We start from the raw sequence: 57,671 nt of genomic DNA on the forward strand, positions 1-57,671 counted from the left end.
GCGCTTACTGGCCTGTTCCAATAACGGTCTGACGGCTTCAAATTGTGCTCGCGTAATGTCGCTGGGGTATGTTTTTCGTTTCATCCGTCCAGTATCGGCTATTGGCGAAAGATTTCAAACAGGTTCTCAGCTCCCGGCGAGGAAGGCGATCCGGCGTTGCCGCCAGGCCGGGTCGGGTGAAGTCCGCCGATGTCCAGCTGTGCTGAATGCCAAATTGCCAGCCCGCCAACTGACGAGTCATGTCCAGCTCCAACCGCTGGCCCTCACCCAGCCCGGATCGGCTGAATGCACTGCCGACCCGTATTTCTCCCTGCCAGGGAGTCAGCCAGAGCGCATCTCCCCCCAGCACCTGTACGTCTTCCATCCACTGGCCATAACCTCCCAGCGTGAGACTATCACTGACTCCCTGACGGTATTGAGCGGCGGTCAGAAAGGGGCCATAGGCATGGCTCTCGCGCCCGTATTGCTGCCGCAGCCAGCCCGCTTCCAGCTGGTAATCCACCAGTCCGGCACGCAACAAGCGGGCACTGCTGTAATAAGGCTGGCTCAGTATCTGCTCCCGGCCCAGTAAATCCCTTACCACCAGCCTGAGCTCTCCCTGACCGGTCACCACGGGAACATCCGTAATGCTGAAAGGCCCGGCAGGTACCTGCCGTTGCATTCGCAGAGCATCGTTGACGTAGAGATCCACGGTGGACGGTAACGCCGCCTCACCACCTATGGTCATCAGCGGTGTGGTGACCAGATCGGGGCGGGTGGAGAAATTGGTACCCCAACGCACTCCTCCCAGACGTATGCCCTGAGCGCCGATATCACTGATCTGATCTCCCAGCCACAGGCTACGGGTCTGCTCCGGAAAATCACGACGCCAGCTGCTGTCCAGCCGCAGCCAGCGCGTCGCTCCACGCTCGTCCGGTGAACGAACCACAAAATGATGGCTGCCACTGCCCCAGGCAGAAAAAGCACCCAGTTCCAGCAAGCCACCATAGGAGGCATCCTGCTCGTAACTGGCGAGCAGGTTATAGTTGATAAAGGCGCCGGCATTGTCGCCGACGGCGGGCTCCCCGCCGGCAACCCGGTCACCACCGAGCAAATAAGTGTCAAACAACCGGGCCGGCACCTCAAGCTCAAGCGTCATGCGTTGCCGGTTCAGTTGATGTGGAATCACCGCCTGGTCCAGCACCACATAGGTACTGCCCTCATAATGCCGGCGACGGCTCTCTGGCAGCCGTAGCCGCCATTGGCGAAGATCTTCTTCCGCCAGCCACCAGCTGCCATTGGCATCCTGCAATGCCAGTACAACACCACTGTTGGCCTGGTAGTTCAGCCTTACTTCCAGCCAGTAAGGCTGAACCCTGCCCGTTATACTGTCAACTCCGGCAGCAGCAGTGGACAGGGTAAGAGAGAGGGCCATCGCCAGGTACAACAATAACCAAGCTGCCGATCTGGACCACCGCCCATACCATTTGATGATGCCGGGAATACGCGGCAATACTGCAGAATCGGGCGGGTGAGGAACGAAGCACACCCTATGAAAGCGGAATGGTCAGGGTATGTGGCCGGCCATTCACCTTGATTGACAGCCGGGCTGAAGCCGCTGCCTGAGGTGCCCCTATTGGCAGCGGCCATTGATGACGGGCGCCGGGCAGCACATACCGAAATCCGGGTTGAGGAAGCCGCTGGTTACCCAGGTTCAACAACCCTTCACTCAACCGGGCATGGCCATTGCCGGTATTGTGCACCTGTAATTGCAAGGTGCCGTTATCAAGGGACTTGAGATGCCAGGTCAGTTCAGGCTCGACCGCCTGCCCGGCGGGAGCCACAAACACCGGTAGGCTGAGACGCAGGGCCATATGCAAACCATTTCCTTCCCAAGCCGAAGTCGGCAGCTGCTGAATAAACAGACGGTAGCTCAGTTCGCGGCCCGGATCAGCCGGTCGACGCAGTCCAATCCGAATTAGCTGCTGCTCACCCGCCGGCAGGGTAAAAATGGGCGGGGTCGCCAGCAAGGCCCGGCTGGATTGGTACAGGTCTCCTTGCTCGTTCTGGTTCCATTCGGCCAGCTCCAGCTGCAGGGCTGTATCTTCGTTGCCACGGTTATGAACCGTCAGCGCAGCCACCGACCGGCTGTCCGAGAGTTCAACCCGAACCGGACTGACCGACAGGCTGCTGGCCTCGACCAGGCTGCACCAACCCAAGACCAGCAGGCACCACCAAACTCGCCTGCCATCGATCGCCAGACGAACTTTTCCTTTGGCCATCATCAGTAGGTCACCGTCACCACGACTGTATCGGAATAGCTGCCGGGAGGCACATTTTGCCCCGCCGCTATCTGGCCATAAACGGTCAGGCTCGCAGAGGTGCCGTCCCCAGTATGTGCGATCCCCGTGTCGTTGGTATTAGCCCAAACAGTGGTACGTGTATTATCACTGTACAGCTGGTAGGGAAGGTAATCAGCGCTATCGCTTTTTTTCATCCTGCGCACCGGAGCGTCATCGGTAGAGCCGGTATCGGCATTTGCCCCCTGCCCTAGGGTAATGGTCGCAGCCGTCCCCCGGGTACAGGTGACACTCACCCCTCCTGTCCCGGCAACACTACCCGAAAGAGGGTCATAGTCACCAAAACTCAAAGAGGAAGTACTGAGGCTGCAATTGGCCACCACTGTAGCCGTCACACTAAGGTTATCTGTAGCGGTACTACTGGCATAAGCAGACGATACCAGGCTACCCATTAACAACAGACCGAACCAGCCGTGCCCCTGGCAAGAAGCGATGCTTTTCATAAACAATCCTCGAGTAATCAGAAAACAGTCTATTTCCTGTCACAGCGACATAAAGATTGAGTCGACAGGCACATTACCATTAATACCCCAAAGGAAGATTCTTTTGAAACCTTTCATGTGTTAGATCAAAACTTGATTCAATAAAGCCTCATGAAGTCACAAATAATTTCTGCCACAGGCGAGTTGCCAATATCCGGGGCATTTACATTTACGTTCCTCTTGTCATCTTTACAGTATCGCCGGCACCAAACTGATTTTTTTACCACCCGGTGTATTACTCGGCCGTGATTTTTCGGTTCAAAGGGTACAGCGACGGGATAGTAAAAAGGCGATGATAAAAAACACCATCATCAGCAGCACTATGGTGGGGGCCGGCGCACTGTCGAGATAAAAGGAGGCATACACACCAAAAAAGCCCCCCGCCGTGGCGAGCAATACCGCCAGCCACAGCATATGGGCAAAGCGCCGGGTCAGCAGAAAGGCGGTGGCGCCGGGGGCGATCAGCAGGGCAATGGCCAGCAGCAGGCCCACCGAGGTGAGCGCCGCCACTATGGTAAGGGTGATCAGGCACAATAAACCGTAATGCAGCCAGCCCACCTTCAGCCCTACCGCCCGGGCCTGTACCGGATCAAAGGCGTGCAGCAAAAAGTCCTTCCACTTTGCGGCCAGCACCAGCACGGTCAGCAGGGCCACGGCGCCGGTTTCCGCCATATCGCCCAGACTGATGCCCAGCAGATCACCAAACAAAATATGATCCAGATGCACCTCGGCACTGATCTGCACATAGATCAGCAGACCAAAACCAAACATGCCGGAAAACACAATGCCCATGATGGTGTCCTGCTTGATGCGGCTGTTGGCGGCGAGAAAGCCAATGCTCAGGGCACAGGCCATGCCGGCACCAAAGGCTCCCAGCGCCAGCGGTATGCCCGCCATATAGGCCAGCACCACCCCGGGAAACACCGCATGGCTCATGGCGTCCCCCATCAGCGCCCAGCCCTTCAGCACCAGAAAGCAGGACAGCAGCGCCGCCGGCACCGCAATCATCATGGCCATCATCATGGCGCGCACCATAAAGTCGAAGCGAAATGGCAGCAGCAACAGCTCCGCCAGGCTCATCTCTGCGCCTCCCGGACCTCGGCGGCGCGCCGGCGGGCGGCCAGGTAGCCATGCCTGGGGGCAAACACAAAGGCCAGCACAAAGATCAGGGTCTGCAGTACCACAATCAGGGCGCCGGTGGCGCCGTTGAGGAAATAGCTGATATAGGCACCCACCCCACTGGTCACGGCGCCCAGACTGACGGCCATCACCAGCAGCCGCGGAAAGCGATCACTGAGCAGATAGGCGGTGGCACCGGGGGTGACCACCATGCAGATCACCAGAAAGGCCCCCACCGTCTGCATGGCGGCTACTGTGCTGGCCGCCAGCAGGGTAAAAAACATCAGTTTCAGCAGCCCGGGCCTGAGTCCAAGGGTGCGGGCATGGTTTTCATCAAAAAACACCACCAGCAGATCCTTCCACCTGCACAGCAGTACCATCAGCGACACCAGGCCGATGATCACCAGCTGTAAAATATCAAAGGGATCGATGGCCAGAATATTGCCCAGCACTATGGTGCGAATGTTCACCGCCATGGGCTGCAGCGACACCATAAACAGCCCCAGGGCAAAAAAGGCGGAAAAAATCAGCCCGATAATCACGTCTTCCTTCAGTTTGCTGCGCTGGTGAAGCAGCATCATGGTGCCGGCAGCCAGCCCGCCCGCCAGAAAGGCGCCGAGGGAAAACGGCAGCCCCAGCAAATAGGCGCCGGCCACCCCGGGCACAATGGAGTGGGACAGGGCATCGCCGATCAGTGACCAGCCCTTGAGCATCAGGTAACAGGACAAAAAGGCGCATACCCCGCCCACCAGCGCCGACACCCAGATGGCGTTGATCATGTAGCCATAGGCAAAGGGCTCAAGCAGGGTCGTCATCCCCTCCCTCCTCGCGCCGGGCCTGGCTGTCGCGGCTCTGAACCCGGCCGTCTTCGATAATCAGCGGACGCTCGTCGTCACTGATCACGCCAATGGGCGCCATGCTGCCGGTCAGCATAAAGTGTCGCAGCACACCGCCAAAGGCCAGTTCCAGGTTGGTCTGGTTAAAGGTCTCTTCGGTAGAGCCATGGGCCAGCACAGTCCCCTTGATGAGAATGGTGCGATCGCAAAACTCGGGCACCGAGCCCAGGTTGTGGGTAGACACCAGCATCACCCGGCCTTCGTCGCGCAGCTCCCGCAGCAGGGCGATAATCTGCTCTTCGGTGGTCACATCCACCCCGGTAAAGGGCTCGTCGAGCAAAATGACCCTGCTGTCCTGAGCCAGGGCCCGGGCCAGAAACACCCGTTTTTTCTGGCCGCCGGAGAGCTCGCCAATCTGGCGCCGGCGCAAGCCGGTCATGTTCACCCGCGCCAGCGCCTGCGCCACCGCGCGATGATCCACCGCCTTGGGCCGGCGCAACAACCCCATATGGCCGTAGCGCCCCATCATCACCACGTCTTCCACCAGCACCGGAAAGTTCCAGTCCACCTCTTCGGCCTGGGGCACATAGGCCACCAGGTTTTGCCGCAGCGCTTTGCTCACCGGCATGCCCAGCAGACGGATCTCGCCGGCGGCCGGACGCACAAATCCCATCAGCGCCTTGAACAGGGTCGATTTGCCGGAGCCGTTCACTCCCACCAGGGCGGTAATGGTACCCAGGGGAATATGAAAACTGGCGTCGCGCAGGGCGGTGTGACCATTGCGGTAGGTCACCGTGACTCCTGCCACTGCCATGCCCGCACCTTCGGGCGAGGCGGCCAGAGAGTCTATAGCGGTGCCTGCGGTCATTCCTCCATGCCCTCCAGAATGCCGGCGGCAATGGTTTCGGAAGTGACCCTGAGCAGATCCAGGTAGGTGGGTACCGGGCCGCCGGCCTCGCTCAGGGAGTCCACATAGAGCACGCCGCCATAGTGAGCACCCGTTTCCCGGGCCACCTGACGGGCGGGCTTGTCGGACACGGTGCTTTCGCTGAACACCGCCGGAATATCATGTTGGCGAACGGTATCGATCACATGACGCACCTGCTGGGGCGTGCCCTGCTGATCGGCGTTGATGGGCCACAGATACAGCTCTTTCAGGCCATAGTCCCGGGCCAGGTAGGAAAAGGCGCCTTCGCTGGTCACCAGCCAGCGTCTGTCTTCGGGCAGCTGCGCAAACAGGGCGCGCATGGGGGCGGCCTGGGCCACAATACTGGTCTTGTAGGCCTCGGCGTTGGCCCGGTACACCCCGGCATTGGCCGGATCGTGCTTCACCAGGGCGGCGAGAATGTTGTCGACGTAAATCAGGGCGTTGTCCGCCGACATCCAGGCGTGGGGGTTGGGCTTGCCGGTATAGGGGCCCTCGCTGATGCCCATGGGCTCGATGCCCTCGCTCACCACCACTTCGGGTACGTTTTTCAGGTTCTGGTAGAACTTTTCAAACCACAGCTCCAGGTTAAGGCCGTTATAGAGGATTAACCGGGCATCATGGGCACGCAGCAGATCCCCCGGCGTGGGCTGGTATTCGTGGATTTCGGCGCCGGGCTTGGTGATGGACTCCACCAGGGCGGCATCGCCGGCCACGTTTTGCGCCATGTCGGCGATCACGGTAAAGGTGGTGACCACCTTGAATTTTTCCCGGGCGCTCGCCGGCAGGGTCGCCAGCACAAACGCCAGCCCCCACAGTCCCGCCCGCAGGCATTTGGTGATGCAATCAGCCATGGTTCCTCCCTCGTTTCTTTATGATGGTGCCTGTATGGCGTTCAGGCCAGCCGGAGCGGCGAGTGGCTGGCGCCAGCAGAATCAACGAGAGGAGGGCATGGGCAACCGGGGGTCAGCTGCCGGCCTGCTCACAACAGGTTTCCACAAAGCGACGCAGCAGGGCGGAATGATACTTTTGCCGGTGCCACACCAGTTTCAGCGTGCGCGGCAGACTGAGCCCCACGTCGATCACCACCAGCCGCCCCCGGGCCAGCCGATCGGATGCCGCCAGCCGGGAAATCAGCGCCAGCCCCAGCCCCTGCTCCACTCCCTGCATCACCGCTTCCGGGGTATTCAGCTCCAGCATTCGGCCCATGCGGTCGAGGTGAGGCGCCAGCTGACGATCAAACTGCTCCCGGCTGCCGGAACGGGGTTCCCGCAATACCCAGTCACACCCGGCCAGACAGGCGGGTGTCAGACCCGGCTGGCCCGCCAGTGAATGGTCCGGACCGGCCACAATCAGCATCTCATCCTGCAACCAGTCTTGCGTATCCAGCTCGTCATGACGGTTTTCCCCCTCGATCAGTGCCATATCCAGTTCAAAACGGGCCACCATGTCGCACAGGGTCTGGGTATTGGTAATGGTGACGGCGGCCTGCAGCCAGGGCTGGCGCGCCAGCAAGGCCGGCAGCAGGTAATTGCCGATGGTCTGGCTGGCACCGATACACAGGCTGCCGGCCAGCTCGCCGCCCTGCTCAAACTGGTGTTCTATCTCCGCCACCCGGCTCAGAACGTCTTCCGCCAGAGGCTGCAATCGCCGGCCCTGATCATTGAGCTGCAGCCTGGGGTGAACCCGGTCAAACAGCGGGCTGCCCAAACGGCGCTCCAGCTCGCTTAACGACTGGGACACGGCGCCCCGGCTCAGGCAGACCTCCTCTGCCGCTTCCCCCAGATTGCCGTGACGGGCAATGCTGGCAAACACCTGCAGTTGCTTCAGGGTTATCATTTAGATTTTCCAAACGCTTGCTTTAAATCATTTGGATATTATAAACACAATAGGCTTTCTATGATGGCGACAGTCACTGAGGAGCGCCATTATGCTGAACACCACTCGCCATCGTCTTGCCACCGCCCCCACCCCCATGGCCGGGCTGGCCCTGGGCATTGCCAGCCTGGGCTGGTGCTGGGAAAACACCGGCCTGTTTGCCGGCCAGGCCCAGATCCTGAGCGCCGCCATCGCCGCCCTGCTGCTGCTGATCCTCACCGCCAAATTTGTGCTGCATCCGCGCTCGCTGGCGGAGGATCTGGCTCACCCGGTGGTGGGCAGTGTGGTGCCCACCTTTGCCATGGCCACCATGGTGGTATCGGCATCTCTGGAAGGAGGGCCGCGTGAATTGCTCTGGCTGCTGGCCACCGGCCTGCATTCGGTATTTCTGCTGGCCTTTGTACGCCACCGGCTGCGGGAGTTTCGCCTGCACCACATGGTGCCCAGCTGGTTTGTGCCGCCGGTGGGCATTATTGTGGCCGCCGTGGCCAGCCCGGGAGGCGAGCTGGAACTGCTGGCCCGCGGCCTGATGTGGTTTGGTCTGGGATGCTACGGCCTGCTGCTGCCGCTGATGCTGTACCGGCTGATCTTCTGCACCCCGGTGCCGGACGCCGCCAAGCCCACCATCGCCATTCTCGCGGCGCCGGCCAGCCTGTCTCTGGCCGGTTACCTCACCGTCATCACTCAGCCGGATCCGCTGCTGGTGGCGATACTGCTGGGGGTGGCGGTGCTGATGACAGCCTTGATCTATGTGGCGCTGCTGCACCTGCTGCGGCTGCCGTTCAGCCCCGGCTACGCCGCCTTTACCTTTCCGCTGGTGATCGGCGCCACCGCCCTGTTCAAGGTCACGGCGCTGGCCACAAGCCTGGGACTGGACGCCAGCATTCTGGCCCGACTGGAAGGACTGGCCCGGCTGGAGCTGATGGTGGCCACCCTGATGGTGGCCTATGTGGCCTTGCGTTATGCGTTGAACTTCACCGCGCTTGGTCGCTGGCTGGCACCGGCCCGACAACCGGCTCAGTAGTTGACGTCGGGCACCGGCAGGGTTTTGCCTTCCCGGCTGCTCTTTTCCGCCAGGTGAATGATATTGAGCCCGTTGAGCGCCTCACGCATGGTGACCGGCAGCGGGCCTTCACCGCGAATGGCCTTGGCAGTGGCCTCGTAGAAGTGACGATAACCGCCCACCTCGGACACGATCACCTCCGGCTCGCCATCGGAATAGAAGACGCCGTAATCGCTTTCCGCTTCCTTGGCCAAATAGGGTGAGCCGGGCACGATACCGTCCCGCAGCCGCTCTTCCTGGGGATCAAAGCCCCGCTTTATATAGCAGCCCCGCTCTCCCTGCAGCTTGAAACGCAGGGTCGGGCCGGGATGATAGGAACTGGAGTGCAGCAGCACTTCCTTGCCGCTGTAGTGCAGCTGCACATGAAAGTAATCGGTCACATCCGATCCCGGACGCTGGGACAGGCAGCGACCGGTAACCGCCAGCGGCTTGCCAAACAGCTCCAGGGTCTGATCCACCAGATGCCCGCCCAGATCAAACCAGGATCCGGCGCCCACGCCGGGCTGATCTTCCTGACCCTCGGGGGTGGGGCGAAAGCGATCGAAGTGGGATTCAAAATTGTGCACCGGGCCGACTTTTTCTTCCGCCAGCAGGCGCTTGATGGTGAGAAAATCGCTGTCCCAGCGGCGGTTATGAAAGGGGATCAGACACAGCCGGCTGGTGTCGGCCAGGCGCATCAGCTCACTGCCCTGGTGCAATTGAGTGACCGCCGGGTTTTCCATCACCACATGCAGCCCCAGGCTCAGGGCCTTGCGCCCCAGCTCGTAGTGCACCTCGTTGGGGGCGGTGATCACCACCAGGCGGGCACCGGACTCCTTCAGCATCTCGTCCACATCGGTATATACCCGCACATCGGGCCAGTCCCGCTCCACCCGCTCCGGCCGGGAGGTACTGATAGCCACCAGCTCAAACTCCGGCAGGCTGTCGATAAAGGGCAGATGGTAAATACTGGCCGACTGGCCATAGCCGATCACGGCGGTTTTAATCATGAAACAACCTCATCGAAAACCGGCACGATGACCACGCGCCGGCACGGCATTAACTCAAATTAGTCCAACAACAAACCACAGCCACTCCCACCCGGTCAAGCATGCTTGCTGCGGAAGCCCGCACAGCAGCCACATAATAATGCCTTCAGAAATAGTGGCTGATTGCCATATAGCGGGCACGGATATGCTCGATCAGCAGCTTTATCTTGCGGGGGGGTTGCCGGTTATAAGGATACACCGCATAGATGCCGAGCACCTTGCCCACCCGGTTGGGCAGCACTTCAACCAGTTTGCCCGACTGCAGATCCGGATAAACCAGGCAGCGGGGCACATAGGCCAGGCCGTAACCAGCCAGGGCGGCCTTGCGCAGGGCCGCGGCGTTATCGGTAGAGAAGTTGCCGCTCACCCGCAGTGAATATATCTCGCCATGGCGGCTGAACAGCCAGTCCCGGGCACCACTCTCCTGATAGCTGTAAATCAGGCAGTTATGCTGCAGCAGATCATTGGGCTGCTGTGGCTTGCCGCGCCGGCTGAGATAACCTGGGGCCGCACAGATAATCCAGCGCGAGTCCAGAATATGACGGGCAATCAGGCTGGAGTCATCCAGGTGGCCGGTGCGGATCACCAGGTCGTAACCTTCCCCAATCAAGTCCACAAAGCGGTTTTCCAGCGACATGTCGACGGAGATACCCGAATGCAGATCACAAAATTCGGCCACCGTCTCGGCCAGCAACAGCTCGCCGGAAATGGTCGGCACCGACATGCGAATATGCCCCTGCAGCGCCTGACTGTAACCGGTAACGGCGTCAAACGCTTCCTGTGCCGACTGGGCCACCAGCCGGGCCCGCTGATACAACACCTGACCCGCCTCACTCAGGGTCAGACGCCGTGTGGTGCGGTGGATCAGGGTACTGCCCAGCTCTTCTTCCAGCCGGGCGATACGCTTGCTTACCACCGAATTGGTCAGGCCATGGGCTTCGGCGGCCTTGCTGAAGGAGCCCAGCTCAATGACCTGGGCGAACAGAATCAGATCGTCGGTTCTCGGCATTATTTATCCAGTTTTGGAAACAATGAGTTTCATTAAATCTATATATCCACAATTATTGAATGGGTAAGGTTACATTCGGTTAACATCCGGCCTGCAATCGTAACCTACTTTTATTGTATGCCTGTGATGACTGTCCGTAATCGACAAGGAAGACAATCTCATGCTGAATGAAACCCTGCTGGCGCTGCTGGCCTTTTCGCCCATCGTGCTGGCCGCCGTGCTGCTGGTGGGCCTGCAATGGCCGGCCAAACACGCCATGCCCCTGGCCTTTCTGCTTACCGTGATTATCGCGCTCTGGGCCTGGGACATGACCGGCACCCGGGTGCTGGCCTCTAGCCTGCAGGGACTGGTGATCTCCGTCTCCCTGCTGTGGATCATCTTTGGCGCCATCCTGCTGCTCAACACCCTGAAGCACACCGGCGCCATTACCACCATTCGCAACGGCTTTACCGCCATCAGCCCGGATCGTCGCATACAGGCCATTATTGTGGCCTGGTGCTTTGGCTGCTTTATCGAAGGTGCTTCCGGCTTCGGCACCCCGGCCGCCGTGGCCGCGCCGCTGATGGTGGCGCTGGGCTTTCCGGCTCTGGGGGCGGTGCTGATGGGCATGCTGATCCAGAGCACACCGGTTTCCTTCGGCGCCGTGGGCACCCCCATTATCGTTGGCGTGACCACCGGCCTCGACAACGGCGCCATCAACCGCACCCTGACCGCCACCGGCTCCGGCTGGGAAGACTATCTGCAGACGGTGACCAGCAACGTGGCCGTCACCCACGCCATCATCGGCATTATGATGCCGCTGTTTATGTGCATGATGCTGACCCGCTTTTTCGGCAAGAACAAAAGCTGGAAGCAGGGCCTGGAAATTCTGCCCTTTGCCGTCTTTGCCGGCCTGGCCTTTACTCTGCCCTACGCCCTGACCGGCGTCTTTCTCGGCCCCGAGTTTCCGTCTCTGGTGGGTGGTCTGGTGGGCCTGGCCATCGTAGTCACCGCCGCTCGCAAGGGCTTTCTGGTGCCCAAACACACCTTTGATTTTCCCGACGAGGCCGAGTGGCCGGGCGAATGGCTGGGCTCGCTGGCCATTCACACCGAAGACCTGAAGAAAAAACCCATCAGCCTGGGCCTGGCCTGGTTCCCCTATCTGCTGCTGCCGGTGCTGCTGGTGCTGAGCCGTACCCATGACGGCTTCAAGGCACTGCTCACCGGCTGGAATATCGCCTTCAGCAACCTGCTGGGCGAAGCCGGCATCAGCGCCGGCATTCAGCCTCTGTACCTGCCCGGCGGCATTCTGGTGTTCGTCTCGCTGGTGGCGGTGCTGAGCCAGACCCGCTCGCTCAAAAGCTTTGGCCCGGCCATTCACGAGTCGAGCAGAACGCTGATCGGGGCCGGTTTTGTGCTGATGTTCACCGTGCCCATGGTGCGCATCTTTATCAACTCCGGGGTGAACGAGGCGGATATTGCCAGCATGCCGGTGATGACCGCCAAGGTGGCCGCCGATCTGGTGGGTGACTTTTTCCCCGCCATCAGCGGCGTGATCGGTGCTCTTGGGGCCTTTATCGCCGGCTCCAATACGGTGTCGAACATGATGTTTTCCCAGTTCCAGTTTGAGGTGGCCCAGACCCTGGGAGTATCCACCGCCATGGTGGTAGCGCTGCAGGCGGTGGGCGCCGCCGCCGGCAACATGATCGCCATTCACAACGTGGTGGCGGCCTCGGCCACCGTGGGCCTGCTCGGCCGGGAAGGCACCACCCTGCGCAAGACCGCCCTGCCTACCCTCTATTATCTGGTGGCCCTCGGCCTTATCGGCATGATCGCCATCTATGGTCTGGGCGTGTCCGACCCGCTGCTGTCACTGTCCTGATGCCATGCTGCCGCCGGTGCGCGCCGGCGGCGCTGCTGTAACCCTGAAAGGAACTGCCTTATGTCATCCACAATTCGCATCTACCCGGCCAGACCTGAAAAGGTCTATGTCTACGCCACCTGCCTGGTGGATACCTTTTCGCCCGACAGCGGGCTGGATGCCATGCGCCTGCTGGAGCTGGCCGGCGTGGACGTCATCTATGTGCCCAAGCAAAGCTGCTGCGGTCAGCCCGCCTACTCGTCCGGCTATGATGACGACGCCAGAACCACGGCGCTCAGCCAGATGGCGCTGTTTCCCGAGCCCTGGCCGGTGGTGGTGTTTTCCGGCTCCTGCGGTGGCATGATGCACCATCACTACCGCCGCCTGTTCGCCGGCAGTGAACACGAGCAGAGCGTTAATGAATTCTGTGATCGGGTATTTGAGCTCACCGAATTTCTGGTGCAGGTGTGCCGCCTGCGGCTGGAAGACAAGGGCCCGGCCACGTCCGTGGTGCTGCACACCTCCTGCGCCGCCCGCCGGGAAATGAAGGTGCACGTCACCGCCCGTCAGCTGCTCGGCCAGCTCGAACAGGTGGAGCTGCGCGAACAGGATTACGAGAGCGAATGCTGCGGCTTTGGCGGCACCTTTGCGGTGCGCCACCCGGCCATCAGCGAAGCCATGGTGCAGGACAAGACCCGCCACCTGTGCGAAACCCGGGCCGAGCAGCTAATCAGTGCCGACTGGGGCTGCCTGCTCAACATCAACGGCGCCCTGGAATATCAGGGCCAGCCCCTCAGGGGCATTCACCTGGCCAGCTTTCTGCTGAGCCGGCTGGAGGACCGTCATGCATAACCAGCCCCAACGCTTTCACGCCCAGGCCGAAACCGCCCTGGCCAACCCGGAGCTGCGTGCCAACTTTCGCGGCGCCATGGACTACCTGCGCGACAAACGCCAAGCCGCCTTTGCCGACGCCGACGAAGAGCGCACCATTCGCGATCGGGCCGAGGCCATTCGCCAGCGTTGCCTGAGCAAGCTGCCCGAACTGCTGGAGCAGCTCGAAGCCAATTGCATCGCCAACGGCATTCGCGTGCACTGGGCGGAAAACGCCGAGCAGGCCAACGCCATTTTCACCGACATCATTCAGTCCCACGGCGGCACCCTGGCGGTGAAGGGCAAGTCGATGGTGAGCGAGGAGATCGAGCTGAACGACGCCATGGCGAAGGAAGGCATCACCTGCCTGGAAAGCGACATGGGTGAATATATCGTCCAGCTCGGCCGGGAAACGCCGTCCCATATCATCATGCCCGCCATTCACAAGAACAAGCGGCAGGTAGCCGATCTGTTCACCGAGCACGTGCCCGGTTTTGAGCACACCCTGGACGTGGATGCCCTGATCCAGACCGGCAGAAACGTGCTGCGGGAAAAGTACCGCACCGCCGACGTGGGGGTGTCCGGGGTCAACTTCGCGGTGGCCGAAACCGGCACCCTGTGCCTGGTGGAAAACGAAGGCAACGGCCGCATGTGCACCACAGTACCCGAGGTGCATATCGCCATTACCGGCATTGAAAAGGTGGTGGAATTTCTGGCCGATGTGCCGCCGCTGTTCAGCGCCCTCACCCGCTCCGCCACCGGCCAGCTGGTGACCACCTACTTCAACATGATCAGCGGTCCCCGCAAGGAGAACGAACTCGACGGCCCGAAAGAGGTGCACCTGGTGCTGCTCGACAACGGCCGCAGCCAGGCCTTTGCCGACGAGGAAATGCGCAAGACCCTGCAGTGCATTCGCTGTGGCGCCTGCATGAACCACTGCCCCGTGTATACCCGTATTGGCGGTCACGCCTACGGCACCGTCTATCCGGGCCCCATCGGCAAGATTATCTCACCCCACCTGATGGGCCTGGAGGCCACTCAGGATCTGCCCACCGCCTCCAGCCTGTGCGGTGCCTGCGGCGAGGTGTGCCCGGTGCGCATTCCCATTCCGGAGCTGCTGCAGCGGCTGCGCCACGAGGCCAAGCAGGATCCCAAACCCGGTGCCGCTCCCCTGCGCGGCCAGAAGGCGGCGGCCAGCAACACCGAGGCCTTTGTCTGGCGCAGCTTCGCCCTGATCACCAGCCGGCCGGCGCTGTACCGCATGCTGACCTGGTGCGCTACTCGCTTTCGCCGGCTGATCCCAAATAAACTGGGCCCCTGGACCCGGTGCCGCACCGCCCCCAGGCCCGCCGCCAGAACCCTGCGTGAACTCATGGCCGAGAGGAACAAATAAATGTCGACCGCCCGTACCGCCATTCTCGACCGGCTGCGTCGAGTCAACGCCCGGCCATTGCCGGTCAAAAACCCGGATTATCCGATCTGGACCAGCACCGATCACGAAGACATGCTGGCCCGGCTTGTCGAACTGCTGCAACAGAATCACGCCGAGGTGATGCGCCTGCCCAAAGCCGGGCTGAGCACCGCCCTGAAGGACTGGCTGATCAAGGCCAGGGTGCAGCGGGTGGCCACCGGCACCGGTGGCGAGTTTTTTGAAGAGATCACACAGGCGCTGCAGGGCACTGCCGAACGGGTGCGCTTTGAACGCCCGCTGGAAGAATGGAAAGACGAACTGTTCAATCAGGTGGACGCCGGCATCACCGGCTGCCACGGTGCCATTGCCGCCACCGGCAGCCTGGTGCTGTGGCCGGGGCCGGCGGAGCCACGCACCCTGTCGCTGGTGCCGCCTTGCCATATTGCCATTCTCAAGGCTTCAACCCTGCACGCCAACCTGCCGGCCATGATGGCCAGCGAAAGCTGGAGCCGGGGCATGCCCACCAACCTGCTGCTGGTGTCGGGACCATCCAAAACCGCCGATATTCAGCAGACCCTGGCCTACGGCGCCCACGGCCCCAAGGAGTTGCTGGTGCTGATCCTGGAGGATGCGTGATGGAGGTTCGCTACCAGCGCCTGGCCGACGAGCTGGGTGAATTCCTGCCCGCCGAACGCATGATTACCGACCCGTCTCTATGCCTGGCCTTTGGTACCGACGCCAGCTTTTACCGGCTGCTGCCCAAACTGGTGCTGCGCCTGGCCAACCTCGATGAAGTGGTAAGGGTACTGGCGGCTTGCCGCCGGCACCGGATTCACTGCACCTTTCGCGCCGCCGGCACCAGTTTGTCGGGGCAGGCGGTGTCCGACTCTGTGCTGATCACCCTCACCGACGACTGGCGCGGCCACCGCATTGAGGATGACGGCAAGCGCATTGCCCTGCAGCCCGGGGTAATCGGCGCCGACGCCAACAAATACCTGACGCCTTATGGCCGCAAGATAGGCCCGGATCCGGCCTCCATCAACAGCTGCAAGATCGGCGGCATTGCCGCCAACAACGCCTCGGGCATGTGCTGTGGCACCGCCCAGAATTCCTATCGCACCCTGCACGGCCTCAAGCTGGTACTGGCCGACGGCACTCGGGTCGACACCCGGGACGCCGACAGCAGATCCCGCCTTGCCGAGCAAAAACCCGAGCTGCTGGCCGGGCTCAGGCAACTGAGCGACGAGGTCAGGGCCAACCCCGAGCTGAGCGAGCGTATTCGGCACAAGTACCGGCTGAAGAACACCACCGGCTACAGCCTCAACGCCCTGATCGACTTTGACGATCCCATCGACATGCTGGCCCACCTGATGATCGGCTCGGAAGGCACCCTGGGGTTTATCGCCGAAGTCAGTTACCACACGGTACCGGATCACCCGTTCAAGGCCTCCTGCCTGCTGGTCTATGCGAATATCGAAACCACCTGCCGGGCGGTGACCGCCCTGGCCGGCACCGAAGTGGCCGCGGTGGAGCTGATGGACGGTCGGGCGCTGGCTTCTATTGCCGACAAGCCCGGTATGCCCGGTTTTGTGGCCGAGCTGGACGCCGAAGCCGCCGCCCTGCTGGTGGAGGTGCATGGCGCCAGCGAGGCCGAGCTGCTGCAAAAGTGTGAGCAGGCCATGGCGGCGGTGACACCCTTTGCCCGCCGCAACGAGGTGGCCTTTACCCAGGACAAAACTACCTGTGCCACCCTCTGGGCCATGCGCAAGGGCATGTTCCCGGCGGTGGGGGCGGTGCGGGAAACCGGCACCACCGTCATTATCGAGGACGTGGCCTTTCCGGTAGAAGAGCTGGCGACGGCGGTTAGAAAGCTAACGGCGCTGTTTGAACGCTTTGGCTATCACGAAGCCATCATCTTTGGCCATGCCCTGGCCGGCAACCTGCACTTTGTGTTCACTCAAGGGTTTGATTCCCAGGCCGAGCTGGATCGCTACGGCGGCTTTATGGATGCCGTCGCCAAGCTAGTGGCGGTCGACTATGGCGGCTCGCTCAAGGCCGAGCACGGCACCGGCCGCAATATGGCCCCCTATGTGGAGCTGGAATGGGGCAAAGACGGCTATGCCCTGATGCAACGCATCAAGGCGCTGTTCGACCCCGACGGCCTGCTCAACCCCGGGGTCATTCTCAATGACGACCATCTGGCCCACCTCAAGGATCTCAAGCCCCTGCCCGCCGCCGATGACATCGTCGACAAATGCATTGAGTGTGGCTTTTGCGAGGCGGTATGCCCGTCCCGGGATCTGAGCCTGACTCCGCGCCAGCGTATTGTGCTGTTTCGCGAGCTAAGCCGCCGGGCCGCCGCCGGTGAGCAGACTGCCGACACCCTGCAAGCCGTGTTTGATAAACAGGGCGTGGACACCTGCGCCGCCACCGGCTTGTGTGCCCAGCGCTGCCCGGTGGGCATCAACACCGGCGATCTGGTGCGCCAGCTGCGCACCGCCCGCTACAAGAAGTTCGAACCCATCGCCCGCTGGACCGCCAGCCACTTCGCCACCACCACCAAAGCGGTGGGCCTGGGGCTGAACGCCGCCAATCTTGGCCGCAAACTGCTGGGTGAAAAAAACATGACCCGGCTGAACAATGGATTGCGCAAGGCGAGCCACAACCGGGTGCCGCTGTGGCTGCCGGAAACCCCGGCCGCCAACCCGCACCAGCCTCAGGCCGGTGGCACCGGGGTGAACAGGGTAGTGTATTTTCCGTCCTGCGCCAGCCGCACTCTTGGTGCTTCACCGGGGGCAAAAGACACCCGTCCCCTCACCGAGGTCACCCTGGCGGTGCTGCACAAGGCCGGCTTTGAGGTGATCCTGCCCGATGCCCTCAACAGCCTGTGCTGCGGCATGCCGTACCAGAGCAAGGGCATGCAGAAGCTGGCCGACAACAAGGCCGCCGAGCTGGAAGCCCACCTGTGGCAGGCCAGCGAGCAGGGTCGCTGGCCGGTGCTGATGGACACCAGCCCTTGCGCCAAACGCAGCCTGGAAACCAAACGCCAGCCCCTGGCCATCTACGAGCCGGTGCAGTTTGTGCTGGAGCACGCCATGGACCGGCTGACCCTGGAGCCGGTAGACGACACCGTGATGCTGCACATTACCTGCAGCAGCCGGCGCATGGGCCTGGCCGAGCCCATGCTGGCCCTGGCCAGACGCTGTGCCAAAGAAGTGGTAGTGCCGGAGCATATCGAATGCTGCGGCTTTGCCGGCGACAAGGGCTTTACCACCCCCGAGCTGAATGCCGCCGCGCTCAAGCCATTGCGGGAGCAGGTGCCGGCGGGTTGCACCCGGGGGGTGAGCAACAGCCGCACCTGCGAGCTGGGGCTCAGCCACCACAGCGGCATCAACTACGAGTCCATTCTCTATCTGGTGGACGAAGCCAGCCAATAAACTAAAAGGGGTCGGAGTCATTTTTAAAAATGACTCCGACCCCTTTTTTCCTTGAATTGCCTTTGCACCACTATCCCTTCTAACATGTACTCTCTCCCTGTCCGACATCGGTAGCCACATGACCAGACTCGCTACTACCAAGCTAAAGTCAAAAAAGCCCGCCAAACACAGCCCAGCCGGTCAGTTCCAGCTGCTGTGGGAAAAAATAGACAAGCAAAAAACCCGCCTGGCAGGCCAGGAAAAGCGGGTTCGCAAGATAGTGGATCGCTTCAATGCCGAGATACTGCCCCTGGAGCAGGAGCTGGCCCGCAGCCAGTACCGGCTTATTGAACGGCTACTCACCTTTTTATCCCGCAAATCCCTGACACAGTGGCAACGGGATGATCTACTCGACTGGATACAACAGGAACTGGGCGTACTGAGCAGCAATCCCTTTACCGATCCCGAACTGGATACCGTCGACTTGCTGCATCGCTTCGAAATTCTGCTCAAGCAGTATTATCCCAAGCCCGAGCCCACAAAAATAACGGAATCCGAGCGCGATCAGCTCAGAGATGATGTCTACCGGGAACTGGGGCTGGAGCTGAACGACGACGATATCGATCTGTTCATGCACAGCCCGACCGACTTTTTGCAACAGATGATGAAGAACATACAGGAAGAGGGCGAGGACGGGCCGGAAGAGGATAACGAAGAGGACAATATTTGTGGTGCTGCTGAACGCACCGATGGCCAGGCCGTGGGCAAGGCCCTGATCAACCGCCTGTACAAGCAACTGGCCAAAAAACTGCACCCGGACCGGGAGCAGGACCCGGAACTGAAAACGGTCAAACAGGAGCAAATGCAACAGCTGCAGGCAGCCAGACAGGAGAACGATATTCACACCCTGCTTGAACTGCATCACCGGCATTTGGACGCCAGTGCCCTGGACCCGAAGGATCTGCACGACATCAATGAACTGCTACGCCGGCAGTTACACGAGCTGGAATGGCAGTATGAGGCCGTGTTTATGAATAACAGCCTGGAATCGGTCATCTGGAACCGTTTTCGGCATTCCAGTGGTATTTCCAGTAACAGCCTGTTTGCCGAGCATAGCCAGGCACTGAAAGCCGGTATCCAGCATAACAACAGGCTGCTCAAGGAGCTGAAAGCCCTCAAGGAGCTTAAACAACGGCTGCAGGAAGACAGATACTTCGACTACTGACTGAACACACCTGCCCGGGCGGACAGTCCGATCTCCGTGATCGCTGCCATATTGTTTTACCTTTTTCAAAAGAGGCAGTTTACAAAACAGAAGCAGCCGGTAAGGTCTGGCTTTTAGCTCTCAGTAAACGCCATAAAGGAAGTACCAATGACTATTGAACGCCAGCAGATCGGCCAGCGCATGAGCCGTATCGTCAAGCACAACGGTACCATCTACCTGTGCGGTCAGGTGTGCAAGGACGCCACTCAGGACATCACCGGGCAAACCACCACCATGCTGGAGAAGGTGGATGAACTGCTGAAGGAAGCGGGATCCGACCGCGAACACATTCTGTCCGCCACCATCTACGTCAAGACCATGGCCGACTTCGCCGCCATGAACGCGGTATGGGACGCCTGGGTGCCGGAAGGCCATGCCCCGGCCCGGGCCTGTGTGGAAGCCGCCATGGCCCGCCCCGAGCTGCTGGTGGAAATTTCCGTGGTGGCCGCCGAGGCCTGAGCCAGCCCCCTGTAGAGCAATCAAAAGGCCAGCCCGTCACCGGGCTGGCCTTTTATTCGCCATAACAAAGCTCAGCCTTTCCATTTGCCTCCCTTGCCGGGCTTGTCCTTGTCGTGCCAGTAATGGCTCCACTTATGCTGGTGATCTTCGCCTTCATCCGGCTCATGCCACTCCTGGTACCACTTGCCCCGCCATATTTTCTTCATATGATGAAATGGCTTGCCCAGTTGGGGAAACGCCATGCCAATGCGTCCCGTCAGGGGCGTATCGGCCGAAGAGCCGCCCACAAAGACCTGATAACGGCCACTGGCCTCTTTCCAGTCGCCATAGGCCCATTTGGTCAGATCATCGGGATAATCGGGCACAAAGTAGGAGAAGGGATGGTTTGACGCCCCGGCGTCGATCTCCACGCTCACCCGCTGGCTTTCTCCCGGCTCAAGGAACACTTTCTCGAACCCTACCAGCCGCTTGGACGGCTGCTCAGCCTGCTTCGGCAATTTCAGGTAGACCTGGGAGGCCTCGGCACCGAACCGGTCACCTCTGTTGGTGACCGTATATTCCACCGTCAGCACCGGCACCAGTTTTGCCAGCATCAGCAGGGGGGAGTGAGGCTTGTGATGACCATGGTGCTTGCCATGGCCGGGCCAGCCACGCGGCGTATATTCTCGCCGGAAGCGCTTGCTCAGGGTCAGATCGCTGTAGGCAAAACGGGTATAGGACAGACCGTGACCAAAGGGGAACACCGGGGTCACGCCATTGGCCTCGTACCAGCGGTAGCCCATTTCCAGGCCCTCGGTATAGTTGCTTACCAGCTGATCGCTGCCATCGCCAAACACGCCGTCCTGGGGAAAGCCCTTGCCGCCGGGCAGGCCGTTGTCTTCCCGCAACCCCGGATATTGCGCCTCGGTGGCGAAGGCGGCCTCACGGGCACTGGCGGGAAAAGTGACCGGCAACTTGCCCGAAGGATTGAGCGCACCAAACAGCAGGTCGGCCATAATGTCGCCCTCTTCCTGGCCGGGGAACCAGGCGGCAAACAGCGCCGGCACCTGCTCCAGCCAGTCCATTACAATGCCCGAGGCACTGTACAGCACCACCACATTGTTGGGGTTGGCTGCCGATACCTGGCGCACCAGCTCGTCCTGCTGCACCTGATCGCCGGTACAGTCGGGCTCTTCCACCGGCGGGGGTGGCAGCACGGCTCTCGCAGCCACACCGGAATCGGAAGGCGCTTCCGGATCTCCTCCGCTGTCACTGCCACCACCGCCATTGCCATCAACACACAGGGTGGGCAGGATCAGGCTTTTCAGATCCCGGGTCTCCCGCGGGTTGGTACCCACCATCAGCACCACAATGTCGGATTGCTGCGCCAGTGCCACGGCGGACTCAATATCCACTCCGTTGTGGTAGGTCACGCCGGAAACGTATTTTTCCAGTCCCGTTTGCGGCGAAATAGTAAAGAAGGGCACGACCGTGGTCAGCCCCTGACGACTCAGGTTACGGGGTGGCATGGTGGCCCGGCCGGCAAACCAGGGGTGACCGATAAGGGCAATGCTGGGATTGCTGGCTTTGTCCAGCGGCAGAAAGTCCCCTTCGTTTTTCAGCAGGGTAATGCCGCCCTCCGCCAGCGCCCTGGCCTTGGCGGCGTTAGTGCTCAGATCAGGCTCCAGAAACTTATCAAAGGGGTTATCAAACTGGCCGAACTCCGACATTTTCACGTAGCGGGGCCGCAGCGCCGCGTCGATGTCGGCCTCGGTGATTTCGCCGGCATCCAGAGCCGCCTGTATGTTGGCTTCGGAATAGAACAGGGGATCCGAGTCCAGCTCATAGCCCACCCCGGCCTTCAGCGCCTTGACCGTGCTGTGCATGGCACGGCGATCGCTTTCCACCCAGCCGTCAAAGCCCCAGCGCTCGCGCAGGGTTTTGACCAGCACATCGTGGCTGTCGCAGATATAGTCGCTGTCGTTCAGATAGGGAAAGGCGCACATAATGGACGCCGGTCTGGCATCGCGCACCGCCATTTCAAAGGGCAGCAAATACAGCTCGTGCAGCGCCCGCCCGGGAATGCGCACCCCGGCGGTCCAGCGCTCAAAGTCATATTCATGCTCATTACCCAAAAAGTGCTTGGGCTGGGCCTGCACGCCCCGAGACTGAATCCCCATGATCTGGGCCGAGCCAATCACCCCCGCCAGAAAGGGATCTTCCCCCGGGTATTCCTGGCCGCGGCCGGCATAGGGCGAGCGGATCAGGTTCAGCCCCGGCCCCAGCAGCACCTGGCTGGCAAAGGTATAGGCCTCGTCGCCCACTACTTCCCCCCAGCCGTAGACCAGCTCGGGATCGAAACTGGCCGCCGCCAGGGTCATGGACGGGCCGGCGGTTCTAACCGGCTCGGGCACACAGGAACCACCGCGAATGCCGTTACCCCCGTTAATCTCCCGGAAGTTGGGAATCCCCAGTTCAGAAATGCCGGTAATATGCCGGCCCAGAGGGGTAAAGCCGCAGGTGGCAAACTGGTTGCCCTGGCCCAGATAATCGCCTTGCGGCCCGGCGTTTTCATCGGGGCGGTTGGAGATTTGCTGAATTTTCTGCTCGAGAGTCATCGCATCCAGCAGGGCATCGGCAAGCGTTTCGTGAGGATTGGAACCGGGATCGGCAGCCAGACCGAAAGAAAGCAGGACGGTTGCCAGCACAGACACCCCCGACCTTGCTCCCCCCGTTATATTTGAAGGAATAATCATCGCCATGTCTCCCATATACAGCTTGGGATAACGCGGACAATTCCCTGTCAGGGTTCAAACTCGTGGGTACTCCGGCAGCGAGTGCGCAAAGGCAGAATAATCGAAATAATATCGCTTCATGGAAAGGCGCCAAACGCCCCATGGCGCGGAGTAACGCCGGCAAAGGGTAATGTGCAACCCGCTAACTAGCGCAGCAAAGTTACCCAGAAAGCATAGCCGAAAAAGGAAGGAGTGTTTAAAAAAACAACACCCTCCTGGGGACGTTCCAGGACTACGGTAAAAAATAAAAGCCCGGAACGACCGGGCCTTTAGACGTTATCCGAAGAAGACTGGCGGTTACACCACGCCCTGCTCGATCATGGCGTCGGCCACCTTGCGGAAACCGGCAATGTTGGCACCCAGCACCAGGTTGTGGGGCTCGCCAAACTCGGCAGCGGTTTCGCTGGCGTTCAGGAAGATGTTCTTCATGATCACTTTCAGCTTCTCGTCCACTTCCTCAAAGCTCCAGCGCTGCATGCTGGCGTTCTGGGCCATTTCCAGCTGGCTGGTGGCCACGCCGCCGGCGTTGGCGGCCTTGCCCGGGCCATAGCTGATCTTGGCATCCAGGAATACCTCAACCGCATCCTGGGTGGAAGGCATGTTGGCACCTTCGGACACACCGATAACCCCGTTGGCAACCAGGGCCTTGGCATCGGCTTCGGACAGCTCGTTCTGAGTGGCACAGGGGAAGGCCAGCTGGGCCGGAATGCGCCATACCGCGTTGCCGTCGGCCGGATAATCGGCGGCGGGAATGAACTTGGCTTCCGGATGGGCGGCCACGTACTCGTTCAGACGCACCTTGCGCACTTCCTTCAGCTCTTTCAGGGTTTCCAGGTTGATACCGGTCTCGTGATACACGGTGCCGCTGGAGTCGGAGCAGGTTACCGGAATGGCACCCAGCTGATACAGCTTCTCAATGGTGTAGATAGCCACGTTACCGGCACCGGACACCAGGCAGCGCTTGCCGGCCAGGGTGTCGCCCTTGGCTTCCAGCATATACTGGGCGAAGTAAACACAACCGTAGCCGGTGGCTTCCTTGCGTACCAGAGAGCCGCCCCACAGCAGGCTCTTGCCGGTGAGCACGCCATCATAGTTGCCGGTCAGACGCTTGTACTGGCCGAACATATAGCCAATTTCACGGGCACCCACACCGATGTCGCCGGCAGGCACGTCCTTGGTCGGACCAATGTGACGGTACAGCTCGTTGATAAAGGACTGGCAGAAGCGCATGATTTCGCCGTCGGACTTGCCCTTGGGATCGAAGTTGGCGCCGCCTTTGCCGCCGCCGATGGGCAGGCCGGTGAGGGCGTTTTTGAAGATCTGCTCAAAACCGAGGAACTTGATGATGCCGGCGTTCACGCTGGGGTGAAAACGCAGACCGCCCTTGTACGGACCCAGGGCCGAGTTGAACTCGATGCGGTAACCCTTGTTCACCTGCACGTTACCCTGATCGTCCACCCAGGGTACCCGGAACATGATCTGGCGCTCGGGCTCTACCATGCGCTCGATGATGGCGTGCTTCTTGTACTTCTCGTCGGTTTCGAGAATGGGCTGCAGGGAGTCGAGTACTTCCTCTACCGCCTGATAAAACTCTGCTTGTGCCGGGCTGGTCTTCTGCAGTTTGACAATGGTGTCATGGATATACGTCACGATCTCTTCCTTGTTATTGTTTCTAAACCTTTATTAGGGATGCACCTTTACGAGACCCCGCACTATTGAAATATGTCGCTCCTCTCGGGTCAATGACTAATTTTCAGATATATATACCAAAAAGAAGAATATTTATGCTTTCTTAGAACTTTGAGATCGATCACAGCCTTCTCTCGACCATTAAACAAGCAGTCTATGCTTGATCAGAGCGAAGGGAGGCAAACGATATGGATATCAGCGAATCCTGGTCAGCACGGGATCAGGCCCTCGGTCAGCAACTGATCGAGCAGGGTCACCTTACCGACAAAGAGCTGAGCCGGCTGGCACGTATGCAGCAGGGCCAGCAGGAAGCCGTGCCCCTCACCCGCTTGCTGCTCAACCTGGGCATGATGTCGGAGCGGGAGCTGGCCCGCACCCTGGCCGAACAACACCGGCTGCCGCTGACCGAAAACGACCGCTATCCCATGGCCCCGCCGCTCGAGCAGCCCCTGCCCTACCGCTTTCTCAAGGAACATCACTTGGTACCCCTGCACCGGGAAGAAAACACTCTGGTGCTGGCCATGGTGGATCCGGGTGATGACTTCGCCCTGCAGGCCATGGCCATGCTCTGCGGCCAGCCGGTAAAGGCCCAGGTGGGGGTCAGCTCCGAGATAGACGCCGCCATTGAGCGGCTTTACGGCGAAGGCCAGAGCAAAATGGGCGACATACTGTCGGCGGTACAGGAAGAGGAAGAAACCGAAGAGCGCATCGCCCAGCTGAAAGACATGGCCAGCGAGGCCCCGGTGATCCGGCTGGTCAACCTGCTGATCCAGAAGGCGGTGGAGCTGAGAGCGTCGGATATTCATGTTGAGCCCTTTGAAAACCGGCTCACCATTCGCTACCGCATCGATGGCGTCCTGCAACAGGGCGAGGCACCGCCGGTAAACATGACCCCCGCCATTATCTCGCGTATCAAGATACTGGCCCGGCTCAACATAGCCGAGCGCCGCCTGCCCCAGGACGGCCGTATCGAGCTGAAGGTGCAGGGCCAGGATCTGGACATTCGCGTGTCCACCGTGCCCACCATGCACGGCGAAAGCCTGGTGATGCGCCTGCTCAACCGGGAAAGCGTGGTGCTCGACTTCGATGCCCTGGGCTTTGCCGGCGACACCCGTCAGCGGCTGCAGCAGGTGCTGAATATTCCTCACGGCGTGCTGCTGGTCACCGGCCCCACCGGCAGCGGCAAGACCACCACCCTCTATACCGCCCTCAACCGGCTCAACACCACGGAGCGCAAGCTGATCACGGTGGAAGACCCGGTGGAATACCAGATGGAGGGCATTAACCAGATCCACGTCAAGCCCGCCATCGGCCTGACCTTTGCCAGCGCCCTGCGCGCCATCGTGCGCCAGGACCCGGATGTGATCATGGTGGGGGAAATGCGCGATCTGGAAACCGCCCGCATCTGCGTGCAGTCGGCGCTCACCGGGCACCTGGTGCTCTCCACCCTCCATACCAACGACGCCGCCAGCAGCGTGACCCGGCTGCTGGAAATGGGGGTGGAGGACTACCTGCTCACCTCCACCCTCAACGGCGTGGTCGGCCAGCGCCTGATCCGGGTGCTTTGCCCGCACTGCAAGGAAGGCTATACGCCGTTGCCGGAGCTGGTGCGTGAGCTTAAACTGGAGCCACTGGTGCCCGGCGAGCCGCTGCGGCTCTGCCGCCCCGTGGGATGCCCCCACTGCGCCCACACCGGCTATTACGGCCGGCTGGCCATTCAGGAGCTGCTGGTGATGAACGACGACATTCGCAAACTGGTGCTGAGCCATGCCGATGCCGGCCAGATCCAGCGCGCCGCCGTGGCCGGCGGCATGCGCACCATGTATGGCGACGGTCTGCTCAAGGCCCGGCAGGGGATCACCAATGTGGAAGAGGTGATCCGCGTCACCCAGGAGGCCTGAGATGGCGCTGTTTCACTTTCGGGCGGTCAGCCACAGCGGCGAAGAGCAGGAAGGCCGGCTGGAAGGGGCCGATCAGCAGGCCATTGTGCTGCAGCTGCAGCAGCGGGGGCTGATCCCCCTCAGTGTGGAACCCGCCGGCGAACGCAGCACCGGCGTGCTCAACATGAACATCAGCCTGGGCCGCACAGGCACGGGTGAACGGCATATTCAGACCCTGACCCAGGATCTGGCGGCCCTGCTCAAGGCCGGCATCCCCCTGGAACGGGCCCTGGGCATCATGATCCAGGTGCGCGACCGCGAAGCCGATACTCACCTGCTGAGCCGCATTCGTGAGGGCATACAGCGCGGTCAGCCGCTGTCGGCGGTACTGGCGGAGCAAAATGCGGGCTTTTCGCCCTTTTATCTCAACATGATCCGCGCCGCCGAGATCTCGGGCAACCTGGATCAGGGGCTGACGGATCTGGCCCAATATCTGGAGCGCAGCCGGTTGCTAAGGGAAAAAGCCCTGTCTGCCCTGATCTACCCGCTTATTCTGCTGCTGGTATCGGCGGCCTCACTGCTAATCATTCTCACCTACGTTATTCCCCAGTTTCAGCAACTGTTTGCCGACATGGGCCAGACCATGCCCCTGCCCACCCGCATCGTGATCGGCACCGCCGAGTTCATCAAGAGCACCGGGCTCTGGCTGCTGCTGGGGCTGTTACTGGTGCTGATCTATGCCCGCCGCCGGCTGCGTGAGCCTGGTGTGCGCCTGGCCTGGCACCGGCTGCTGCTGCGTCTGCCCCTGGCCGGACCGCTTATTCAGCGGCTGGAAGTGGCCCGCTTTACCCGCAGTCTGGGCACCCTGATGAAAGGCGGTGTGCCTCTGCTGGGCGCCCTCGATATTGCCCGCCAGACCCTGGGCAACCAGCTGCTGATGGACATTCTGGCCGAGGCCGGCCGCGACCTGAAGGAAGGCAAACGGCTGGCGGAGCCGCTGCAGGCGTCGGGCCGGTTTCCGCCCCTGGCGATACAGATGATCCGGGTCGGCGAAGAAACCGGCCAGCTGGAAGACATGCTGCTCAAGGTGGCCGACAGCTACGACCGGGAAGTGGAAAACGCCATTCAGCGCCTGCTGACCATACTGGAGCCGGTGCTGATCCTGGGCCTGGGGGTGCTGATCGCCGGCATCATCATTTCCATGCTGGTGGCCATTCTCAGTATCAATGAACTGCCCATCTAGGGAGGTAATGTGCGTTATCAACATAAACCATACGGAACCGGTTTTACCCTGCTCGAGCTGCTGGTGGTGCTGGTGATCCTGGGGCTGCTGGCCAGCCTGGCCGGGCCTCAGGTACTGCGCCAGCTGGGCGGCTCCAAAACCAAAACGGCGGCGCTGCAGATCAAGGAGCTGAGCACAGCGCTGGATCTGTACCGCCTGGAAGTGGGCCGCCATCCAAACACGGGCGAAGGACTGGAAGCCCTGATCAGCGCCCCACCCGGCGCCAGGGGCTGGAACGGCCCCTATCTGAACAAGAAATCGGTGCCACAGGATCCCTGGGGCAACGACTACCACTACCGCTCTCCAGGACAGCACGGTGAGTTCGATCTGTTCAGTCTGGGCGCCGACAACCAGCAGGGAGGCTCGGGTGAGGCACAGGATGTGGTCAGCTGGGAATAATACCCGCGGCTTTACCCTGCTCGAGCTGCTGGTGGTGCTGACCATTACCATCCTGGCGCTGGCCGTGGCCCTGCCCCGCTTCGCCGCCCTGCTGCCCGGTGCCGAGCTGAAAAGCTACAGCCGGCAAACCGCCGCCCTGCTGCGGCTGGCCCGCAGCCAGGCCATTGCCACCGGCGACCTCGTGATCCTGACGCTGGACCCGGAGCAAGGGCACACACGGCTGTCGGGGCAGCCCCGGGTGCACCCCTGGCCGAAGGGAGTGGCGCTGAGCCTGTCCGGCACCGGCACACCGCTGGCCCCCGAGGCCCCCGCCGGACTGACCTTTTATCCGGACGGCACCAGCAGTGGCGGCACGCTGCAGGTGACGGGTGAAAACCGGCGCTACCGCATTCAGATCGACTGGCTTACCGGAAGGGTGTACTTCGATGACTAGCGCCAGCCCCCGCCATGCCCAGAAAGGCTTTACCCTGCTGGAAGTGCTGGTGGCCTTTGCGGTGCTCACCATCACCCTGGGGGTGCTGCTCAATATTTTCTCTTTGGCGATACGCACCACTCAGATCGCCCAGGAACAGCAAAAGGCGGTGCTGCTGGCGGAGTCGAAGCTGGCGGAGCTGGACGCCGGCGTCACCCTGCGTCCCGGAGTGGAGCGGGGCGACTTTGACGAGCGCTTTGAGTGGGAAACCCGGGTGGAGGAATTCGACAGCCGGGCGCTGCTGGACAACCAGTCTCAGCTTACCCCCTACCGGCTGTCGGTAGTGGTGAGCTGGAACGACAACCGCCGCTATGAACTTGCCACCCTGCGGCTGGTACGCACGGAGGCCCAATGACACGCCCACGCGGCTTTACCCTGCTGGAGCTGATGGTGGCCCTGAGCCTGCTGACCCTGCTGGCAGGGCTGATGTTCGGCGGCTTCCGGCTGGCCAGTCGCGCCTGGCAGAGGGTGGACCAGCATAACAATGTGCTGAGCGAAACGGTACAGGCCCAGCGTGTGCTGCGTACCTTGCTGGCGCTCAGCGAAGCCCGCTCGGTGCCGGAAACCCGGAACACCGCGCTGCTGTCGTTTCAGGGCAACGAACGCTCGCTGATTTTTCTCTCGGCCCTACCCCGGCGCAACAGCCGCGTCCGCCAGCCGGCCTGGTTCTACCTGGCACTGGACGACAGTGATCCCGAACAACCGCTGCTGCTACTGAAAACTCAGGCCCTGGCCGGACTGGACGAGCCCACGCCGGAACAACCGGAGATCAGCTTTGACTGGTACCAGCTGGTGGACGACTTTCAGCGCCCGGAAGGCATTGTCCCGTTGCTGGCGCTGCCGGCACAGAGCTTCAGCCTGTCCTATCTCCCCCGGGAAGAAGACGGCCTGCAGCCCGACTGGCAAGCCGACTGGCAGCAGCAGGACGCCCTGCCGGCACTGGTGCGGCTGCAACTGAACGAAGACTGGCCGGCGCTGGTGGTGTCTCCCGGAGAACAGCCTTATGTCATCAAGCAACTCGATTAGGCAAAGGGGCATTGCCCTGGTCAGCGTGCTGTGGCTGTTGCTGCTGCTGACGGTGCTGGCCTCCGGGCTGTCGGTGAACAGCCGAAACCAGGCCCGGCAAAGCGGCAACATTGCCAGTGCCACCCGGCTGCAACAGGGTGCCGATGCCGGCCTGCAGCTGGCGCTGCTGGCCCTGGCACAAGCCGCCGATCAGCAACCCTGGCTGGCCGACGGCAGCCCCTATGTAGTGCCGTTCGACGATATGGAGGTGTACGTGGCCCTGTTCAACGACAGCGGCCGCATCGATCTCAACAGCGCCGGCCCCGAGCTGCTCGACGGCCTGCTGGCCACGGTGGAGCCCGACGACGACCTGCGCGCCCGGCTGACGGATGCCATTATGGACTGGCGCGACGGCGACGACCTGCGCCGGCTGAACGGCGCTGAGCTCGACGATTACCTGGCCGCCGGCCTCGACTATGGCCCCGCCAATGCTCCCTTCCAGACGGTGGAAGAGCTGCAGCAAGTGCTGGAAATGACCCCGGATCTGTACCGCAAAATCCGCCACAGCCTGACCCTGAGCAACCCGCGTCCGGGCATCAATCCACAGTTCGCCCCCCGCCAGGTGCTGCTGGCCCTGCCCGGGGTAAGCGAAGCCACGGTAGATCAGTTTATTGAAGACAGGCGCGCCCGGCACATGGCGGGGCAGCCACCGCCAGCCACCGAGCTGTTTCCTCAGTCACTGCTCTCCAACGGCCCTCCCGGGGTCAACTACACTATTCATACCGAAGCCCGAATGAATACGGTGTATCGCTACCGGCTGACCGCCAGTCTGCTCAAGCGTCGTAGCCAGTTTCTGATACTGAAGGCGGAGCAGGAATTCGTTCCGCTGTTTACCGATACCGCCCCATGACGGAGATGCCCTATGGACGGGGACAGCATGACTCACCGGCTTGGCCGCTATGGCCGTCAATTAACACAGGAACTGGCCCGGTTCTGGGGTTGGTGGAGCGGACAGCTGCTGGCCCTGCTGCCGGCCAGTCTGCGCCGGCGTCTGTTCCGGGCCGGCCAGCAACTGTGCATTTATGCCGATAAAGCGCAATACCGGCTGGAGCTGCAGCCCGACGGCCCCTCACACGCCCTCACCGATCTTGCCCCCGCCGAACGGCAGCAACTGCTGCAAAAGGCAATCCGGATTCGGCTGTGCCTGCCCGCCAGTGAACTGCTGCTGACGCAACTCACCCTGCCCGCCGCCACCGCCGGCAACCTGGAAAACGTGCTGCGTTTTGAAATGGACCGGCACACCCCCTTTACCGCCGATCAGGTGTATTTCGGCTTTAAATCCGGCCCGCGGGAAAAAAACAGTCCGCAGCTTCAGGTCACCCTGCTGCTGGCCCCCAAAGAGCGGGTTGACGCCCGCCTCGCCGAGCTGGCCGCTCTGGGGCTGGTCCCCGCGACCCTGTGTGCAACCGGTAACCCGGACGCGCCCACCATCCCCCTGCCTCTGCCTAGGAACGGCGCCGGCCAGCGGACCGGGCGGCTGAAAAACCTGAATGGCATTCTGGTGCTGGTGATGCTGTTTTTACTGATAGCAGTGCCGCTCTATCACCGGCAAAGCCGCATTGAAGCCCTCACCGCCGAGCTGGAGATACCGCGCCAGCGCGCCGAGCAGGCCGCCGCCCTCAAGCGCGAGCTGGCGGCCCTGCGCGACAGCCGGGCCTTTCTCAGCCAGAAGCGTGCCGAACGCGCGCCCACCCTGCCGCTGCTGGATGAACTCACCCGTCAGCTGCCCGATCACACCTGGCTGAGCCGGCTGCAGCTGGAAAACGGCACCGTGCAGATCCGCGGCGAATCGGCCAACGCCTCCGAACTGATCAGCCTGCTGGAAAATTCCGCCCTGTTTTCCGATGTGCGCTTCAGCTCCCCCATCACCAATAATCCGGCCACCAGCAAGGACCGCTTTATGATCACCGCCCGCCTGGGAGAAGGAGGCGCGCCATGAACCTGGATGCCCGGCAACAAAAATGGCTGGCACTGGCCCTGCTGGCGCTGGTGCTGCTGCTCGTCTTCAGCCTGATCATCAGCCCCCTGTTCAGTCTGTTCTGGCGCCAGGGCGAGCGGCTGGCGCAGCTGGAAGACCAGCTGACGCGCTATCAGCGGCTGGCCGGCGAGCTGGAGCAGACCGAGCAACAGCTGCAGCAGCTCAGGGCCAGCACCCCCGACGACAACCTCTATCTGCCCGAGCAGCGCCCCACTCTGGCCCAAGCCTGGCTGCAGCAGCACCTCAACCGCCGGGTTGCCCAAAGCGGCGGCCAGCTGGTGAGCATTCAGAATGCGCCTCTGGGTACCGACGCCCCGCTGCCGGAAATTATGCTGCGGGTACACCTGCGCAGTGAGCTGAACGAACTGGTGCCGCTGATCCACGAGCTGGAGTCGGGCACACCGGCGCTGTTTATTGAAGATCTGGTGATCACCGCCAGCCCCCGGCGGGCCCGAGTGCGCAACAACCGGGTGGTGGCCCGCCGGCAAGGCGCCCGGGCGCGGGAGATCCCTTCCCTCGATGTGCGTTTCAATCTGCTGGGCTATACCCGACAGGAGGCCCCATGAAGCCTGGAATCTGGCCCCTGTTGCTGATGCTGTGGCTGCCGGCGGCGCTGGCACAAACCGATGCACCCGCCGCCCCCGATTATCCGCCACTGGAGCAATTTGAAGAGCTGCTGGAACGGCCCTTGTTCAACGCCACCCGGCGCCCCAAGGCCGGCGAAGACCAGGACGATACCCTGAGCGAAAGCGCCGCGGAAATGCGCGAAAAATGGCGGCTCAGCGGCGTGGTGTGGGAAAACAGTCAGCCACTGGCGCTGTTCAGTGAGCGGGAAGGAGAAGGCAGGGAGCGGTTACGCACCGGCATGTATCTGGACGGCAACTGGCAGCTGGAGGAGATCACCGAAGACAGCGTGACCCTGACCGACGACGACCAGCGCCTGCGGCTGGAGCTGTGGGAGCCGCGAGCGCCGTCTACCCGGCCGCTGCCGGAGCAGAGCCCGCAACAGGATGCTAACGAGCAGCAAGAGCAGGACACAGACGGCGGCGACGAGCCGGCCACCGAACAGGGAAGTAACGGGGAGTCATCTTGATGAACACGATTTCATTACCTCACTGGCTGAGCGCCAGCCTCATTTGCACCTTATTGGTGGCCTGCACCACTCCCACCGGCGACCGGGCCGCCCCCGACAAGCCCTGGGGCAAAAAAAGGGTGAGCAGCAGCTATGATCCGGTAAAACTGCCCTCTGTCGACCGGCCCGCCGACGCCCTGCCCGCCAGCCTGACGCCGGTGCCGGCGGCCACCCCCGCCACCCGCAGCGAGATTTACCGGGGCTCGGGCAGCTTTATGCGTCTGGGCCAGGCGCCGCAGGCGGCGGCCCCGGCCCCCGGCGACGTGACCCTCAACTTTCAGGGCTCCGACATTGCCGAGGTGGTGAAAACCATACTGGGCGACATTCTGCAGCTGAACTACTCCCTCGACGAACGGGTGCGGGGCCAGGTATACCTGCAGACCAACCGCCCCATCAGCCAGGATGATCTGCTGCCCACCCTGGAAAGCCTGCTGCAAACCCACGGTGCGGCCCTGGTGCACAGCAATGGCCTGTTCAACGTGGTGCCCGCCGGTGAAGTGCCGCCCTCGGCACTGAACCCGCGGCTGACTCCCACCGCCGAGCGCGGCTACCAGATGCTGATTTTGCCGCTGCGCTACATTGGCGCCCGGGAAATGGAAAAGATCCTCGAGCCGGTAAAACCCCGCCAGGGCGCCATGATGGTGGACGACAGACGCAACCTGATCACCCTGGTGGGCACCCGGGACGAGCTCACCAACATTCGCGATACCGTCAACCTGTTTGACGTAGACCAGCTGCGCGGCATGTCGGTGGGCCTGTTCCGGCTGCAGGCCAGCAGCGCCGACATCATCGCCAGCGAACTGCAGGCCATTTTTGGTGACGAGGCCGAAGGCCCGCTGGCGGGTATGGTGCGCTACCTGCCGATAGAGCGGCTCAACGCCCTGCTGGTGATCACCCCCCAGGAGCGCTACCTGACCGACGCCCGGGTATGGATAGAGCGGCTGGACCGGGCCGAGAACCCCCGTGGCCTGAACATGTATGTGTATCATGTGCAGAACGGCAAGGCCGATCACCTGGCCGAACTGCTCAACCAGCTGTTTGACAGCCAGCGCCGCAACAGCGCCGGCTCCCCCCTGCCGCCGGCAGCCAGCACCAGCGAAGAAGGCAGTCCGGTGCAGATTGCCACCGGCATCAACGCCGCCAGCCTGGATGTGGGTGAAGTGAGCGTGATTGCCGACACCGAGCGCAACGCCTTGGTGGTGATGGCCGCCAGCGCCGACTACGAGAAGGTGGAGCAGGCCATCAAGCGGCTGGATCAGCTGCCGCTTCAGGTGCTGGTGGAGGCCACCATAGTGGAGGTGAGCCTGGAAGACGAGCTGCGCTACGGCCTGCAGTGGTATTTCAAGAACAGCCTGGGCGGCGGCCGCAGCGGCGTGGGCGCCATTGGCTCGCTGCCCATCCCTTCCCCCTTTGACGGTGGCCTGGACGTTAGCGCCAGCTACGAGGTGTTTAACGCCGCCGGCACCCGGGCCCTGCTCCAGGCTCTGGCCAGCGACTCCAAGGTCAACGTGATCTCCTCGCCCTCACTGATGGTGCTCGATAACCAGAAGGCGCTGATAAGAGTGGGGGATCAGGTGCCCATTCGCACCTCGGAAACCACCAACCTCAACAGTGACGTGGGCAATGTGACTAGCACCATTCAGTACCGGGACACAGGGGTGCTGCTGGAAGTGACTCCGCGGGTGAACGCCGGCGGCATGGTGGTGCTGGAGCTGGTGCAGGAAGTGAACGACGTGGCCACCACCACCAGCTCCAATATTCAGTCGCCCACCATTACCCAGCGCAAAATAGACACCCGGGTGGCGGTGCAGAGCGGTGAAACCCTGGTGCTGGGCGGGCTGATCCGCGAGAACACCACCCGCGACAGCCAGGGCGTGCCCGGCCTGCGCCATGTGCCGGTGCTGGGCTGGCTGTTTGGCAGCAGCGGCACCAACACCCGCCGCACCGAACTGGTGGTGCTGATCACCCCCACCGCCGTGGCCGATGCCATCGACGCCCGCGCCGTGACCCGGGAATATCGCAGCAAGCTGCAGCAGGTGGCGATGTAGAAAAAGGCCATCGCTGCAAAGCGATGGCCCGATTACCTTCAAAGCACAAACACTGAGTACATTGCGATGATTGACCGCTTGTCATCAGGGCATCAAACGCATCACATCACTGGCTTCGAACTCGACCTCTTCATTGTCATCATTCAGATATGTACCACTGATGCTGATCAACCGCGCTTCACGCTCGGAGACCTCGCCCAGCTGACCAGCCACACACTGACTGTTGAACTTCAGGGTCAGATCGTTCCAGCCATCGGCTCCCTCTGTGGTACATTCATTTTCCTGTACCGGCTCACTAAAGCCACCGTCATACGGCGTGGCCACATCCTCATAGGACCAGCGCAGAGCCTCGCAGTCCCCGGCCATTCTAACGGTCTCGGGCAGAATGCGGGAAACATCAAAGTCTTCCGAGCCCAGAATGGCCACCGGAATCACCCCTTTCTGCGTCAGTTTCAGCGGATTGGGGCAGGAGGTGGGCTTGATATCTACCTTGACCGGTGCTGCCGCGGCAACACAGGCGGCCAGTACCGCTTCGATAACAGGTTGAGCATCTTGGCGGAACGTCTCCAAGTTGAAGAGCTGCCCGCCGGTCGCATCGGCCAAAGGCTGAGCTTCGGCAAAAAGATCGCTCGGCATAATACCAAAGAAGATGCCGTCCACCGCCGTCATGGCATCGATGGCATCCTGCCGGGTAACAGTCCCCTGGGCCGGTGTTTCATCGGTAATCAAAATGTTACAGTAGGGCGCACCGGTGAAATTCAGTGATACTTCACTATTTTCAAGTGTGTCAGTCGCCGACTCCACTACCGCCCGGTAACCTTCCTCAAAGTCCCCGCTGGCCACCAGCTCATTCACCGCATTCTGAAAAGCGGTGGGGTCAGTGGTCAACGGCGAGTGCAGGTGTGGTGCCTGATTAGAACCATGACTATAAGCACCATACCCCACCAGACCTACATGAGAGCCTGCCGGCAAGGCGTTAAAGATGGTCACCACATTGGTTTTCACATCGGCAATGTCACCCCCCATGGAGCCGGATTCATCGATTTTAAATACCACGTCTATACCTTGGGCATAGGCGCCGCTGCATGCCATGGCCACCGCCAGGGCGCAAACCGTATTACGTACATGTTTCATCATTCTGCCTGCTGTCTATATCAGTTAATAACGAAAAGGCAATTAAAGCTTACTGCCAGTTATCGCACTCTCTTCCTTCACTGAATACAACCCCCCGTGCTTAATAAAGTAAAAAATGGCTCTAGACCAACAGAGCCACGCCGTTCAATCTGATGCAATTAACGCACCAAAAACATAAACAGCTGAATCAGCAGAAGTAATAAAAAAAAAAATCGAAAAAAAATATAAACCGTAAGTAAAAGGCAACATTAAACCTAACCAAAAGAGCAAAAACCAGAAAAAACAACAAGTAAAACAAATTTAAAAGTGTATCAAAAAGCTAACACAACCTAAAAAAAAGACACACTAATCAATAGCTTGAAAAGGCACACCTCTATTCTCCCGCTCATTATTAACCTGAAAACTTTGATAAGCACACTCCCTCTGTTTCACAAGTGAAACAACTCCAGCATATTTACACCTTCAATTATCAACACACATAAAATAAGAGTATACAAATCAACAAATTATTAATCATGGTTCGTTATATGCATTAAACCCAGCCAGATGTAACAAGCATTTTGGAGCAACAAATGATACAGGAAGCAGTTTCACCGAATCAGGGGGATGCTTTCAGCTGGATTGTCGGGCTGCTGACGCTCGGGCTGGCTGCATGGCTGGTGTATGAAGCCTGGCTTGAGCCACCTTCTACTCTGACAGTGACACAAGAGGTACAGGCAAAAAATGAGATTCAAAAAGATACAACTCTCTCGGCTCCTCGCTTGCCATCTCATGTTTATTCACCAACTTACAAAGCCGGCAACTCTTCAATCTTGCCTCCATTATCCGCCAGCGAGCTGCTGGAGCAACTGACCCTTTGGCAGTATCAGCAGGTTAACACTCTGAGTGCCGACGACATCCGACAGATACAGATGAATCTAACTCAACTGGCCAGTCTGGGCGAAAGCGCCATTCCGGTTATTTATCAATATCTGAACAGTGGCCAGGATGTGGACTATCTGCTGCTTGGTAACAGCAGACACCTCGACCAGCCCACCTTGCGCCTGGCGCTGTTTGACGTATTGCATCGCATAGGCGGGGACGACGCCGAAACCATCTGGGCCGGTGAACTGGAGCGTACCGCCAGCCCTCGGGAAATTGCGGCGCTGGGCCAATATCTGGATGAACAGGCTCCCGGACTCTACCGCGAAGATATCGTCAATGCTGCGAAAGATGCCATGGCGCTTGCATCTATGGACGGCGGTAATGGTGAAAATATGGGGCCGCTGTTTCAAGTTTTACAGGCTTATGGGGATGAAAATGTTCTGACCGATCTGGAGTCGGTAAGGCCGCTTTGGTGGGGAAAGTATGCCTCCGTTGCATTGGCGAGCCTTCCCGACGGTATCGGTATCCCCGGGCTTGTAAATGGGGTGGTAGACTCACCAAAGACTCATTTGGGATCACGTTTCGCACTGCAGATGCTGGCGCAGTCCGCCGAATACCCTGAAGCACAGATAGCGTTGATCAACAGCACTCGAGAACAGCAAATTCCCGATCGCCTCTGGCAGGAATTTGCCTGGATGATCGCTGGCACCTATCGATTTCAGATAGAAGAGCCGAATACCGGTGCCCAAGCCATCTATCAGGGCGCTATCCCTATTCCTGTTCACTCAATACGCAAATACATCACCTTCTCGCCTGGCGGCGGCCAAGTGCTATACGGGGTGCGTTACGCAACACCCCAACTGACAAGCGAGCAGATAATGCCACGTTTGGATTTTATCGAGACCTTACTGTCAGAAACGTCAAGCCCGGCGGCGGTACAAGCCCTGGAGCAGGCCTATGAGATGGTCTGGTCTGTGTATACACAAGAGGAGCAGTAATCATAAGCAGATCATGACTACAGAGAAACTCAACCTACAAGCATAGTTACTGGCTATGCAAACAATATCAGCCCAAATTAAGGAGGGCCTGAATAATGAACACGTATTGCAAGTGGAAAAAAGTGACGGGATACCTGTTGGGTACCTTGATCGGCCTAGGGGCCTCATTGACGCCTGCCTGGGCAGGTCATCCTGAAGTCAGTTTACCTGGCAGTAACTTCGAGATCGAAGACCCCACCATGGGTAATGGTGCAAATATTAAAGTTGATAACGTTTTAGACCCAGATTCAATCGACTGGGCAAATATCCCAGGTCGTATGGTCGCGGAGGACATTAATATCACCGTCGGTAATAAATTCGATGACTCAGCCTTTGGTCAGGGGACTGCTGAGGACACTTTTCCACCATCCGTGGTGGCCGGTGGCATCCCGCCCAACAAAAGCAATCTTCTGAAATTTGGTGTCGCCACCGAAGAAACCGAAGACTACCAATTCATGCACCTGTTCTGGACGCGAGCTAACAACCCCTCTGGCACCGTGAACATGGATTTCGAGTTCAACCAGTCCGAGGAATCTGTTGTCTACAATACTAACCCGCCAATCACAATACCGCAGCGAACAGCAGGGGACTTACTGATACAGTATGACCTGACAGGCGGGGGAACGGATCTTGCGAACGTTGAGTTATGGCTTTCACGATGGGTGACGGCGGCTAGCGCAGGGGGGGCACCCGCGAGCACGGAATGCGAAGCATCCAACCGCTTCCCATGCTGGGGGGTAAGAAATAATTTGACCACTGATGGGAATGCTACCGGATCTGCTAACGGAGCAATTATCCTAACAGGCGACGCCGCTGGCCTGGACGATGGCATGGGGTTGGATGAAGTAACCTTTGGCGAGGCATCGATCAACCTTACCGAAGTATTGGGTGATGGGGCGTTGCAGTGCTTCACCTTCGGTAGCGCCTATCTGAAGAGCCGCTCGTCCGACTCCTTTAATGCTGCGCTCAAGGACTTTATCCCGCCAATAGCGGTCAACATCAGCAACTGCGGTTCCTTCACGCTAGTTAAGAAGGATGACAACGATGCGCTACTCGAAGGAGCGGGTTTTACCCTGTACGAGGATGATGGCGATCTCGTGTACGATGACCAGGTCGATACTACCGTATTTGATACCTGTACTACGGACTCAAGCGGTGGGTGCCTGTTTGAAAACGTGCTCCCCGGGGGCTACTGCCTGGTTGAGACGAGTACGCCGGCAAACCATCTCGGTGCAGATCCAAAATGTTTCACGTTTGATCCGGATGCGGATCCGCTTACGCTGGAATTCATCAACCGGCGTCTGGGTTCCATTCTGGTGAAAAAGGTGAAAAAGGTGAAAGAAGGGGATCCGGAGGTACTGCTGCCGGGAGCTGTATTTCAGGTAACTGCAGCTTCTCCTACACCTGTTACTGAGGACGAGGTTCCTGCACTTCCACTTACCATGACGGAATCCCAGGCTGGTTACCACTGTGTCGATGGTCTGCCGCTGAAAGGTGCTGATCTAAATGATTTCACCTATACGGTGAAGGAACTTACCCCACCGGTAGGCTATATTGGTGCGGATGATCAGATGACTATGGCGACCGTTGGAACCTGTGCTGAGCGTGGCACGACATCCCCCGATCTGACGTTTGTAAACACTCGCAAGCCCGGGGCCATCAAGATTACCAAGACCACCAAAGCTGTTCCGGCAGGCGAAATCCCTCACGGGAAAGTGACCTTTAAGGTTTACGATGGCCCCACTACTGGCAATCCTGTGGGTACCGTGGTGACTGACCCAACAACCGGCGTGGCATGCCTTGGGGACCTTGACGTAGGTACAACCTACACGGTTGTAGAAACAGTACCGACCGGTTATGCAGCTGAAGATCCGAAGGAGGTCACTATTACTACTGACGCGACCTGCGGTAGCGGTGATGAAGACGAAGTCGATTTCCACAACACGCCGTTAGGCAAGTTCACCATCAGCTACGATTCGTTGCCAGAGGATGGGTATGGTAAAACAAAAGCGACCGTCAACTGCGGTACCGGTTCTGGTATCGCCGTTAATGTCGATTTATTTGATGGCGATGAAGTTCCCTCTGGTGAGCTTAATTTTGAGACACAGGCAACTTGGATTTGCACCATCGTGATTGATCCATAACGGAATCGTTTCGCAGCTAAGCACAAGGGCGGAGAAAAACTCCGCCCTTTTTTGTTTGCCCAGCGAAGTGGCAAACCCGCCAGGTTGAAAGAAACCTGAAATGATGAACCATCATGCAGCAAAACACGCTCAAGTAATTGAAACTTAATAGGTATATTTCCTTTTTGTGTTTCAACAACTGCGCCATGAGCATCCGCGTTAACCGCTCTATAAAGATCGGGGATGCGCTTTTCCTCAACTGGTTGTGAAACGGCTTGTAAGTAACAAAGTCAGCTTCGCTAAGCTGCATTCCATTGAACCGGAACTGTAGCGTAGCAATAGAGGCTGTGTTGCCCTGCCCCGGTGCCGGGCTGTCGGTTTCTGACGGGAGTAGTTTCATATAACTCTGTATATCTGTGGCATTCAATGGTGGTAACCCGATTCATCCCATAAAACGATATATCGCCAGCAATGCTGGCGCGGACAATACCGGCAGCTGAACACGGCTCCTTTACGGGTCCAGATACGCCCGAGTTTTTTGCTTGCATTCTTGTTACAGGGGGCGGCTCTTACCCTCGCATGCTTCATGGTGCCATGCCTTTGCCATGGAAACAGGTTCACTGCTTAAAATACAAGGCAAGTTCCGCACCATCTTTTATTATTCCAGTCTTTTCAGTGAGTTGACTTTTATCCGGTATCTAGCCCGTACCAGAGTGTTAACCCCGGGAAACAGCTTCTGGTTTATTTGCTGCCGGCCAGATGGTGTTTTTCCATCAGCCGGTACAGGGTAACGCGGGAAATGCCCAACTGCCGGGCCGCCGCCGACACATTGTTGCCAGCCTTTCTCAGGCTGCGCCTTATGGCCTGGCGCTCGGCCTGGTGGCGGGCTTCTTCCAGGGTGGGCGTGGCCTGCCCGGCCATGCTCTTGTCCAGCCCCAGATCGGCGGCGGTGATCAGCCGGTTGTCGCTCATCACAATGGCCTTGCGCACCCGGTTGATCAGCTCCCGCACATTGCCGGGCCAGTCGTGGCCGTTCATGGCGGCAATGGCCCGGCGGCTGAAACCACGCACCTTGTGATGGCGCCCCTCGGTAAACTTGCGAAAGAAGAAGCTGGCCAGCAGCTCGATGTCGCCCTCCCGCTCCTTGAGATCCGGCACTTCTATGCTGAGCACATTCAGCCGGTAGTAGAGATCTTCCCGAAAGCCCCCCTCCTGCACCTCTGCTTCCAGATCCCGGTGGGTGGCGGCAATGACCCGGGCGTCGATATAGAGGGTTTCGTGCCCCCCCAGCCGCTCTATGGTCTCTTCCTGCAAAAAGCGCAGCAAATTCACCTGCAGCGACAGCGGCAGATCGCCGATCTCGTCAAGGAACAGGGTGCCGCCGCCGGCGGCTTCAATACGGCCAATCTTGCGGCAGTGGGCCCCGGTAAAGGCGCCTTTTTCATGGCCGAACAGCTCGGTCTGAATCAGGTTTTCCGGCAGGGCGCCGCAGTTGAGCGCCACAAAGGGGCCTTTGCGGCGTTGGGAGCGCTGGTGAATGGCCCGGGCGATCAGCTCCTTGCCGGTGCCGCTGCTGCCGGTGATCAGCACGGTGGCGTCTACCCCGGCCACCTTGCGGATCTGACTGAACACCAGGCGAATGGCCGGGCTGGCGCCCACCATCTGGCATTCTTCCCGGTAGCGGCGCAGTTCGTCTTCCTGTTCCCGCAGCCGGCCCAGTCCCCAGGCGTGGCCCAGGGTGGCGCACAGGTAGGGCGCCTTTTCTTTCAGCGGTAGGGTGTAGTAGTCAAAAAAGTAGTCATAGATCAGTTCGCAGATGGTGCCATCGTGCACATGATCCGCCTCGATCAGGGCAATCCAGTTCAGTGGCGGGGCTTTTTCCACCAGCCGCGTAAAGTCGCTCCGTTGCTCGTCACTCAGCTCACCAATATGGGCCAGTGCCACCTGGAATTGCTCGCTGTCGAGCGCGGCACTGGCCTCGGCAATGGAGCTGGCCCGCACCACCCGCCAGTTGTCGAGCCCGGCCAGGGCCTCGCTCTCGGGGTGTGAGGAAAGGTGCAGGTAAAGCACCGCCCGGGTGGCTTCTGGCTCTTGGTCATCCCTGTTTTTCCGGTTGAGTAGTGTTGTCATTTTTTATTCGGCCTTCCTGGAACGAATATGTGTGAGTTTAGTACGGGGTCGGCCTCTTCGGTAAAGCGGCGCTCCGGCGGCTATATTTAGGAAGGTTCATATCCAGGGACGGAATCATGTACAGCGATTATTTCGGGTTAACGGAGCCGCCCTTTTCCATTGCGCCGGATCCCCGTTACCTTTATCTCAGCCGGCAACACCGCGAGGCACTGGCCCATCTGCAATATGGCCTGAGCTGCCCCGGCGGCTTTGTGCTGCTCACCGGTGAGGTCGGCACCGGCAAAACCACGGTGTGCCGCTGTCTGCTGGAGCAGGTGCCGGAACACACCGAGCTGGCCTTTGTGCTCAATCCGGGCGGCTCGGCGCTGGAGCTGCTGGCCGCCATTTGCCAGGAGCTGGGCATAGCGCCACCCGAGCCGGCCGATGTCCGGCAGCTCACCGGCGCCATTTATCACCACCTGCTGGAATCCCACGCCGCCGGCCGCCATACGGTGCTGATCATCGATGAAGCGCAAACCCTGCCGGTGGCGGTGCTGGAGCAGATCCGCCTGCTCACCAATCTGGAAACCAACACCCGCAAGCTGCTGCAGATCATGCTGCTGGGCCAGCCGGAGCTGGCGGAAAAACTGGCCCGGCCCGAGCTTCGGCAGCTGTCCCAGCGCATTACCGCCCGTTACCATATTGCGCCGCTCAATTTCGATGAAATGCGCGCCTATATCGCCCACCGGCTGTCGGTGGCGGGACTGGAAGCCCAGCTGTTTCAGTCCGCCAGCCTGCGCCGGCTGTATTGGCTTACCGGCGGCGTACCCCGGCTGATTAACGTGATCTGCGATCGCGCCCTGCTGGGGGCCTTTGTACAGCGCCTGCCCAGGGTGGATACCGCCACCCTGGAGCGGGCCGCCGTGGAAGTGCTGGGCAGGCCGGCAGTCGTTTCCCGACGGCGGTCGCCGGCCCTTGCAGCCGCCCTGCTGCTGACACTGATCACCGGCATGGTCCTGGCCGGCTGGCAATACCGCGAGCAGGTATCAGCCCTGCTGGCCGTTAACAAAACAACGCCCACGGCCAGCGCCCGGGCTCTGGCTCCCGCCCTTCCGCCTGACCGGCCGGCCGCCTTTCACTGGTCCTGGCCGGAAAACCTGGATACCGACACCAGTCAGGCCATGGCCTACCAGCAGCTGTTTGACCTGTGGCAGCTGGATTATGATCCGGCCACGCAGCCGGTGGTGTGCCGTTATGCCCGCCGTCATCGGCTGGATTGCGCCAGTGAGAGCGGCACGCTCGCCACCCTGATGGCGCAAAATCATCCGGCGGTGATCCGGCTGGAGCCCGAGGGCCGGCCGGCACTGTACGCCACCCTCACCGGCATTACAGAAGATCATGCCAGCCTGATGCTGGGAGGGCGGCGGCTGCAGGTGCCGCTGGCCGAGCTGCAAACGCTCTGGTCCGGCAGTTATGTCATGCTGTGGCAGCCCCCGCCCCGCTATCAGGGCCCCATGCATGTCGGCAGCCGGGGCGAGGCAGTAACCTGGCTGGAAAGGCACCTGGCCGGCTGGCGCGGCCGCCCCGCTCGCGTCTCTCTGGCCTACTACGATGATGTGCTGGCCGCCGATATGCAGGCGTTTCAGCGCAGCAAGGGTCTGGTTGCCGATGGCGTATTCGGGCCGCAAACCGGTATTTATTTCAGCGCCAGCCTGCTGGCCGGGCTGCCCCGGCTGACTACCCAAGGGGAGGCTTCCCGTGTCTTACATCCTTGATGCCCTGAAACAGTCCGAACGCCGGCGTATGGGGCGCGCCACCCCGCCCGGCCAGTCCTCACCGCCCGAGCCACCGGCTCCGCCGGCGCGGCCCTTTTATCGCCGGCGCCTGCTCTGGTTACTGTTGTTGCTGGTGCTGGCACTGCCCATTGGTTATGGCCTGGGCCGTTTTGCCGTTAACTGGCTGGAGCTGGCCTCATCCCCCGATCCGGCCACTACACCGGCACCACTGACCATCGACGATGAGCCACGGGCCATCGAGCCGCCGGCACGCCAGCCCATCGTGGTTGATGATGCTCCAGCGCGCATTCTGGTGGAAGCGCCGCCGGCGGTAAGCCTGAACGAGCCGAAACCGGCATCTTCACGGCCGGACCGAGCCACTCCGCCCAGTCCAGATCTGCCCACCGAGCCGGTGCAGCAGGCGGCTCCCCCCGAACCGGTGTTTGATCCCGGCGTGCCGGACATTCGCGAGCTGCCCGCCAGTATTCGCAGCCGGCTGCCGGCGCTAACCCTGTCGGTACATATCTACTCGCCGGATCCCGCCGCGCGCATGGCCAATATCAATGGCCAAATGCTGCGGGAAGGGCAAAATGCAGGTCCTGTCAGTATTGAGCGCATTACTCCCAAGGGAGTGGTACTGCGTTTTCAGGGCAACGACTTTCACCTGGGCTCGGTGGGAGGGTAATACCGCTGTCACCCCGCGAAGGAACATCATCCCCGCGCAGGCGGGGACGGGGGTCCATGCCACAAACGGCGCCATGCTTGTAACCGTGCAATCTGTACTGGATACCTATTTTCATGGGCATGACCAGAGTTTGGAGGCGGATGTGTCGTTGCAGCGGAGATGACAAGCGTGCCGCTCTCGCGAAGATCATACTCTGGGGTAAGATGACGACCCTGTTTTTGCCAACATGAGTCACCTTATGAGTCACTTTACCCTGCTGGTGGGATCCACCCTTGGCAATGCCGAGGATCTGGCCGATGAAATGGCCGATCAACTGCAAGCCGGCGGTCATGCAACGGTTATTCACACTTCTCCCCAACTTGATCACATCTTGATCGCCCCCGATCATTATCTGCTGCTGGTGTGCTCCACCCACGGTGCCGGTGATCTGCCAGACAACATTCAGCCCTTTTTCGAGGCGCTGCAGCAGCAGGCGCCGGCACTGGAGGGGGTAAAATATCTGGCCGTGGGCCTGGGCGATACCGCCTACGATACCTTCTGCCACGCCATACAAAAGCTGGATCAACGGCTGTCGGAGCTCGGGGCCAGCCGGATCGGCGATCGGCTGGAAATTGACGTCAGCGCGGGGGATCCCCCCGAGAAGCAGGCACAGATCTGGCTTGATCAGAGCCTGAATGAGGCCGGGATCGGCTGAACGCCACGCCGGCCAGGATCTGTTTTCAGGTGATTCCGGCCGGCGATCTGCATTTCTTCCACCAAGTTATCAACAGATCCAGCAGTTACACTCATTCATTGCCACCTACTCTTCAGGATCACACCTGTTGATAAACATGCTTCAAACCGGTGTTAAACCTATAGTTATCCTATAAACTAAATTTTTTTTCTTGGCCCCATGTGGATAAATCAAGGAGTTAACCACCGGTCATACGTGGGTACGGGATCTGTTTTCCACATCAAGTGATCGGTGATAAGTGAATGATCTCCATGATCAAAAATTGCTTATTCACAGATCCGGGCGATGCTAATAACAGATCCAACAGAAGATCGATCTAAAGATCCAAGATCTATAAGCAATCGCCGGATCCGCTCTGATCCGGTTTCCATCCCTTTCGTAAACCAGCTAAAATATCCGCCCCTTGAAAGAGACCGCTGGATCACCACCGGTCGGCATCATGGGCCGTGAATCCTTTCAGCTGAGTGTTTCAAGAGTGTTCGTTATGCAATATGAAGAGTCGTTTGATGTCATCGTGGTCGGTGGTGGTCATGCCGGAACGGAAGCCGCCGCCGCTGCCGCTCGTATGGGGGCAAATACCCTGTTGCTGACTCACAATATCGACACACTTGGGCAAATGTCCTGCAACCCGGCCATTGGTGGCATCGGCAAAGGACACCTGGTCAAGGAAATTGACGCTCTGGGCGGGATCATGGCCCAGGCAGCCGATAACGCCGGCATTCAGTTCCGTACCCTGAACGCTTCAAAGGGCCCGGCAGTGCGCGCCACCCGCGCTCAGGCGGATCGTCAGCTCTATCGTCAGGCAGTCAGAACCCGGCTGGAAAACCAGCCCAACCTGAAGATCTTTCAGCAGGCCTGTAACGATCTGATCCTTGACGGCGATACCGTGGTGGGCGTAGTTACCCAGACCGGCCTGAAGTTTCACGGCAAAACCGTGGTGCTCACAGTGGGCACCTTTCTCAACGGTCGCATTCATATCGGCATGGACAACTACCAGGGCGGGCGCGCGGGAGATCCGCCCTCCATCGCTCTGGCCAGCCGCCTGCGCGAGCTGCCGCTGCGCATCGACCGGCTGAAAACCGGCACCCCGCCGCGCATCGACGCCAACAGCGTGGATTTCTCGGTAATGCAGCCCCAGCCCGGTGACAACCCGACGCCGGTGTTTTCCTTCATCGGCAGCCGGGCGGATCAACCCCGCCAGGTGCCCTGTTACATCACCCACACCAACGAGCACACCCACGAGGTGATCCGCCAGAACCTGGATCGCAGCCCCATGTACGCCGGGGTGATCGAGGGGATCGGCCCCCGTTACTGCCCGTCGATCGAAGACAAGATCATGCGCTTCGCCGACAAGAACGCCCACCAGATCTTTGTGGAGCCGGAAGGCCTGACCAGCACCGAGCTCTATCCCAACGGCATCTCCACCAGCCTGCCCTTCGACGTGCAGCTGAAGATCGTACGCTCGATCCGCGGTTTTGAGCAGGCTCATATCATGCGCCCCGGTTATGCCATTGAGTACGATTACTTCGATCCGCGGGATCTGCGATCCAACATGGAAAACAAGTGCCTGCACAACCTGTTCTTTGCCGGCCAGATCAACGGCACCACCGGCTACGAAGAAGCAGGCGCTCAGGGCCTGCTGGCAGGCACCAACGCCGCCCTGCGCGCCGCTGACCGGGACGCCTGGTCACCGCGCCGGGATCAGGCCTATCTGGGCGTGATGATGGACGATCTGTCCACCCTGGGCACTCAGGAGCCCTACCGCATGTTCACCAGCCGGGCCGAATACCGCCTGTTGCTGCGGGAAGACAACGCCGATCTGCGCCTCACCGAGGAAGGCCGCAAACTGGGTCTGGTGGACGATCACCGCTGGGCGCTGTTCTGTGACAAGGTCGAGCGCATTGAGCAGGAAAGCCAGCGTCTGCGCAGTACCTGGATCAATCCCAAACACACCGCCGCCCCGGCCCTGAATGAAAAACTGAAAACCCCCCTCAGCCGGGAGCACAATCTGGAAGAGCTGCTGCGCCGGCCGGAACTCGATTACCCCACCCTGATGGCCATCGAGGGTATCGGGCCGGGCATCGATCACGAGCAGGCCGCCGAGCAGGTGGAAATTCAGACCAAGTACGCCGGTTATATCGAACGCCAGAAGGATGAAATTCAGAAGCAGTTGCGTAACGAGCACACCCGGCTGCCGCTGGATCTGGAGTACGCCGAGGTGTCCGGCCTGTCCAACGAGGTGATCGCCAAGCTGAACCAGGCCCGCCCGGAAACCCTGGGGCAGGCGTCGCGCATTTCCGGCGTCACGCCGGCGGCCATCTCCATTCTGCTGGTGCATCTTAAAAAGCGCGGCCTGCTGCGCAAGTCGGCGTGAGGATGATGATGCTGCAACAACTGAACGACTTGCTGGCTCAGACCGAGCTGGACGTGAGCGAGCAACAGGCGCAACAGCTGATGGCGCTGGTGGGCCTGCTCGACAAGTGGAACAAGGCCTACAACCTCACCTCGGTGCGGGACCCCAACGCCATGCTGGTGCGCCATATCATGGACAGCCTGGTAGTGAGCCCTTACCTCGAGGGGGAGCGTTTTATCGATGTGGGTACCGGCCCGGGCCTGCCCGGCCTGCCCCTGGCCATTATCAACCCGGACAAGCAGTTCGTGCTGCTCGACAGCCTGGGCAAGCGCATTCGCTTTATTCGCACCGTGGTGCACCAGCTGGGCCTCACCAACGTGGAAGCGGTGCAGAGCCGGGTGGAAGCCTTTCAGCCCGAGCAAAAGTTTGACGGTGTGCTGAGCCGGGCCTTTGCTTCGCTGGACGACATGCTAAGCTGGTGCGCGCACCTGCCCGCTGCCCATGGCCGTTTTCTTGCCCTCAAGGGCGTGATACCGGAGCAGGAGCTGCAATCCCTGCCCGCTCACCTGACATGCGCTGGTGTTTATCCGCTGCATGTGCCCGGGCAGGAAGGCGACCGCCATCTGGTGGTCATTTCGCAAGCCAGCCAGTAGAGGTTTTCGGTGGGAAAAGTCATTGCCATTGCCAATCAGAAAGGTGGTGTGGGTAAAACCACCACCTGTGTCAATCTGGCCGCGTCCATGGCGGCCTCCAGCTGCAAGGTGCTGGTGATCGATCTTGATCCCCAGGGCAACGCCACCATGGCCAGCGGCGTTGATAAATATCAGGTGGCCAATACCGCCTACGAGCTGTTGGTGGATGAGCTGCCGGTTGAGCAGGTGGTGATCACCGAGACCAGTGGCGGCTTTGATCTGATTGCCGGCAATGGTGATGTGACCGCCGCCGAGATCAAACTGGTGGAGTTTTTTGCCCGGGAAGTGCGTCTGCGCAATGCCCTGGCGCCGGTGCGCGAGTATTACGATTACATTTTCATCGATTGCCCGCCGTCCCTTAACCTGCTGACAGTCAACGCCATGTCGGCGGCCGACTCGGTACTGGTACCCATGCAGTGCGAGTATTTTGCCCTGGAAGGTCTGACCGCCCTGATGGATACCATCAGCAAGCTCGCGGCAGTGGTCAACCCGGCGCTGAAAATCGAGGGAATACTGCGCACCATGTACGATCATCGTAACCGCTTGTCCAATGAGGTGTCCGATCAGCTTAAAAATCATTTTGGTGATCAGGTCTACCGCACCGTGATCCCCCGTAATGTGCGTCTGGCGGAAGCGCCCAGCCACGGCACGCCTGTCATGTATTACGACAAATCCTCGGTGGGTGCCAAATCCTACCTGGCACTGGCCAGCGAAATTCTGCGCCGGGACGCAGAGCGGCAGCCTCATTCCGAACAGGTGGAAAAGACAGCATGAACATCAAACGTCGCGGCCTGGGCAAGGGCCTGGATGCCCTGCTCAGCACCAGCTCCGCCGCCAATTTGCGCCGGGAGCAGGCCGACACGGATTCCGTAAAGAACGCCGGCGGCGAACTGCAACATCTGGCCATCAATACCCTGCAACCGGGCAAATACCAGCCCCGCCGGGACATGTCCCAGCAGGCGCTGGAAGAGCTGGCCGGGTCCATTCGTCAGCAGGGCATCATTCAGCCCATCGTCGTGCGCCCGCTCGAGGCCGGCGGCCATGAGATCCTGGCCGGCGAGCGCCGCTGGCGGGCGGCGCGCATGGCCGGACTGACCCAGGTGCCGGTGCTGATCAAACCTGTGACAGATCAGGAAGCCCTGGCCATCGGCCTGATTGAAAACATTCAGCGCGAAGATCTCAACGTGATGGAAGAGGCCCGCGCCCTGGCCCGGCTGATTGAAGAGTTTGCGTTCACTCACCAGACCGTGGCCGACGCCGTGGGCAGAAGTCGCAGTGCGGTCAGCAACCTGCTACGGCTCAATCAACTCAACGACGACGTCAAGCAACTGGTGGAAAACGGCTCCCTGGAGATGGGGCATGGTCGTGCCCTTCTGAGTCTTGAAGGTGAAAGTCAGTCTCAAGTGGCTCATCTGGTGGCGCAAAAGGGGCTGACGGTGCGGGAAACCGAGAAACTGGTAAAACAGGCTCTTTCTCCTCAAAAGCCAAAAACCGGGCAGTCCAGACCCGAGTACCTGGCGCGGCTGGAGCAGGAGTTTGGTGAAAAATTAGGAATAAAAGTAGAAGTCAAGTCATCCAGTAAAGACAAGGGAAAGCTGGTCATGTCCTATAACTCATTGAATGAATTGAATAAAATAGGATATTTTTTTGGCTTGGGGGACGAAAGCGGTTCCTGAGCCGGGGCAAAACCTGTAGTAATTCTTCAGTCAACACAAGTGCGGAGAAAATGCTTAAAAAAAGCACTGAAATCCGCGAAAAATAAGGATTTAGTGCAATTGCATTTGTGGCGTTCACGGGTATAATTTGACCTGCTTTTTTGGGGCTTAACCGATGGAAGTGCATCGGAAAGGCCCCTAACTGTATCAGGAGTGGTTGTGAAGCAGAAAACCCGGCACCTCAGTGACAGACAAGTGGCGCTGGCAATACTGATTTATCAATTACTTCTGGTGGTGGCAGTCGCCGGCCTGTTCAATTTCGGACAGGATGAGGCCGCCGCCCGTTCCGCCCTTTTAGGGGGCGGAATCTACTGGGTTCCCCAATGCCTTTTCAGCATGGTGGTGCTGGCCAGAAGTGCCGGTGATGCCACGCCGCAAAGCATTGTGGCGAGCTTTTACAGCGGGGCAGGGATTAAGCTGGCCAGCACCATTCTGTTGTTCATCGTGGTGTTCAAGTACATGGAGGTAAGTATCTTGCCCCTGTACACGGCTTACGCCCTGGCATTGCTGATGCAGTGGATTCTTTCATTCACTCTCAACAACCGTTACTAGGAAAACACATGGCTGCAACAGGAGATGTCCTAACTTCCCAGGGTTATATCTCTCACCACCTGCAACACCTGCAGATTGGTTCGGGATTCTGGGCGTTGAATATCGATTCTTTGCTTGTTTCCGTTGTCCTGGGCGCGCTGTTCTTGTGGGGCTTCAACAAGGTGGCATCCCGTGCTACCACCGGAGTTCCGGGCAAGTGGCAATGTGCCATCGAGCTGTTGGTTGAATTCGTGGATAAATCCGTCAAGGACGTCTTCCATGGCAAAAGTGCGTTGATCGCGCCGTTGGCGCTGACCATTTTTGTCTGGGTATTCCTGATGAACCTGATGGACCTTATCCCGGTCGACTATCTGCCCTATGGTGCGCAATTGCTGGGCGTTCCTTACCTGAGGGTTGTTCCTTCCGCCGATGTTAACATCACCATGTCCATGGCGTTCGGTGTCTTCTTCCTGATCATTTTTTACAGCATCAAGATGAAGGGCGTGTCCGGCTTTGTAAAAGAGCTGACCATGCAACCGCTGAACCACTGGTCCATGATTCCCGTTAACCTGGTGCTTGAGACTGTATCGCTGATCGCAAAACCCATCTCCCTGGGTCTGCGACTGTTCGGCAACATGTACGCCGGTGAGATGATCTTCATCCTCATCGCGGGTCTGCTGCCGTGGTGGTCTCAATGGGTCCTTAATGTGCCGTGGGCGATTTTCCACATTCTGGTAATCACTCTGCAGGCTTTCATCTTCATGATCCTGACCGTCGTCTACATGTCGATGGCCTATGAAGAACATTAATTAACGATAACAAAAACTTAACAAGCTGTCGTTCTAACCGCTAACAATTGGAGAAAAAAAATGGAAATGATTTTCATCGCTGCCGCTCTCATGCTGGGTCTGGCTTCTATCGGTGGTGCTATCGGTATCTCTATGCTGGGTGGCAAGTTCCTGGAAAGTGCTGCTCGCCAGCCTGACATGCTGCCTGCCCTGCGCGGCAACTTCTTCATCGTGGTAGGTCTGGTTGACGCCATCCCGATGATCACCGTTGGTATGGCTCTGTACCTGATCTTCGCCGTAGCCTAATGGCCCGGCACGTTTATCAGTCTGCTAACCAACTTTAAAGGAGAGTTGCGATGAACATGAACGCAACAATCCTCGGTCAAACGATCGCGTTTATCATCTTCGTTTGGTTCTGCATGAAGTTCGTATGGCCCCCCATCATGGGTGCCATCGAGAAGCGCCAGAAAGAAATCGCCGAAGGCCTGTCCTCGGCTGAGCGTGCCAAGAAAGACCTGGCACTGGCGCAGACCAATGCAACCGAACAGCTGAAGGAAGCCAAGCTGCAGTCTGCTCAAATTGTTGAGCAGGCCAACAAGCGCAAGGCCCAGATCATCGAGGATGCAACGCGTGAGGCTCAGGCCGAGCGTGAAAAGATTCTGGCACAGGCCCAGGCTGAAGTTGAAGCCGAACGCAATCGTGTCAAAGAGGAACTGCGCAAGCAGGTTGCTGCTCTTGCCCTGGTGGGTGCAGAGAGAATCCTCGAGCGTCAGATTGATGCCGCTGCCAACAGCGACATCGTTGAGAAAGTAGTAGCTGAACTGTAAGGGAATTAGAGCCATGGAAATGAAAACCATTGCTCGCCCCTATGCCAAAGCAGCTTTCGATTTTGCCGTTGAGAAAAAAGCGGTCGACAACTGGTTGTCCATGCTGACTTTTGCTGCCGAAGTGGCGCAGAACGACAGCATGGCCCAGGTCCTCGGCAGCGATCTGAACGCGGAAAAGATGGCCGACGTGTTTTTGGCTGTCTGTGGCGAACAGCTCGACGAGCAAGGCCAGAACCTGATAAAGGTGATGGCCGCAAACGGACGCTTGAGTGTGTTGCCGGCAGTGGTGCAGGAGTTCGCCGAAATGAAGGCGGAACTGGACCGGGTAGTGGACGCCGATGTGGTTTCCGCCGCCAAACTGACCAAGCAACAAGTGGCCAAGATTCAGGCTTCACTGGAAAAGCGTCTGGGACGCAAGGTGAACCTGAATTGCAGCGTCGACAAGAGCCTGATGGCCGGCATTATCATCAAGGCCGGCGACCTGGTTATCGACGGAAGTGTGCGGGGCCGTCTGTCCCGCTTGGCCGAAACGCTGCAATCTTGATTGGGGAATAGAGCATGCAACTGAATTCAACTGAAATTGCCGAGCTGATCAAACAGCGCATCGAGCAATTCAATGTTGTCAGTGAAGCACGAAACGAAGGCACCATCGTCTCTGTAAGCGATGGCATCATTCGTATTCACGGCCTTGCTGACATCATGCAAGGTGAAATGATTGAACTGCCGGGCAACCGTTACGCCCTGGCACTGAACCTGGAGCGCGACTCCGTGGGCGCCGTGGTCATGGGTCCTTACGCCGACCTGGCCGAAGGCACCAAGGTTCACTCCACTGGTCGTATCCTGGAAGTTCCGGTAGGCCGCAGCCTGCTGGGCCGTGTGGTTAACACCCTGGGTGAGCCGATCGACGGCAAGGGCGCCATCGAGACCGATACCACTTCTCCGGTAGAAGTGATCGCTCCCGGCGTAATCGACCGTCAGTCGGTAGACCAGCCGGTACAGACCGGTTACAAGGCCGTTGACGCCATGATTCCGATCGGCCGTGGCCAGCGTGAGCTGATCATCGGTGACCGTCAGGTGGGTAAAACCGCCCTGGCCGTTGACGCCATCATCAACCAGAAAGACTCCGGCATTAAGTGTGTGTACGTGGCCATCGGCCAGAAAGCGTCCACCATCGCCAACGTGGTCCGCAAGCTGGAAGAGCATGACGCGCTGAAGAACACCATCGTGGTTGTTGCTTCCGCTTCCGAGTCTGCCGCCCTGCAGTACCTGGCGCCTTACGCCGGTTGTGCCATGGGTGAGTTCTTCCGTGACCGCGGTGAAGATGCCCTGATCGTGTACGATGACCTGTCCAAGCAGGCCGTTGCCTACCGTCAGATCTCTCTGCTGCTGCGTCGTCCGCCGGGCCGTGAAGCCTACCCGGGTGATGTCTTCTACCTGCACTCCCGCCTGCTGGAGCGTGCTTCCCGCGTGTCTGCCGACTACGTTGAGAAGTTCACCAATGGCGAAGTGAAAGGTCAGACCGGCTCACTGACTGCGCTGCCGATCATCGAAACCCAGGCCGGCGACGTGTCTGCGTTCGTACCGACCAACGTGATCTCCATCACCGACGGTCAGATCTTCCTGACCACCGAACTGTTCAACTCCGGTATTCGTCCGGCCGTTGACCCGGGTATCTCCGTATCCCGTGTAGGTGGTGCAGCCCAGACCAAGATCATCAAGAAGCTGTCTGGCGGTATCCGTACCGCGCTGGCCCAGTATCGTGAACTGGCGGCCTTTGCCCAGTTCTCTTCCGATCTGGACGATGCTACCCGCAAGCAGCTGAACCACGGTCAGAAAGTGACCGAGCTGATGAAGCAGAAGCAATACCGTCCGATGTCCGTTGCCGAGCAGGCCCTGTCCCTGTTCGCCGCTGAAAACGGCTACCTGGATGATGTTGAGCTGAAGCTCATCACTACGTTCGAAGACGCCCTGCTCGCTTACGCCAATTCAGAACATGCCGCCCTGATGGCGGAGATCAACGAGAAAGCCGACTACAACAAAGACGTTGTAGCCAAGCTGACTGCGTTGCTGGATAGCTTCAAGGCTACCCAGTCCTGGTAACCATGTGGCAGCGTTTACTGCTGCCACCTGAATTGGAGAAGCGACATGGCCGGCGCAAAAGAAATACGTAGCAAGATCGGGAGTGTGAAAAACACTCAGAAGATCACCAGCGCTATGGAGATGGTGGCCGCCTCGAAAATGCGCAAGGCGCAGGATCGCATGGACCACAGCCGCCCATACGCTGAAACCATACGCAAGGTGATCGGCCACATCGCGCAGGGGAACCTGGAATACAAGCACCCCTATCTGGAAGACCGTGAGGTCAAGCGCGTAGGCTTTATTATCGTCTCCACCGATCGTGGCCTTTGTGGTGGTCTGAACATTAACGTGTTCAAGGCTGCCATGAACAGCATGAAAGCATACACCGACAAGGGTGTGGGCGTTGATCTGTGCCTTATCGGCAGCAAGGCGGTTGGCTTTTTCAACCGTTATGGCGGCAAGGTACTGGCTCAGGCTTCCGGCCTGGGTGACAACCCCGCCCTGGACAGCCTGATCGGCTCGGTCAGCGTCATGCTTGAGGCATACGACAAGGGTGAGATAGACAAGCTGTACCTGGTGTACAACAAGTTTGAAAACACCATGGTGCAAAAGCCGACGGTCGATCAACTGTTGCCTTTGCCTGCATCGGAAGAAGAAGTGGCCAGCCACAGCTGGGACTACATCTATGAACCGGATCCCAAATCGCTGCTGGACACGCTGCTGGTACGTTTTGTGGAATCTCAGGTGTATCAGGGTGTGGTCGAGAACCTGGCCAGCGAACAGGCGGCCCGGATGGTAGCGATGAAAGCCGCAACCGATAACGCCGGCAACCTCATCAACGATCTGCAACTGGTGTATAACAAGGCCCGTCAGGCCGCCATTACCCAGGAGCTGAGTGAAATTGTTGCCGGGGCCGGTGCCGTATAAGGCAAAGGTATTCAAAGGTTTAGAGGATTTGACATGAGTAAGGGTATCATAGTCCAAATCATCGGCGCCGTTGTTGACGTGGAATTCCCGCAAGATGCGGTTCCCCACGTTTACGATGCGCTGAAGATTACGACTGAAGGCCAGGGCCAGGGTCTGGTTCTGGAAGTTCAGCAGCAAATCGGCGGCGGCGTTGTTCGTTGTATCGCCATGGGTTCTTCCGACGGCCTGCGCCGTGGTCTGGAAATTGAAAACACCAACGCCCCCATTCAGGTGCCGGTAGGTGTGCAGACCCTGGGTCGCATCATGGACGTGCTGGGTAACCCCATCGACGAAAAGGGCGACATCGGCGAAGAAGAGCGCTGGTCCATTCACCGCGAAGCTCCCAGCTACGAAGAGCAGTCCAGCTCTACCGAGCTGCTGGAGACCGGCATCAAGGTAATCGACCTGGTATGCCCCTTCGCCAAGGGTGGTAAGGTTGGTCTGTTCGGTGGTGCCGGTGTGGGCAAAACCGTAAACATGATGGAACTGATCCGTAACATCGCCATCGAGCACAGCGGTTACTCCGTGTTTGCCGGTGTGGGTGAGCGGACCCGTGAAGGTAACGACTTCTACCACGAAATGACCGAGTCCAACGTACTGGACAAGGTATCTCTGGTATACGGTCAGATGAACGAGCCGCCGGGCAACCGTCTGCGCGTGGCCCTGACCGGTCTGACCATGGCCGAGAAGTTCCGTGACGAAGGTCGTGACGTACTGTTGTTCGTGGACAACATCTACCGTTACACCCTGGCCGGTACCGAAGTATCCGCACTGCTGGGCCGTATGCCTTCCGCAGTAGGTTACCAGCCGACCCTGGCCGAAGAGATGGGCGTTCTGCAGGAGCGTATCACCTCTACCAAGACCGGCTCCATCACCTCCGTACAGGCCGTTTACGTGCCCGCGGATGACTTGACCGACCCGTCTCCGGCCACCACCTTCGCCCACCTGGATGCGACCGTGGTACTGAGCCGTCAGATCGCTGCCCTGGGTATCTACCCGGCCGTTGACCCGCTGGATTCCACCAGCCGTCAGCTGGATCCGCAGGTGGTTGGTGAAGAGCACTACTCCGTAGCCCGTGGCGTACAGACCGTACTGCAGCGCTATAAAGAGCTGAAGGACATCATCGCCATTCTGGGTATGGACGAACTGTCTGAAGACGACAAGCTGACCGTGTCCCGCGCCCGTAAAATCGAGCGTTTCCTGTCTCAGCCGTTCTTCGTGGCCGAAGTGTTCACCGGTGCCCCCGGCAAGTACGTGTCTCTGAAAGACACCATCGCCGGCTTCCAGGGCATCCTGAACGGCGACTACGACACGCTGCCCGAGCAGGCGTTCTACATGGTTGGCTCCATCGACGAAGCGGTCGAAAAAGCCAAGAAACTGTAAGCCTCTAAGGAGGACCTGATGGCTGAGTATAGCTTTCACCTGGACATCGTCAGTGCCGAAAAACGCCTGTTTTCCGGCTCTGTCAGTGCGGTGACAGTCACCGGCTCTGAGGGTGAATTGGGCGTTCGTTACGGACACGCCCCCCTGCTGACGGCAATCCGTCCCGGCCTGGTGCAATACGTCACCAAGGCCGGCCAGCAGGAAGTTCTGTACGTTTCCGGCGGCATGCTGGAAGTACAGGGCAGCAGTGTTATGGTTCTGGCCGACACTGCGATTCGCGCCGAAGATCTGGATAAAGCCAAGGCCGAAGAAGCCAAAAAATCGGCGGAAGCCAAGCTGCAAAACTCCTCACACGATGTGGACTATGCAGAAGCGGCCGCCGAACTGGCCCGGGCTATGGCGAAACTGCGCGTGCTGCAGTTGGTTAAGAAAAACGTACGTTAAGCCGAACGTTCGAAAAAGCGACCTCAGGGTCGCTTTTTTTTTGCGAAAAAATCACAATAACGGCATTAACGGTGAGGTGTCAGGAGTGAGGGGGGAGGCGTTGTAGCTGCCACTTTAGTCGGCAGGGCCTGTGCAACAGGCCTTGAAGCTCCTCTCACTTCACCCCTCACTTTGGTTAAGCAACGGGATATTTATTTCAATGACGATTCAGGCGGTAATTCTGGCTGCGGGCAAGGGCACCCGCATGCGCTCTTCCCTTCCCAAGGTATTGCACCCGGTAGCCAACAAGCCCATGGTGGCCCATGTGATCGAGGCCGCCCGGGCCTGTGGGGTAGATGGCATTCACCTGGTGTATGGCCACGGTGCCGATCAGCTCAAGGCCCGCGTTGAAGCCCCGGATCTGCACTGGGCTCATCAGGCCGAGCAGCTGGGCACCGGCCATGCGGTGGCGGTGGCGTTGCCCGGTATCGCCGATGAAGACAAGGTACTGGTGCTCTACGGCGACACCCCGCTGCTGCAGGCGGAGACCCTGCAGCGGCTGATTGCCGCTCAGCCCGAAGGTGGCGTAGGGCTGCTGACCGTCAATCTGGCTAACCCCACCGGTTATGGCCGCATTGTGAGGGAAAACGGCCAGGTCACCGGCATTGTCGAACAGAAAGACGCCACCCCCGAGCAGCTGGCCATTACCGAGGTGAACACCGGTGTGCTGGTGGCCGACGCCGGCCGGCTCAAGGCCTGGCTGGGCGAACTCAACAACGACAACGCCCAGGGCGAA

Annotated in this window: 52 protein-coding genes (1 of these 52 running past the window's edge); 38 read left to right on the plus strand and 14 right to left on the minus strand. The window is 59.7% G+C overall.

Annotation, left to right across the window (positions count from 1 at the left end; all coding sequences use genetic code 11):
- Positions 1–37 precede the first annotated feature (37 nt).
- The 8 genes from DA373_RS16470 to DA373_RS10920 all read right to left on the minus strand — a co-directional run bounded on the left by DA373_RS16470 (position 38) and on the right by DA373_RS10920 (position 7,540).
- Complete coding sequence (locus tag DA373_RS16470) at positions 38–1,414, minus strand: fimbria/pilus outer membrane usher protein (protein ID WP_107852343.1); 1,377 nt, start codon at positions 1,412–1,414, stop codon at positions 38–40.
- Between the two features lie 115 nt (positions 1,415–1,529).
- The gene (locus DA373_RS10890; RefSeq protein WP_107852344.1) at positions 1,530–2,264 is read right to left on the minus strand and encodes a fimbrial biogenesis chaperone; all 735 of its coding nucleotides are present in this window, start codon (positions 2,262–2,264) and stop codon (positions 1,530–1,532) included.
- Complete coding sequence (locus tag DA373_RS10895; RefSeq protein WP_107852345.1) at positions 2,264–2,782, minus strand: Csu type fimbrial protein; 519 nt, start codon at positions 2,780–2,782, stop codon at positions 2,264–2,266. The genes DA373_RS10890 and DA373_RS10895 overlap by 1 nt, the downstream gene beginning before the upstream one ends.
- Before the next feature lie 297 nt (positions 2,783–3,079).
- On the minus strand, positions 3,080–3,901 hold the full coding sequence (locus DA373_RS10900; protein ID WP_107852346.1) for a metal ABC transporter permease: 822 nt from the start codon (positions 3,899–3,901) through the stop codon (positions 3,080–3,082).
- Positions 3,898–4,755, minus strand: a complete 858-nt coding sequence (locus DA373_RS10905; RefSeq protein ID WP_107852347.1) for a metal ABC transporter permease — start codon at positions 4,753–4,755, stop codon at positions 3,898–3,900. The genes DA373_RS10900 and DA373_RS10905 overlap by 4 nt, the downstream gene beginning before the upstream one ends.
- Positions 4,739–5,644, minus strand: a complete 906-nt coding sequence (locus DA373_RS10910; RefSeq protein WP_107852348.1) for a manganese/iron ABC transporter ATP-binding protein — start codon at positions 5,642–5,644, stop codon at positions 4,739–4,741. Before DA373_RS10910 ends, DA373_RS10905 begins: the two co-directional genes overlap by 17 nt.
- Positions 5,641–6,555, minus strand: a complete 915-nt coding sequence (locus tag DA373_RS10915) for a metal ABC transporter substrate-binding protein (protein WP_107852349.1) — start codon at positions 6,553–6,555, stop codon at positions 5,641–5,643. Before DA373_RS10915 ends, DA373_RS10910 begins: the two co-directional genes overlap by 4 nt.
- A 112-nt stretch (positions 6,556–6,667) precedes the next feature.
- The gene (locus DA373_RS10920) at positions 6,668–7,540 is read right to left on the minus strand and encodes a LysR substrate-binding domain-containing protein (protein ID WP_107852350.1); all 873 of its coding nucleotides are present in this window, start codon (positions 7,538–7,540) and stop codon (positions 6,668–6,670) included.
- A gap of 91 nt (positions 7,541–7,631) precedes the next feature.
- Between DA373_RS10920 and DA373_RS10925 the strand changes: the two genes are divergently transcribed.
- Positions 7,632–8,603 carry a TDT family transporter gene (locus DA373_RS10925; RefSeq protein ID WP_107852351.1) on the plus strand — a complete coding sequence of 324 codons (972 nt, stop codon included), beginning with the start codon at positions 7,632–7,634 and terminating at the stop codon, positions 8,601–8,603.
- Here the strand turns inward: DA373_RS10925 and DA373_RS10930 are convergent.
- Positions 8,597–9,631 carry a Gfo/Idh/MocA family oxidoreductase gene (locus DA373_RS10930; RefSeq protein ID WP_107852352.1) on the minus strand — a complete coding sequence of 345 codons (1,035 nt, stop codon included), beginning with the start codon at positions 9,629–9,631 and terminating at the stop codon, positions 8,597–8,599. The genes DA373_RS10925 and DA373_RS10930 overlap by 7 nt on opposite strands.
- Positions 9,632–9,776: 145 nt before the next feature.
- Positions 9,777–10,679 (minus strand): LysR family transcriptional regulator, encoded by a 903-nt coding sequence (locus tag DA373_RS10935; protein WP_198650300.1) that lies wholly within the window; start codon positions 10,677–10,679, stop codon positions 9,777–9,779.
- 160 nt (positions 10,680–10,839) lie between these two features.
- Between DA373_RS10935 and DA373_RS10940 the strand changes: the two genes are divergently transcribed.
- From DA373_RS10940 to DA373_RS10970, 7 genes are all read left to right on the plus strand, one after another.
- Entirely contained in the window at positions 10,840–12,540 is a 1,701-nt protein-coding gene (locus DA373_RS10940; RefSeq protein ID WP_232821256.1) for an L-lactate permease, read from the plus strand.
- A gap of 60 nt (positions 12,541–12,600) precedes the next feature.
- A complete protein-coding gene (locus DA373_RS10945) occupies positions 12,601–13,371 on the plus strand; it encodes a (Fe-S)-binding protein (RefSeq protein WP_107852354.1) in 771 nt (256 codons plus the stop codon).
- Positions 13,364–14,782: a LutB/LldF family L-lactate oxidation iron-sulfur protein gene (locus DA373_RS10950; RefSeq protein ID WP_107852355.1), complete on the plus strand. Its 1,419-nt coding sequence runs from the start codon at positions 13,364–13,366 to the stop codon at positions 14,780–14,782. The genes DA373_RS10945 and DA373_RS10950 overlap by 8 nt, the downstream gene beginning before the upstream one ends.
- On the plus strand, positions 14,783–15,436 hold the full coding sequence (locus tag DA373_RS10955) for a LutC/YkgG family protein (RefSeq protein ID WP_107852356.1): 654 nt from the start codon (positions 14,783–14,785) through the stop codon (positions 15,434–15,436). It abuts the gene before it with no gap.
- Positions 15,436–18,237, plus strand: a complete 2,802-nt coding sequence (locus DA373_RS10960; protein ID WP_107852357.1) for an FAD-binding and (Fe-S)-binding domain-containing protein — start codon at positions 15,436–15,438, stop codon at positions 18,235–18,237. The genes DA373_RS10955 and DA373_RS10960 overlap by 1 nt, the downstream gene beginning before the upstream one ends.
- A 118-nt stretch (positions 18,238–18,355) precedes the next feature.
- Positions 18,356–19,441 (plus strand): J domain-containing protein, encoded by a 1,086-nt coding sequence (locus DA373_RS10965; RefSeq protein ID WP_107852358.1) that lies wholly within the window; start codon positions 18,356–18,358, stop codon positions 19,439–19,441.
- A 147-nt stretch (positions 19,442–19,588) separates the two neighbouring features.
- Positions 19,589–19,939, plus strand: coding sequence for a RidA family protein (locus DA373_RS10970; protein WP_107852359.1), 351 nt, complete (start codon positions 19,589–19,591; stop codon positions 19,937–19,939).
- A gap of 71 nt (positions 19,940–20,010) precedes the next feature.
- Here the strand turns inward: DA373_RS10970 and DA373_RS10975 are convergent, their stop codons facing one another.
- Positions 20,011–22,626: a beta-glucosidase gene (locus tag DA373_RS10975; RefSeq protein WP_232821257.1), complete on the minus strand. Its 2,616-nt coding sequence runs from the start codon at positions 22,624–22,626 to the stop codon at positions 20,011–20,013.
- A 384-nt stretch (positions 22,627–23,010) separates the two neighbouring features.
- Positions 23,011–24,363 carry an NADP-specific glutamate dehydrogenase gene (gene gdhA, locus DA373_RS10980; protein WP_107852361.1) on the minus strand — a complete coding sequence of 451 codons (1,353 nt, stop codon included), beginning with the start codon at positions 24,361–24,363 and terminating at the stop codon, positions 23,011–23,013.
- Positions 24,364–24,590: 227 nt separating this feature from the next.
- Here gdhA and gspE point away from each other — a divergent pair, with 227 nt between their 5' ends.
- Genes gspE through gspD form a run of 11 tightly spaced genes read left to right on the plus strand, consistent with a single transcriptional unit; the run spans position 24,591 to position 34,658 of the window.
- Positions 24,591–26,303 (plus strand): type II secretion system ATPase GspE, encoded by a 1,713-nt coding sequence (gspE, locus tag DA373_RS10985; protein ID WP_107852362.1) that lies wholly within the window; start codon positions 24,591–24,593, stop codon positions 26,301–26,303.
- Position 26,304: 1 nt separating this feature from the next.
- Positions 26,305–27,525, plus strand: a complete 1,221-nt coding sequence (locus tag DA373_RS10990) for a type II secretion system F family protein (RefSeq protein WP_107852363.1) — start codon at positions 26,305–26,307, stop codon at positions 27,523–27,525.
- A 9-nt stretch (positions 27,526–27,534) separates the two neighbouring features.
- On the plus strand, positions 27,535–27,963 hold the full coding sequence (gspG, locus tag DA373_RS10995; RefSeq protein WP_107852364.1) for a type II secretion system major pseudopilin GspG: 429 nt from the start codon (positions 27,535–27,537) through the stop codon (positions 27,961–27,963).
- Positions 27,944–28,396, plus strand: a complete 453-nt coding sequence (locus DA373_RS11000; protein WP_232821258.1) for a GspH/FimT family pseudopilin — start codon at positions 27,944–27,946, stop codon at positions 28,394–28,396. Before gspG ends, DA373_RS11000 begins: the two co-directional genes overlap by 20 nt.
- Positions 28,389–28,790: a type IV pilus modification PilV family protein gene (locus tag DA373_RS11005; protein ID WP_107852366.1), complete on the plus strand. Its 402-nt coding sequence runs from the start codon at positions 28,389–28,391 to the stop codon at positions 28,788–28,790. The genes DA373_RS11000 and DA373_RS11005 overlap by 8 nt, the downstream gene beginning before the upstream one ends.
- Positions 28,787–29,461: a prepilin-type N-terminal cleavage/methylation domain-containing protein gene (locus DA373_RS11010; protein ID WP_107852367.1), complete on the plus strand. Its 675-nt coding sequence runs from the start codon at positions 28,787–28,789 to the stop codon at positions 29,459–29,461. The genes DA373_RS11005 and DA373_RS11010 overlap by 4 nt, the downstream gene beginning before the upstream one ends.
- On the plus strand, positions 29,439–30,350 hold the full coding sequence (locus tag DA373_RS11015; protein ID WP_232821259.1) for a type II secretion system minor pseudopilin: 912 nt from the start codon (positions 29,439–29,441) through the stop codon (positions 30,348–30,350). Before DA373_RS11010 ends, DA373_RS11015 begins: the two co-directional genes overlap by 23 nt.
- A 12-nt stretch (positions 30,351–30,362) precedes the next feature.
- Positions 30,363–31,439 carry a PilN domain-containing protein gene (locus DA373_RS11020; RefSeq protein WP_232821260.1) on the plus strand — a complete coding sequence of 359 codons (1,077 nt, stop codon included), beginning with the start codon at positions 30,363–30,365 and terminating at the stop codon, positions 31,437–31,439.
- Positions 31,436–32,044: a type II secretion system protein GspM gene (gene gspM / locus DA373_RS11025; protein WP_107852368.1), complete on the plus strand. Its 609-nt coding sequence runs from the start codon at positions 31,436–31,438 to the stop codon at positions 32,042–32,044. The genes DA373_RS11020 and gspM overlap by 4 nt, the downstream gene beginning before the upstream one ends.
- Positions 32,041–32,571, plus strand: coding sequence for a type II secretion system protein N (locus tag DA373_RS11030; RefSeq protein WP_107852369.1), 531 nt, complete (start codon positions 32,041–32,043; stop codon positions 32,569–32,571). Before gspM ends, DA373_RS11030 begins: the two co-directional genes overlap by 4 nt.
- The gene (gspD, locus tag DA373_RS11035) at positions 32,571–34,658 is read left to right on the plus strand and encodes a type II secretion system secretin GspD (protein ID WP_107852370.1); all 2,088 of its coding nucleotides are present in this window, start codon (positions 32,571–32,573) and stop codon (positions 34,656–34,658) included. Before DA373_RS11030 ends, gspD begins: the two co-directional genes overlap by 1 nt.
- Before the next feature lie 84 nt (positions 34,659–34,742).
- Here gspD and DA373_RS11040 read toward each other — a convergent pair whose 3' ends face one another.
- Positions 34,743–35,795, minus strand: a complete 1,053-nt coding sequence (locus DA373_RS11040) for a vWA domain-containing protein (RefSeq protein ID WP_107852371.1) — start codon at positions 35,793–35,795, stop codon at positions 34,743–34,745.
- 569 nt (positions 35,796–36,364) lie between these two features.
- Between DA373_RS11040 and DA373_RS11045 the strand changes: the two genes are divergently transcribed.
- Positions 36,365–37,654: a hypothetical protein gene (locus DA373_RS11045; protein ID WP_107852372.1), complete on the plus strand. Its 1,290-nt coding sequence runs from the start codon at positions 36,365–36,367 to the stop codon at positions 37,652–37,654.
- Positions 37,655–37,749: 95 nt separating this feature from the next.
- Positions 37,750–39,837 (plus strand): MSCRAMM family protein, encoded by a 2,088-nt coding sequence (locus tag DA373_RS11050; RefSeq protein WP_107852373.1) that lies wholly within the window; start codon positions 37,750–37,752, stop codon positions 39,835–39,837.
- A gap of 720 nt (positions 39,838–40,557) precedes the next feature.
- On the opposite strand, the gene DA373_RS11060 is transcribed toward DA373_RS11050, so the two are convergent.
- Positions 40,558–41,946: a sigma-54 dependent transcriptional regulator gene (locus DA373_RS11060; RefSeq protein WP_232821261.1), complete on the minus strand. Its 1,389-nt coding sequence runs from the start codon at positions 41,944–41,946 to the stop codon at positions 40,558–40,560.
- A 116-nt stretch (positions 41,947–42,062) separates the two neighbouring features.
- Here DA373_RS11060 and DA373_RS11065 point away from each other — a divergent pair, with 116 nt between their 5' ends.
- The 17 genes from DA373_RS11065 to glmU form a co-directional block, all read left to right on the plus strand.
- Complete coding sequence (locus DA373_RS11065) at positions 42,063–43,700, plus strand: ExeA family protein (RefSeq protein ID WP_107852375.1); 1,638 nt, start codon at positions 42,063–42,065, stop codon at positions 43,698–43,700.
- Positions 43,684–44,385, plus strand: a complete 702-nt coding sequence (locus DA373_RS11070; protein WP_107852376.1) for a general secretion pathway protein GspB — start codon at positions 43,684–43,686, stop codon at positions 44,383–44,385. The genes DA373_RS11065 and DA373_RS11070 overlap by 17 nt, the downstream gene beginning before the upstream one ends.
- Before the next feature lie 238 nt (positions 44,386–44,623).
- Positions 44,624–45,079 carry an FMN-binding protein MioC gene (gene mioC, locus DA373_RS11075; RefSeq protein WP_107852377.1) on the plus strand — a complete coding sequence of 152 codons (456 nt, stop codon included), beginning with the start codon at positions 44,624–44,626 and terminating at the stop codon, positions 45,077–45,079.
- 523 nt (positions 45,080–45,602) lie between these two features.
- Complete coding sequence (mnmG, locus tag DA373_RS11080) at positions 45,603–47,492, plus strand: tRNA uridine-5-carboxymethylaminomethyl(34) synthesis enzyme MnmG (protein ID WP_107852378.1); 1,890 nt, start codon at positions 45,603–45,605, stop codon at positions 47,490–47,492.
- 8 nt (positions 47,493–47,500) lie between these two features.
- Positions 47,501–48,124, plus strand: coding sequence for a 16S rRNA (guanine(527)-N(7))-methyltransferase RsmG (rsmG, locus tag DA373_RS11085; RefSeq protein WP_107852402.1), 624 nt, complete (start codon positions 47,501–47,503; stop codon positions 48,122–48,124).
- Positions 48,125–48,133: 9 nt separating this feature from the next.
- Positions 48,134–48,937, plus strand: coding sequence for a ParA family protein (locus DA373_RS11090; protein WP_107852379.1), 804 nt, complete (start codon positions 48,134–48,136; stop codon positions 48,935–48,937).
- The gene (locus DA373_RS11095) at positions 48,934–49,839 is read left to right on the plus strand and encodes a ParB/RepB/Spo0J family partition protein (protein ID WP_107852380.1); all 906 of its coding nucleotides are present in this window, start codon (positions 48,934–48,936) and stop codon (positions 49,837–49,839) included. Before DA373_RS11090 ends, DA373_RS11095 begins: the two co-directional genes overlap by 4 nt.
- Before the next feature lie 198 nt (positions 49,840–50,037).
- On the plus strand, positions 50,038–50,430 hold the full coding sequence (locus tag DA373_RS11100; protein ID WP_107852381.1) for an ATP synthase subunit I: 393 nt from the start codon (positions 50,038–50,040) through the stop codon (positions 50,428–50,430).
- Between the two features lie 8 nt (positions 50,431–50,438).
- A complete protein-coding gene (gene atpB / locus DA373_RS11105; protein WP_014290938.1) occupies positions 50,439–51,218 on the plus strand; it encodes a F0F1 ATP synthase subunit A in 780 nt (259 codons plus the stop codon).
- A 60-nt stretch (positions 51,219–51,278) separates the two neighbouring features.
- Positions 51,279–51,503, plus strand: a complete 225-nt coding sequence (gene atpE, locus DA373_RS11110; RefSeq protein ID WP_071471457.1) for a F0F1 ATP synthase subunit C — start codon at positions 51,279–51,281, stop codon at positions 51,501–51,503.
- A gap of 50 nt (positions 51,504–51,553) precedes the next feature.
- The gene (gene atpF / locus DA373_RS11115) at positions 51,554–52,024 is read left to right on the plus strand and encodes a F0F1 ATP synthase subunit B (protein WP_014290940.1); all 471 of its coding nucleotides are present in this window, start codon (positions 51,554–51,556) and stop codon (positions 52,022–52,024) included.
- Positions 52,025–52,037: 13 nt separating this feature from the next.
- Positions 52,038–52,568, plus strand: coding sequence for a F0F1 ATP synthase subunit delta (gene atpH, locus DA373_RS11120; protein WP_107852382.1), 531 nt, complete (start codon positions 52,038–52,040; stop codon positions 52,566–52,568).
- 14 nt (positions 52,569–52,582) lie between these two features.
- On the plus strand, positions 52,583–54,124 hold the full coding sequence (atpA, locus tag DA373_RS11125) for a F0F1 ATP synthase subunit alpha (protein WP_107852383.1): 1,542 nt from the start codon (positions 52,583–52,585) through the stop codon (positions 54,122–54,124).
- A 45-nt stretch (positions 54,125–54,169) separates the two neighbouring features.
- On the plus strand, positions 54,170–55,030 hold the full coding sequence (gene atpG, locus DA373_RS11130; RefSeq protein ID WP_107852384.1) for a F0F1 ATP synthase subunit gamma: 861 nt from the start codon (positions 54,170–54,172) through the stop codon (positions 55,028–55,030).
- Between the two features lie 33 nt (positions 55,031–55,063).
- Positions 55,064–56,452 (plus strand): F0F1 ATP synthase subunit beta, encoded by a 1,389-nt coding sequence (gene atpD, locus DA373_RS11135; protein ID WP_107852385.1) that lies wholly within the window; start codon positions 55,064–55,066, stop codon positions 56,450–56,452.
- Positions 56,453–56,470: 18 nt separating this feature from the next.
- On the plus strand, positions 56,471–56,896 hold the full coding sequence (locus tag DA373_RS11140) for a F0F1 ATP synthase subunit epsilon (RefSeq protein WP_107852386.1): 426 nt from the start codon (positions 56,471–56,473) through the stop codon (positions 56,894–56,896).
- Positions 56,897–57,095: 199 nt separating this feature from the next.
- Positions 57,096–57,671: the 5' portion of a bifunctional UDP-N-acetylglucosamine diphosphorylase/glucosamine-1-phosphate N-acetyltransferase GlmU gene (gene glmU / locus DA373_RS11145; RefSeq protein ID WP_107852387.1), read on the plus strand. Its footprint extends 789 nt past the window's final position; the window shows 576 of its 1,365 coding nt (coding positions 1–576); its start codon is at positions 57,096–57,098; its stop codon lies beyond the right edge, outside the window.

The sequence above is a fragment of the Oceanimonas marisflavi genome (genome assembly GCF_003049725.1).
Classification (GTDB): Bacteria; Pseudomonadota; Gammaproteobacteria; order Enterobacterales; family Aeromonadaceae; genus Oceanimonas; species Oceanimonas marisflavi.

What these genes read in the sequence shown, in the direction of transcription:
- DA373_RS10900 (WP_107852346.1), bottom strand. Translation starts at nt 3,901, where the DNA reads ATGAGCCTGGCGGAGCTGTTGCTGCTGCCATTTCGCTTCGACTTTATG.
- DA373_RS10960 (WP_107852357.1), top strand. Translation starts at nt 15,436, where the DNA reads ATGGAGGTTCGCTACCAGCGCCTGGCCGACGAGCTGGGTGAATTCCTG.
- DA373_RS10940 (WP_232821256.1), top strand. Translation starts at nt 10,840, where the DNA reads ATGCTGAATGAAACCCTGCTGGCGCTGCTGGCCTTTTCGCCCATCGTG.
- DA373_RS11030 (WP_107852369.1), top strand. Translation starts at nt 32,041, where the DNA reads ATGAAGCCTGGAATCTGGCCCCTGTTGCTGATGCTGTGGCTGCCGGCG.
- DA373_RS10910 (WP_107852348.1), bottom strand. Translation starts at nt 5,644, where the DNA reads ATGACCGCAGGCACCGCTATAGACTCTCTGGCCGCCTCGCCCGAAGGT.
- gspE (WP_107852362.1), top strand. Translation starts at nt 24,591, where the DNA reads ATGGATATCAGCGAATCCTGGTCAGCACGGGATCAGGCCCTCGGTCAG.
- DA373_RS11005 (WP_107852366.1), top strand. Translation starts at nt 28,389, where the DNA reads ATGACTAGCGCCAGCCCCCGCCATGCCCAGAAAGGCTTTACCCTGCTG.
- DA373_RS11045 (WP_107852372.1), top strand. Translation starts at nt 36,365, where the DNA reads ATGATACAGGAAGCAGTTTCACCGAATCAGGGGGATGCTTTCAGCTGG.
- DA373_RS11050 (WP_107852373.1), top strand. Translation starts at nt 37,750, where the DNA reads ATGAACACGTATTGCAAGTGGAAAAAAGTGACGGGATACCTGTTGGGT.
- atpD (WP_107852385.1), top strand. Translation starts at nt 55,064, where the DNA reads ATGAGTAAGGGTATCATAGTCCAAATCATCGGCGCCGTTGTTGACGTG.
- DA373_RS10965 (WP_107852358.1), top strand. Translation starts at nt 18,356, where the DNA reads ATGACCAGACTCGCTACTACCAAGCTAAAGTCAAAAAAGCCCGCCAAA.
- DA373_RS10955 (WP_107852356.1), top strand. Translation starts at nt 14,783, where the DNA reads ATGTCGACCGCCCGTACCGCCATTCTCGACCGGCTGCGTCGAGTCAAC.
- DA373_RS11040 (WP_107852371.1), bottom strand. Translation starts at nt 35,795, where the DNA reads ATGATGAAACATGTACGTAATACGGTTTGCGCCCTGGCGGTGGCCATG.
- DA373_RS10895 (WP_107852345.1), bottom strand. Translation starts at nt 2,782, where the DNA reads ATGAAAAGCATCGCTTCTTGCCAGGGGCACGGCTGGTTCGGTCTGTTG.
- atpA (WP_107852383.1), top strand. Translation starts at nt 52,583, where the DNA reads ATGCAACTGAATTCAACTGAAATTGCCGAGCTGATCAAACAGCGCATC.
- DA373_RS10925 (WP_107852351.1), top strand. Translation starts at nt 7,632, where the DNA reads ATGCTGAACACCACTCGCCATCGTCTTGCCACCGCCCCCACCCCCATG.
- rsmG (WP_107852402.1), top strand. Translation starts at nt 47,501, where the DNA reads ATGCTGCAACAACTGAACGACTTGCTGGCTCAGACCGAGCTGGACGTG.
- DA373_RS10945 (WP_107852354.1), top strand. Translation starts at nt 12,601, where the DNA reads ATGTCATCCACAATTCGCATCTACCCGGCCAGACCTGAAAAGGTCTAT.
- DA373_RS11095 (WP_107852380.1), top strand. Translation starts at nt 48,934, where the DNA reads ATGAACATCAAACGTCGCGGCCTGGGCAAGGGCCTGGATGCCCTGCTC.
- DA373_RS11010 (WP_107852367.1), top strand. Translation starts at nt 28,787, where the DNA reads ATGACACGCCCACGCGGCTTTACCCTGCTGGAGCTGATGGTGGCCCTG.
- DA373_RS11020 (WP_232821260.1), top strand. Translation starts at nt 30,363, where the DNA reads ATGGACGGGGACAGCATGACTCACCGGCTTGGCCGCTATGGCCGTCAA.
- DA373_RS10935 (WP_198650300.1), bottom strand. Translation starts at nt 10,679, where the DNA reads ATGCCGAGAACCGACGATCTGATTCTGTTCGCCCAGGTCATTGAGCTG.
- DA373_RS10915 (WP_107852349.1), bottom strand. Translation starts at nt 6,555, where the DNA reads ATGGCTGATTGCATCACCAAATGCCTGCGGGCGGGACTGTGGGGGCTG.
- DA373_RS10905 (WP_107852347.1), bottom strand. Translation starts at nt 4,755, where the DNA reads ATGACGACCCTGCTTGAGCCCTTTGCCTATGGCTACATGATCAACGCC.
- gspD (WP_107852370.1), top strand. Translation starts at nt 32,571, where the DNA reads ATGAACACGATTTCATTACCTCACTGGCTGAGCGCCAGCCTCATTTGC.
- DA373_RS11060 (WP_232821261.1), bottom strand. Translation starts at nt 41,946, where the DNA reads ATGACAACACTACTCAACCGGAAAAACAGGGATGACCAAGAGCCAGAA.
- atpE (WP_071471457.1), top strand. Translation starts at nt 51,279, where the DNA reads ATGGAAATGATTTTCATCGCTGCCGCTCTCATGCTGGGTCTGGCTTCT.
- DA373_RS11140 (WP_107852386.1), top strand. Translation starts at nt 56,471, where the DNA reads ATGGCTGAGTATAGCTTTCACCTGGACATCGTCAGTGCCGAAAAACGC.
- DA373_RS11065 (WP_107852375.1), top strand. Translation starts at nt 42,063, where the DNA reads ATGTACAGCGATTATTTCGGGTTAACGGAGCCGCCCTTTTCCATTGCG.
- mnmG (WP_107852378.1), top strand. Translation starts at nt 45,603, where the DNA reads ATGCAATATGAAGAGTCGTTTGATGTCATCGTGGTCGGTGGTGGTCAT.
- atpF (WP_014290940.1), top strand. Translation starts at nt 51,554, where the DNA reads ATGAACATGAACGCAACAATCCTCGGTCAAACGATCGCGTTTATCATC.
- gspM (WP_107852368.1), top strand. Translation starts at nt 31,436, where the DNA reads ATGAACCTGGATGCCCGGCAACAAAAATGGCTGGCACTGGCCCTGCTG.
- DA373_RS10950 (WP_107852355.1), top strand. Translation starts at nt 13,364, where the DNA reads ATGCATAACCAGCCCCAACGCTTTCACGCCCAGGCCGAAACCGCCCTG.
- DA373_RS10970 (WP_107852359.1), top strand. Translation starts at nt 19,589, where the DNA reads ATGACTATTGAACGCCAGCAGATCGGCCAGCGCATGAGCCGTATCGTC.
- DA373_RS10920 (WP_107852350.1), bottom strand. Translation starts at nt 7,540, where the DNA reads ATGATAACCCTGAAGCAACTGCAGGTGTTTGCCAGCATTGCCCGTCAC.
- atpH (WP_107852382.1), top strand. Translation starts at nt 52,038, where the DNA reads ATGGAAATGAAAACCATTGCTCGCCCCTATGCCAAAGCAGCTTTCGAT.
- DA373_RS10890 (WP_107852344.1), bottom strand. Translation starts at nt 2,264, where the DNA reads ATGATGGCCAAAGGAAAAGTTCGTCTGGCGATCGATGGCAGGCGAGTT.
- DA373_RS10990 (WP_107852363.1), top strand. Translation starts at nt 26,305, where the DNA reads ATGGCGCTGTTTCACTTTCGGGCGGTCAGCCACAGCGGCGAAGAGCAG.
- atpG (WP_107852384.1), top strand. Translation starts at nt 54,170, where the DNA reads ATGGCCGGCGCAAAAGAAATACGTAGCAAGATCGGGAGTGTGAAAAAC.
- DA373_RS11015 (WP_232821259.1), top strand. Translation starts at nt 29,439, where the DNA reads ATGTCATCAAGCAACTCGATTAGGCAAAGGGGCATTGCCCTGGTCAGC.
- DA373_RS10930 (WP_107852352.1), bottom strand. Translation starts at nt 9,631, where the DNA reads ATGATTAAAACCGCCGTGATCGGCTATGGCCAGTCGGCCAGTATTTAC.
- atpB (WP_014290938.1), top strand. Translation starts at nt 50,439, where the DNA reads ATGGCTGCAACAGGAGATGTCCTAACTTCCCAGGGTTATATCTCTCAC.
- DA373_RS11000 (WP_232821258.1), top strand. Translation starts at nt 27,944, where the DNA reads ATGTGGTCAGCTGGGAATAATACCCGCGGCTTTACCCTGCTCGAGCTG.
- DA373_RS16470 (WP_107852343.1), bottom strand. Translation starts at nt 1,414, where the DNA reads ATGGCCCTCTCTCTTACCCTGTCCACTGCTGCTGCCGGAGTTGACAGT.
- mioC (WP_107852377.1), top strand. Translation starts at nt 44,624, where the DNA reads ATGAGTCACTTTACCCTGCTGGTGGGATCCACCCTTGGCAATGCCGAG.